A 57,671-nucleotide genomic window follows, 5' to 3' on the forward strand; every position below is an offset into this window, starting at 1 on the left:
TGGCTTGTGTTCTCTATATTAATAGAAGAAACACGATTAATTATTGTTTGTTGACGTTTTTGTTTGTTTAGTTTTCAAAGAGCAATTTCGCTTCCTTAAGAAGCAACTTTATTACTATATCATGTCGTCCATCAGGTGTCAACACTTAATTGTCAATGATTTTCATTAACATTTGTTAGCCCGTCAGTAACGACTGCTTATTTATAATAGCACCGTAATATAGGAACGTCAACACTTATTTAAATATCTTTTATTTCTGAATACGAGACAGCAAAAGCCAGCCACATAGAATCATTTGCGGCTGGCTTTTTATTATTCTGTAACCTTAACAATTCCTTCTTGCTTTAACTCAACAAGACCTTGTTTTTCAATAACGACCTTTTCGCCCTCTGATAAGTTAGTGAAAATAATAGGTGTTATCGTGGATTTCGCATGTTCCTTAATGTAGGCAATATCGAATTTTAATAACGGCTGCCCTTGTTTAACCTCGGCATTATCTTCTACCAATGTTTCAAAACCTTCACCCTTAAGGTTAACGGTATCAAGACCAACGTGAATCAAAATTTCACGGCCTTCATTAGACAAAATTCCGATAGCGTGTTTTGTTGGGAACAGATTCACGATTTTTCCATCGACCGGAGAAACAACCATTCCCTCCTCTGGTACAATCGCAAATCCATCACCCATCATTTTTTCCGCAAAGACTGGATCTGGCACTTCACTTATCGGTTTAATTTCACCTTTGATTGGAGAAACAAAGCTTTCTCCAGTTTTGCGCTTATTTTGCAATGCTTCTGGATTAACTTCTTCAATTTGCTGTTCAACACCTTTTTCCGGTGCCTTTTCAACAACCCGAGGCTGCTTACCACTCATAATATCTTGCATTTGGCCCTTGATAATTTCTGAACGCGGTCCAAAGATGGCTTGAATATTATTGCCGACTTCAAGTACGCCTGCCGCCCCAAGTTTTTTTAACTCATCTTTATCAACATTTTTAATATCATTAACTGAAACCCGAAGACGTGTGATACATGCATCGAGATGCGCAATGTTTTGCTGTCCTCCCATTGCTTCAAGGATATTGTAGGCAAGATTGCCTGCCCGTCCTTGTGAACCAGTTTCAGTTATTTCTTTATCGTCCGCTTCTTCTCTTCCTGGAGTCTTAAGATTGAACTTTGTAATTGCAAATCGGAAGACAAAATAATAAACAACAGCAAAGCATAGTCCTAATAAAATCGCAATCCACCATGGCTGTTTGCCCGGCAGAATCCCAAACAGGAAGAAGTCAATCGCTCCACCCGAGAAAGTATAGCCTAGATGAACATTAAGAACGGCCATTAGTACAAAGGAAAGACCATCTAATAGTGCATGAATAAAGAATAGTAATGGTGATACAAACATGAATGAAAATTCAATCGGCTCAGTAATACCTGTTAAAAATGAGGTCAATGCGGCCGAGCCAAGCAAACCAGCAACCAGCTTTTTCTTTTCCGGCCGAGCTGTGTGATACATAGCAAGCGCTGCTGCTGGCAAACCGAACATCATGATTGGGAATTCGCCGCCCATGAATTTACCAGCCGTTATTTTTACATTATCCTTTAACTGCGCAAAGAAAATGTTCATATCTCCGTGAATAACTTGACCAGCAGCTGTCTTATAGGAACCAAATTCAAACCAGAACGGCGCATGGAAAATATGGTGCAAACCGAATGGAATGAGTAAACGCTTAATAAAGCCAAAGAAGAACACCGCAATATAGGTTCCGCTTCCTAAAAGCCAGGTTGAAGCACTGTTCATACCATGCTGAATTGGCGGCCAAATAACTAATAGCAAAAGTCCGGCAATAAACGATGCTGCTGCAGTAACAATTGGAACGAAACGTTTTCCTGCAAAGAATCCGAGAAACGACGGCATTTCAATATCATGGAAGCGATTGTAGCAGTAGGCAGCAATCAAACCGACGATAATCCCGCCAAATACCCCAGTTTGCAATGTAGGAATCCCTAAAACAGTGGCATAACTTGGATTTTTAGCAACCATGTCTGCAGTTACACCCATCCAAGAGCTCATAACCTGATTCAACACTAAATATCCAACAATAGCCGCAAGTGCAGCAGCACCATCTCCCGCCAAACCAATCGCCACACCAGCAGCAAAGATCAGCGCCAAGTTACCAAATATGATCCCCCCGGCATCCTCCATAACACCCGCTGTCTGCTGAACCCAATGTGCATCTAAAAATGGCATGAATTCAAGCATGTTTGGCTGCTGGACAGCATTACCTATACCTAACAAAAGACCCGCTGCCGGCAGTAAGGCAACTGGAAGCATCAGTGCTTTACCAATTTTCTGCAGCACGCCGAATGCATTTTTAAACATAATAAAACCTCCAAACAATTTAAATTAAGCCCATTAAACGTTTGCATTTTTAATAAATAAAAACAAAAAAGGCATGAGGAAAAGTCAGATGGAAATAAAGCAATGGGTCTAGTTTCCCCCATAAACTTCATTTCTATCAATACTTCTCACTCATGCCTGATCGAATCAGTAACACGTAAAAAATAAAGACTATTTAATTTTCGTTTGCAGCCGCTGCAGATGCAACGTTAAATAGACTGCTTCTGCATCAAAAACCCGTAATTTCAATGTTTGCTGCATAACTTTAATGAGCTTCCATGCGAGATTATAACACACCGGATATTCCTCTTTCAAGAGGGTTGCTAGTTTTGCCGGTTCTTCCACCCGTTCTCCCTTTTTCACCCGTTCAATCGCAAAACGAAGGTGGCGGACAAGTCTCATATAATCTATGCTGTCTTTATCAATTTCGATAGTCAATTGTTCTTCAATCATACGAACCAGCCTGCCTACAAGCTGTGAATCCTGGTTCACTTCAGATAAGTTTTTATTAGTAGTCGCACTATGAATATGCAGCGCAATAAAGCCAATCTCACCGGTTGGAAGTTCAATGCCGGTCTTTTCTTTCATTAAGGCAACCACTTCTGCCGCTATTTCGTATTCATGCCGGTAAAGCGCCTTTGTTTCAACCAAAAACGGATTAGTGACCTTCATGCCTTGTGATACCCTCGTAAGCGCAAACATTAAATGGTCCGTCAATGCCACATGAATATGTTCATTTAACTGAGAGTGTGTTCGCTGTTTAATCAACTCTATGGCAGATATAATCCCATCGTGATATTCATGATTAATAAAAGGAAGCAATTTAATATAGTTAGCCTGCTCCTTCTCATTTTTTAATACAAACAGCTTCTCAATCTCACTTGTATCAATTGAGTCGCCTCGTTTGCGGTTGAATCCAATTCCCTTTCCAATTAAAACGACTTCTTGAAAGGAAGGATGCTCAGCGATCAGAACGTTATTATTTAACACTTTTTCGATTCGTAGCGTTTCCATACTATTGATGCTCACTCATTTCGCCCATTCTATTAGTACTAAAATGGTATAAAAGACCGGCCCTGAAGTCAACGGCGAAGCCTGTCATAACTCTTATCCATTTTCAATCAAACTTAATCCCTCTAAGGCCAATCACATAGAATAAGATCGTAAATCCAAGCAACGCCAATGTATCTTTTATTAAAACACCAGTATGAAGACTTCCGCTCATAATCTCCTTAAACCCTGACATCGCCCAGCTTTGCGGCACCCCTAAAGCAATTTTTTGCATAACCTCAGGAACAATATCGAGCGGCCAATAAACTCCGCCAAGCATACAGGTGCTGACGATCAAAATAGCATTTAGGGCCATTGCCTGCTGCTTCGTTTGTACAATTCCAGCCACCATAAGCCCGAAGCCAACTACCATTAAAATGACAAGAGAAGCAAACGGCACAAGATAAGACAGCTTCCCCCAGTCCGCACCAAACATAAACTTCATAGCGACTAAAAGCACCGCAAATTGAATCCACCCCATTAAAAAATAAGATGACAGGTAACCTATGATAATTTCAAATTTCCGCGCAGGTGAAATCAACAATCTACTCCAAGTCCCTCCTCGGCGCTCCTCCAAAATTGTTGATGCCGCACCTGATAAACCAAACATCATAAACATAATGGCAAAACCGACTACCATTAAATTAATTTCTACGTGATTAGCAGAGTCATTCTCAATCGTTTGCTTTTCGACTGTTACTCCTTTTTGCTTGGCCACTGCCGCTAAAAAATGCGGAAAAGCCCCAGCTTCAAGTGAATCAGCAGCTTGATAAGAATTGGAAACAAGCCGTGCTGTACCTTGCAAATAGGCAGCTAAAGCCAGATAATCCTGAGATTTCTTCTGAATAATCACATCGAATAAGGCAAGATTTCCCGTTATTCGTTTTTCAATATCCTTTGGTATGACAACAACAGCAAGCACTTTCTCTTCCAAAACATTTTCACGAGCCTTCTTAAGCGCAGCCATCTCCCAATTAAAGTTTTGATCCTTTTTTAATAGCTTGCTAATTTGCTCACTTATCTCATCACTGCCAGCAACAATGTTCACAACCGGTTTATTCCGCTCAGAATTCATTGACATTCCGCCAAAAATCCAGCTGAATACCACAGGCATTACAAACATTAATATAATAGCCCCTGGTGTTTTGAGAAAATTTTTGAAATTTAATGATAGGATTGGAAAAATTCTACGCATATTTTCCTCTCCTTTCAAAAGTCAGACAGATTAATCCAATGGTAAAAAACAGCAGTCCAAGCACAATCGAGCCTGCAATTGCCGGTAGAATATCCATCAATGATGCACCAGACATAAGCTTCAAGTACGTCTGCAGTGCCAGCCCATTAGGTAAGAATTTTGTTAGGGAAACAACCCAATCAGGGAAAATATACAGCGGCACCATACTCCCTCCTAGGGCAGCCATTATCTGAGTGCCAAGCATTCCGCTAACATTAAAACCTTTTTCCGTTTTTATTAAAGCACCTGCAAGCATCCCGAGTCCGCATGCGTTAATAACAAAAGCAAAAGTCATTATGATAACGCCCGAAACCGACGGACCCCAGTCAACCTCAAAAATCAGGTTAGTACCGATTATAATGATCCACATCTGGATTAAACAAAGAATAATCAGACCTAGCATTTTTCCAAATAGATAATGCGGGTAGGTTAAATTCGTCAGCATCAAACGCTGATAAACCGTTTCTTCTTTTTCGCGAATCATCATGGTAATCCCTTGAACAACTGTCATAAGCAAGAACATGACTCCCATTGCTGCAGCATAATACTGAAAGGAACCAACGGGTTTTGTCTTTTTACTTAAAGTAGATTCTGCAATAAGGGTTTTCTCATCAAGGATATCTTTTTGATTAAAAGCAGGTCCCTGCTTGGCCACCAACATTGTTTGAATTGGAATGGTCTGTGCGAACTGCTCAATCACAGTTTGCACGATGATTGGCTTTACTCCAGGGTCTGGAACCGATACCAGCTTCACCTTTGTTTCCTTTCCTGAAAATAAAGACGAAGTGAAATCAGGCTGAATAATAATGCCGACCTCTAATTCATGGTTCTTAATCTTTTTAAGTAAATCTTTTTCTGAGAAAAATTGAATCTCGATTTGGTCTGATAAGCTTTTCCCAAATACTTCTTCCGTTAAAACTTTGCTAAGGACACCTTGGTCTAAATTTGCAGCACCAAGTGTGAATTTCTTAATAACCACTTCCTCTTCCTTCATCATATTGCCAAATGCGGCTCCTAAAATAGCGATTAACAATAAAGGCATTGCAATTAGCGTAATAAACGCTTTTTTATCACGAATAACGAGCAGTAAATCCTTCCATGCCAGCCACAAGAAACTCAAGAGACACCCCCCCCCCTATTAATCCCTTAAATTCCGGCCGGTTAAATGCAAAAACACACTTTCCAGATTCGGCTCGATAATATCAACAGAAGTGATTCTTGCTCCAGTTTCTGTTACGGATGACACTAATTCACCTAAAACCAATTGAGGTTCTTTCTGAAACACAGTCAATTGATTGTCCTGTATTTGAAATTCCTTTTCAGAAAAAGACTTAGCCAGTACCGCAGAGATTTTGTTCGAATGTGCTTTAGCCCCGTCAATCGTTAATTTCATTCTTGAGCGATCCTCAATCTTCTCCCTTAACTCTTTTAGCGTACCGATGGCAATAACCTCACCGTGATCAATAATCCCGATTCGTTCGCAAAGATATTCCACTTCCTCCATGTAATGACTTGTATAAATGATTGTCATTCCTTCTTCATTCAACCTCTTTACGGTCTCTAAAATATGATTTCTTGATTGCGGGTCAATCCCTACTGTAGGTTCATCCATTATGAGAAGCTCAGGATTATGAAGAATGGCCGCCCCGATATTCACGCGCCGCTTCATACCGCCAGAAAAGGTCTCCACTTTATCCTTGGCCCGATCCGTCAACCCGATTATTTCGAGAACTTCATCAACTTTTTTATTCAATTCCATCCCGCTGAGATTATACAATCTGCCCCAAAATTTCAGATTTTCTCGAGCGGACATTTCTTGATAAAGAGCAATTTCCTGTGGAACTACCCCGATCCATTTTTGCGCCTGCTTCGGAGTTTTGACAACATCAATACCCTTAAGAACAATCGACCCTGACGTCGGTTTAAACAAACCGGTAATCATATTGATTGTCGTTGACTTGCCGGCACCATTCGGGCCAAGCAGTCCAAAAGATTCCCCCTTATTTAGGGTAAATGATACACCTTTTACCGCTTCAAACTGACCAAAGCTTTTTCGTAAATCACAAACCGTCATTAAATCCAACCTCGTACACCCCCACTCCATTCTTTCGCCTTTAATCATACATCAACCAATATGAAAAAATAACCATTTTTCCAAATTTTTTCATATATAAAAAAAGAGCTGCCGGGACTAAAGCCCTGACAGCTCTTTTGCAATTTATTGTAAGAAAATAAAATATAAAACAAAGATGACAAAGAAAAAATACATGATTGGGTTGATTTCTTTCACACGACCCTTTACAAGCATGGTAATTGGATAGAATACAAAACCGATCGCAATCCCTGTAGCAATACTATAGGATAACGGCATTGCAATCATCGTTAAGAACGCCGGCACGGCAATTTCAAAACGAGTCCAATCAATTTTCCCTAAATTCGCAACCATCAGCACACCCACAATAATTAAAGCTGGTGCTGTAACTGGAGCGGTAATAACTGATAATAAAGGAAAGAAGAAAAGTGCTAAAATAAAGCATCCTGCTGTTACTAACGAAGCAAATCCTGTTCTCGCACCTGCAGCAACACCAGCTGTTGATTCAACAAAAGATGTTGTTGTAGATGTTCCTAAAACTGCACCTACTGATGAAGCGATAGAGTCAGAAATCAACGCTCTTCCTGCACGTGGGAGCTTGCCGTCTTTCATTAATCCGGCTTGTCCAGCGACAGCAACCAATGTTCCAGCATTATCAAAGAAGTCAACGAACAAGAATGTCAAAATTACTCCAAGCATCGCTGTCGTATAGAACGAGCTGTCACTAAAGGAAGAAAATGCCGCGCCAAAGGTTGGTTCGATACTTGGAACCTTATCGATGATCTTATGAGGTACATCAATTTCTCCAAAAATCATTCCAGCGATAACGGTAATCACCATACCGTAAAACACCGCGCCGCTAATGCCGCGTGTCATCATAATAACTGTAATAACAATACCAAAGATTGCAAGCAACGGTTCAGGCTTTGATAAGTCACCTAATCCAACAAGCGTTGCATCACTATTGACAATGATTTTTGCACTTTGCAATCCAACAAAAGTGATAAACAAGCCAATCCCTGCACCTACAGCATATTTTAAATCAATAGGAATGGCGTTAATAATTTTTTCGCGAAGTCCTGTTAAAGTTAAAACAAAGAAAAATACCCCAGAAATGAATACAGCTCCAAGGGCATGCTGCCATGGAATTCCGCTTCCAAGTACGACGGAAAAAGCAAAGAAGGCATTCAACCCCATACCTGGTGCTAGTGCCAGTGGATATTTACCAATGAGCCCCATGATGATGGACCCTAATGCCGATGCCAAAGCAGTTGCAACAAAGACTGCTCCATGGTCCATTCTTAACGCATCTGGAAAGTCCTTTACAGTCCCAAGTGTTAAGATTAATGGATTAACGACTAAAATATAGGCCATTGCCAAGAAAGTGGTGAATCCGCCGATGATCTCACGACGATAATTCGTACCTAGCTTTTCAAACTCAAAATACTTGTGCATGATCTTTCCTCCTAAATTTTAAAAGCGCAAGCGCCCTGGTCAGCCTCAGGCATAGCATAAGACGAGCCGGCGAGAAGGCTGCTCTTTAGCCTTCTTGACAGATTTTCTTATGTGACCTCGAGAGGCTAGGCGCTGCAGCCAGATTAGTAATAAAAGTTCAAAGACTATTACTTCATTCACAAAACATAAAAAATACTCTGGTGTTTTCTACCAGAGCGTTGACTTTAGGTATGTGTAATTTGCGGAGAAAAGACCCCTTTTATTCACACTTACCTCGTAGTCAAGCCATTTACGGTGACTTGGTAGAAACTTTTGGGCCTTATCCCCAATATTATACGACGTAATTCGACAGTATCTTCTTTTCATCATTATCATACCAGCGTTCTTTTGTTTCGTCAATAAAAAATACGAACGATTTTAATTTTAAAAATTAAATCGTTCGTATTTGTATTTAGGTATTAACTTATTTGAAAAAAAGCCGGATTATTTTATTACTATGGGACAGTTTTTTCTTACTTGCCCTAGTTTTGTCTCATAGAAGCTCTCTATGAGACAGTTTCCTCTCGCTTCCCACCAGTTTTGTCCCAAAGGACTTCCCTATGGGACAGTTCCCTCACTTTTTCAGCTAGTTTTGTCCTATAGAACCTTTCTATGGGACAATTTCCTCTCGCCTCACACTCGTTTTGTCCCATAGGACTTCCCTATGGGACAGTTCTGCCTCGTTTTCCACTCGTCTTGTCCCACAGCACCCTAGCGGACAGGTTCTCCCCGTCTACCTCTGGTTTTGTCCCATAGACCCCAACCTAGTGCAATTTTCCCAATATAAAAAGCCCCAGTCGTTGAACTGGAGCTTACGCTTTTCTTATTCCCACTCAATTGTTGCTGGCGGTTTAGAGGTAATGTCATACACAACACGGTTGATGTGTGGCACTTCGTTGACGATTCGGGTAGAGATGACTTCAAGGACATCCCATGGGATACGCGCCCAATCAGAAGTCATACCGTCGATAGAAGTTACCGCGCGGATTCCAATTGTGTAATCATATGTTCTTGTATCGCCCATTACACCGACACTGCGGATGTCCGGCAGGACGGTAAAGTATTGCCAAATGTCACGGTCAAGACCGGCTTTTTTGATTTCTTCACGTAAAATCCAATCTGATTCGCGGACAATTTCAAGCTTGTCTTCACTAATTGCACCAAGGACACGAATTCCAAGACCTGGACCAGGGAATGGCTGACGCCAAACAATCTCATCCGGAAGACCAAGCTCTGTCCCAAGAGCACGGACTTCATCTTTAAATAACGTATTAAGTGGTTCAATCAACGTAAACTGCATATCTTCAGGAAGCCCGCCTACGTTATGGTGAGACTTAATCGTTTGGGCTGTTGCTGTACCGCTTTCGATAATATCCGTATACAGCGTACCTTGCGCTAAAAAGTCAATGCCTTCAAGCTTCGCTGCTTCATCATCAAATACATAAATGAATTCATTACCAATAATTTTTCGCTTCTTCTCTGGATCAGAAACACCCTCAAGTTTTGATAAGAAGCGATCCTTCGCATCGATCTTGATGACATTCATATGGAATCCGTCCGCGAAAGTCTTCATAACACTTTCCGCTTCATGCTTTCTTAACAAGCCATGATCAACGAACATACATGTCAGCTGGTCGCCAATAGCTTTATGAATCAGCACAGCTACAACTGAAGAGTCAACCCCGCCGCTTAGCGCACAAAGGACTTTTTTATCCCCAACCATTTCACGAATTTTAGCCATTTCCATTTCAATGAAGTTCTCCATAGACCAGTTACCGCTTGCGCCGCACACATTAAAGACAAAGTTCTTCAACAGTTCGTTGCCATAAACAGAATGGCGTACTTCTGGATGGAATTGTACAGCATAAAGCTTGCGAGATTCATCGCTAATCGCTGCAATCGGGCAAGACGGGCTTGTACCCTCAACTGTAAAGCCCGCTGGCGGTTCTACAACAAGGTCGCCATGGCTCATCCATACAACCTGCTCTTTTGGCATATCAGCGAAAAGAGGTGACTCCGTTTGAACTTCCATTGTCGCCTTTCCATATTCGCGATGCTGTGCCTTCTCTACTTTTCCGTTAAAATGAACGGTCATCAATTGCATGCCGTAACAGATTCCCAAGATCGGCAGACCCATTTCAAAAATAGCCTCGTCACAACGGAATGAATTCTCATCATATACACTGTTCGGACCGCCAGAGAAAATAATTCCCTTCGGATTCATTTTGCGGATTTCTTCCGCCGTAATGGTATGTGGATGAAGCTCACTGTATACACCAAATTCGCGGATTCGGCGTGTAATCAGCTGATTATATTGACTTCCAAAGTCTAATACGACAATCATTTCTTGTTTTTCAGACAAAACAGCCACCTCAATCTTTTTATAATTATTTTTAGTTTTTACCACTTTGTAAAAATTAACAACAAAAAAAGCTAGAATTCTTCTCCCAGCAAATATCAGGAAGGCAGAATTCTAGCTCTCTCGTAAAAAAATCGCTTAGTTAAAATCCTGCCTTCATAGTCAGACCATTTACGGCGGTCCGGTAGAGACTCTCAACCCTTATTATTGAGGATATATGAAGGAAAACGTACTTAATTTTTAGTCCATCATATTTTATCAATAGGTTGTTTTTTCGGTCAAGCGATTGTCCTTTTAATTAAATTTTCCCACAATTTGCGAGTCTCCAGCCAGCTTCCTTTTGGAAGATGCTGATGGTACAAATACTCTTCATAACACTTTGTCAAACGCGTCATCTCTCTGGTTGAGAAAAACTGATCGACATATTGAGCATAGTTTCTTAATGTTTGGTTCTCCTTCCGCTTTAAGCCGTAGCGGTCTAATTGATGCAATAAAGTTAAGTAAGCAGTATTAATTGTTTCATCTTTTTGTTTAAAACGATAGCTCAATAATAAAATATATGGGAGCCATTTCCCGCGGGTCCGATATAGAATAGTAATCAATGCGGCAAGTCCGCCAATTGTTAAAGCAATCCATACCCAGTTTGTTTTGAAAAAGATCTTTGTTTTTAACCAAAAAAGTGTGAAATCAAACATTTTCTTTTCGCTAGTCGTCTGCTTTGGCTCATCCAATGGTTTATCCTGCGGCTTTTGCACCGATGCTGGCACAGCAGGCTGCTCATTTGATGTTGCCTCATTAGAACCATAGTTAATTCTAATATCATTCGTAAATCCTCTGGTCGGTTCAAATGGTGTCCAGCCCTGATTTGGAAGAAACACTTCTACCCAGGAATGGGCGTTATTGTTGGTAATTTTGTAAATCCTCATATTATTGTCTTGACTATACTTTAAGAAATCGCCGCCGGTAAACCCTTTGACCCAGCGTGTCGGAATCCCAATCGTCCGCAGCATTACAGCCATTGAAGTGGAGAAATTATCACAATAACCGCGCTTGGTTTCGAATAAGAATTGGTCCACATAATCATCGCCGGGACCTGGCAAGGCAACATTTTTTTGATCATAACTGTATTCGCTTCTGCCAAAATATGCTTCGACAGCCTTTGCCTTGTCAAACCAGCTGCTCTTCCCTGCTGTGATTTCCTCTGTTAATTGTTTGATTCTTTTCGGCAGATTTTCCGGCACCCGGGTATAATTTTTATAAAACGCTCGGTTTATACCATTAGAATTAAAGTCCGTTGTTTTCCTTAAATCTTCTATCTTATATTTTGGGATGACAAAATCCAGTTTGTATTCGACAGTCTGGAAACTTTCAATTTTTTCATTTGTTGTATCCATTCTTAATTGACGGAACCCTGCTTCATAATTGGGTTCAATATTAATGATTCGTTGGAGTCCAGCCGGATAAACAATTAAAGGCTCCTTAGTATGAACGGGATAGATTGTAGCAGTTTCCTTAGTAGTTTCCACTGTATCGGGAATTGAATAAAATGGGACAAGCTCCCCTTCTTGAAAGTCAAACGGTGTAGAACCATATGGAGTCCAGCCTTTTCCTGTATACACATCCTTCGTTTCGACCTTCCAATAATTTTTTCCAGAAGCCTCAGCCATGAAAACGGGATTATTATCGCCAATAAACGGCCCGCCCAGGCGTTCATCATTTGTCCCATAGCCAATTCGGCTTGGACCATTACCAAGGCTATTGCCCGCTCCTTCCTTCGCAGCCTTCAGATACGGGACCGGATCCGGCCAAAAAGGTGCAGCCTTTGGCGAAACTACCCCTACAAGGACACTAAAGCCAATCATACCAGTAAGCGGAATCATCCATTTTTTCATAAAAGCTGGACTGCTCTTGACCTTTTCCCGATTGATAATTCGATAAAACGTCAGCATCCCCATAACCGTAAAGCCAGCAGCCACTGTCCTGACAATGGCAAATTTGGCATCATAGAGGGTAAAAGTATCCAACACAGTAATATAAATCAGCGTCATAAAGAAAAAGATAAAAATTTGCTGCTGTCGTAAGAGCCAATATTGAATTAAATACATCATCAGCCAAAGAAGAATAAATAATAGGAAAGTGCGAAATTCATACGACAAATCATTCCAGTTTCTAGCAAACATTAGTCCCATATTATAAATAAAATCATTGGAAAACGATGTTAGCCAATTAAGCTGAAAAAAGCTCGCTTCATAATAAAAGCGATGGATAAAAAAGAGGATAAACAAAATTTTAATTATAAACTGCCAGATCCATTTTATTTTTAAATAAGACATAGCTAGTGAAACTAGCAGGAATAAAACAAAAACTTCAATATTATCGGTTTCTGTTAATTGCTCTACCGGCCGGAGCCATTCCCATAACAGCAAGAACCCCAGCACATATAAAAGCATTGTTGGAAAATCCCGTTTATTCATCGACCGGCCACCTCCGAAAAGGCTGCTGCAAAATTGCCTTCGTGAACCATCACGATGCGCACACCGCGGGCATTAGCGATAGCGATAAGCCCTCGTTCGTCATCCGAAGGTGATTCTAGTTGATCCTTAAGGAGAAATAGAGTAATGGTGCCCTTTCTTTGCCCAAGAAAGCTCGCTTTTTCGATTAATGTTTTGGATAATTGAGCAGTTACGAGCAGAAAAGATACCGTTTGCTGGATAAAGAAGCCGTCTGTTTCCAATATTTTATCTAGAGAGGAATAACTTTTTGCTTCAATTCTTGCCAGATGATAAAAAAGCTCCTGCAATTGATGTTCCCCGCCTCTAATCGGAAACGAGGCCCTGTCTTTGCTGATGGTTAACAAACCGGTCTGTGCTCCTTTCTTTAACACAGCCCGCAATAATGATGCGGTAAATGATACCACTGTTTCAAAGCGCCGATCAGGAACACAGTCCATCACAACAAAAACATCATGCGATTGGCGCTGCTCAAATTCCTTTGTCATAAATTCATTTCGCTTTGCTGTCGCTTTCCAATTAATCCAGGAGAATCGGTCCCCCGGGCGGTATTCTCTTATCCCGATCGCCATTGAGGTATCACGCTGAACCCTTTCCCGTGAAGCCGTTAACCCTTGATCATATTGATTTTCAAATGGACGGTAAAGCATCTCGGTATAGGCTGGATAGACAATAATTCTTCCGTCTGATGCAAACCCCTTTTCTTTTTCAAACAGTCCTAGCGGATCGCCTGTTCTTACAGTAAACGTATGGAAAAAGTGCTCCCCGCGCGGCAATTCCTTCAGGATATACTCATAGGAAAATTCTTTTTTAAATCCAGGAAACAACAATGCCTTTGCGCTTTTTTGCTGCTGTGTATAGGCAAGTGAGTCGTTTAATTGGTCTTCAATCAATAAATAAAATAACGGAAATGCCCTTGATCGTTTAATGGTGACCGTAACCTTTAACTGCTCGCCAGCATTGTAATCCATTTTCGGCAAAGCTCTTGTTATTTCAAACTCTCCAAGCGGGTAAAAGGATAACCCCACAGAGTAAATGGCGAACGGGAGAAAGCTGTAAAATAAAAACCAGCTGACAAATCCCCCTTGAAACATCGCATAAGAAAAGGTGAGAAGAATCAGAAATAACAGCAAAACAAACTTCCACGCCTTTTTGATTAAAAGCATTAGTTTCTTTCTCATTACTTCACGAACCTTTGAACCGGTACTGGTACACGGGCAACAATCCGACTAATAACTTCCTCAGCGGAGATTCCTTCAAATTTTGCTTCCGATTTTAAAATAATCCGGTGGGGCAGTACAAATGTCGCCAAATATTGTATATCATCCGGGACCACATAATCGCGGTCATATATGAAGGCATAAGCCTGCGCTGCTTTCATTAAAGCAATTGAACCCCGTGGACTTGCTCCAAGGTAGACACTTTCATGGCCGCGTGTACGGTTAACGATATCCACAATATAGCGCTTGATCGTATCATCGACATATACATCTTTGATTTCTTCCTGCAATATTCTTAGTCCATCAAGGTCAATGACCGGATACAGGTCTTCGATTGGTGGAATCCTTTGAGCCCGATTTAATACCTCCATTTCCTCGTGAAGGTCCGGATAACCCATTTTCATTTTTAATAAAAAGCGGTCTAATTGGGCTTCAGGCAGCGGATATGTTCCTTCATATTCAATGGGGTTTTGCGTCGCCATGACAAAAAACGGTTTTTGCAGTTTATGGGTGACGCCGTCGATAGTGACACTCGCCTCCTCCATTCCTTCTAACAGCGCTGATTGTGTCTTTGGCGATGTCCGGTTAATTTCATCAGCCAGGATAATATTGCCCATTAACGGTCCTGGTCGAAATTGGAATTCCATTTCACTTGGGTTATAAATTGAAACACCTGTCACATCGGATGGGAGCAGGTCGGGAGTGAACTGAATACGGCGAAAACTGGCATTCACGGATTTTGCCAAAGCACGGACCATCATCGTTTTCCCGACACCAGGTACGTCCTCAAGGAGTACATGCCCCCCTGCCAGCAAAGCCACAAGGCTAAGCTCTGCTACATCTCTTTTCCCGATCATTACTTTTTCAATGTTAGCGAGAATTTTATCTATAGTAGGATTTATTTGTTCTTTTACCAATGGGGACTCCTCCTTGATGGAGATATCGATTTTTTTGCATCCTTGTATGTATTCGATATATTTTTGTAAAATTCCTGTAAAAAAGACAGGAGAATTCCAAAAATGTGGCTTTGGAGGACGGAGAGCGGCGTCTTGCTTGGGACTTGGATAAGCATTTTTACCATGGATTAAATTTAAAACCACTTTGGGTAAAGTCTGTTGGGGATTCTTACCAAAGGACCCGGTTCAAGCATATCATTAGGCAAAATCAAGGCTTCATTTTTACCGCAAACACCCTTCTCGACTTCTCTCAGGGCAAAATTAAGACTCTTTTTTACCGCAAACACCCTTCTCGACTTCTCTCAGGGCAAAATTAAGACTCCTTTTTTACCGCCAGCACCCTTTTCGACTTCTCTCCGGGCAAAATCAAGGCTTCATTTTTACCGCAAACACCCTTCTCGACTTCTCTCCGGGCAAAATTAATACTCCTTTTTTACCGCCAGCACCCTTCTCGGCTTCTCTTCGGGCAAAATCAAGTCTCCTTTTTTACCGCAAGCCCCCTTCCTGAACTCCTTCCGGGCAAAATCCAGACTTCATTTTTACCGCCAGCACCATTTTCGACTCCTCCTTGGGGAAATGGAACCTCTGGAATACTCAACCTCGTTACTACTCACCCGAGAAAACACTTTTCCAAAAAGCAAACCCCCGGTAAAGTTGTACCGGGGGTCCTTCTGACCAATTAACGAATAACTGGCAGCAATATATGCGATGGATAAGTTTCATCATGGAAAATCGTTTGCCGGGCAATTCTAGAATCACGATCTGCCACGACCGTTCCTCCAGTATTAAGATTGACATCAAAACGCGGGAAATTGCTTGATGAAATCTCTACTCTGATTTGATGTCCAGGCAAAAAGACGTTACTAGTTGCCCATAAATCAATCTCATAAGCTTGTACTTTATTTGCAATAGAATCATAACAATCACTGGCTCGAACAATACCATCCGTTAGAATAAACGCCGTTCCGTCCGGAAGAACATCCACTAATTTTGCCGTAAAATCCGTGTCGACGCCATCCGTTTTTGCATAAAGCATCACTTTTATTGGACCAGATACCTCCAGCTTTTCTTCTAACACAGGGCTTGTGTAAACAAGGACATCCTCCCGTTCCTCCACATGCCTTTGATCAACAGGACCGACCAATGAGCCAGTATGCAGCAGTGTCCCGCCGCCTGTTGTTGGAACAGGGCTTTTCGGATCGTAAATAAACAAGTCTGAAGGTTCTCTTTTTGGCAATTTACTCGAAAGTACTCCGCTGCCGAATCTGGTATTTGCATCCCCTTCACTATGGAAATAATAAGGAACGTATGAGGTATTGGCTAACGGCCACGTCTCCTCTTCACGCCACTTATTTTCCCCCATCACAAACACCTTTACTGGCTTCTCAGACAATATCCCTGTATCAATCCCCTTTAACCAGTGGTCAAACCAACGAAGATGAAGATTGGTTAAATCCTCTCTATAATTCAGCCAGTTTTCAGATGCATGTAAGCCGAAGCGCCGTTCACCGATAGAAAAACCAAAGTCTCCATGGGCCCACGGGCCGATCATTAGCATTTGTGTCTGATCACTGCACTGATTCAGCTTGATAAAATTAGAAATGGAAGGCCCGGTAAAACAGTCATACCAGCCAGCAATATGATAAGCAGGCACCTTAATATTCTTTAACTTTTCATCAGTCAGTGAAACCTGCTCCCATGCATTGCTTTCTGGCCCCCACTCTGCCATTTCGAAAAAGTAGTCTAAGATTCCGAGTTTCTTAAGCGGCGGCCACTCCTTTAATGGAGCAGCCTTATACCATTCTTCAATGCTATCAATATAACCCGCTAGTTCTCTCATCTTTTCTTCATATACTTTGGAATCAGCAGCTGTACGTTTCAGCTCATCCCCAGCAATCGATTCTAGTGCCCATGTGATATTTAATCCTAATTCATTGACTCCTTTTCGGAAAAAACCGCCCTCTCTTAAATCGCTTAACGTTTGAGCTGGAAAAATCGCTTTTAAATGCGGAGGGTTTTCTGCAGCCGCAAGTAATTGCGTATAACCATAATAAGATAACCCGAACATGCCGACATTTCCATCACTATATGGCAGACCAGCGGCCCACTCGACCGTATCAAAGCCGTCCTGACCCTCAAATTTAAACGGGAAAAATTCTCCTTCGGAAGCATAGCGGCCCCTGACATCCTGGATAATCACTATATAACCCTTTGCTGCCAACCGATTGGTGTCCAGATACCGGTGCGAATAAAAGCGTTCGTTTTTATTATAAGGCAGCCGTGTGAGTAAAACGGGATATTGGTTCCCGTCATTCGGTCTATAGACATCCGCGAACAAAACGGTGCCATCTCTTAACTCACAAGGAACATTTTTTTCTAATAAAATCTCCACTTTCTGTCTTCCCCTTTAGGAATTAATATCGTTGATTAACGGCTTTTGTACCAGTACTCTGCTAGTAACTACGCTGACAAGCAGCATAATAAACGTGTTAATCGTGATGGCAACGACCCCGATATCAAGATCTTGGATAAGATGAGGTGCTGATGGGAATAAACTTGCCATCGTTTGATTGGTAATCGTGAAATAGGCAACCAAGGCAACACCCACAACCATTCCAACAGAAGCGCCGGCTTTCGTAATAGGATTTTTCTTCATTAAACTGAAAGCAAGCGGCGGGAACAGCTGAAGGACAAAGCTGTAAGCCATGGTCAATAGCGTTAACATCGTATTACCGCCGAAAAAGGTAAAATACAAAGATACTAATGATAGAATGGGAACAAAAATTTTCGTTAATTGAGCAAGCTTTTTATCTGATGTTTCGGGTTTAACCGCTTTATAAATATTTTTTGATAAAATCGTAGCGGCCGTTAGAACTAGTAAGGAACATGGAACCAGTGCAGCCAATAGTCCGGCTGAGCCAATAACACCGATAAACCAAGGCGGCAGAACTTGTTTTGAGATTTGGAATAAAGCTAGATCGGAAGCCGCACCTTCTAGATTCGGCACCTGCAAGACTGCTGTAAAACCAATAAATAATATAAATACAAGAATGATTTGGTATAAAGGCAGAACAGCGGTATTTTTCCGTAATGCTGTTTCACTCTTTGAAGATAGGCTCGCACCGAAACAATGCGGCCACATATACTGACCTAATGCGATTGTTAAACAAATAGAAACATACCATGAAATACTCAAGCCTTTGTCAGGAAGCAGCAGGAATCCCGGTTTCGCCTGATCTAATGCTTCAAACATCGGCTGAACGCCCCCATAATAATGGAAAGGCAAATAGGTTCCTAAAAACAAGATAACAACCAGCATTAAGATATCCTTTAACACAGCTGTCCATGCGGAACCATGGATGCCGGAAACATAAACAAAAACAGTTACAATAATCATTCCAACCCAAACAGCAATCGTCGGTGGAATCATGCCATAGGAAGCTTCCGATACAATAATCTGAAATCCTTTTAATTGGAGAACAATATACGGAATGATGGAAATAACCCCAATTACTGCCACAAGCAGTCCCAATGGTTTACTATCGTACTTTTTAGCAAAGAAATCTGATTGCGTTAGTAAATTATGTTTTTTCGCATAGCGCCAAATTGGCGGTAAAATCCAGAAAGGAATAATATAGGTCAGGGCACAGAAAATATAAATTGTAGGTCCGCCCATCCGATAGGCAGCACCGCTAGCACCTAAGAAGACAAAGGTTGAGAACATTTCACCAGCCATTAACACAAACATGATCAGCGAGCCGAAGTTCCGTTCCGCGACAGCCCACTGCTCAAGCTTCATTTCCTGCCCTTTACGTGCACGAAGTCCAAGGAAAATTGATAAAGCCATCGTTAATCCAATAATAAGAATAGAGCTGTTCATTGCTGTTTTTCCTCCCGCTTATCATAAATGGCATTACAAATAAATAGGCAAACCGAAGTTAAAATCAGCCATGCTGTAGACCAGAAAACAATAAACGGAAGGCCAAATATATAGGGTTCTATCTTATTAATGACGGTTAATGAACCAATAGCAGGAATAATAGTTAGCAGTGCAATCCATTTTTTCATTAATCAAATTCCTTTCATTTGAAATGTCATAATGTAACCGTTTTTAAAAACGAATTGGTTACATTGTCTTAGAAGCCTTATGTTAATATTTTCAATAATCAGATAATTATGCGGATATTTTAAGAATTGCCCCCCCAAAAAAGGAGGGGGATGTAAAGAAAATCCTGTTACTACTTTATTGTGCCTTTTTTTCTGGAAGTGGAGCTGTTCGTACTAATTTACTTCCTGATTTAGGTGTTTGAGTAATTTCTTCCTTTAGACCTTTAAAAGTGGTGTAGCACATGACAATCATTAAGATAGCGAGCGGCACGGCTGTTGCCACAAGCGCTGACTGCAAACCAGATAACCCGCCAGTCATAATTAAAACAACAGAAATTGCCGCAATGACAACACCCCAGATAATTTTCGTCAAATGTGTTGGGTTTGGATTCCCATTTTCACTAATCATCCCTAGAACGAATACTGCCGAGTTTGCCGATGTAATGAAGAACACCAGTACAAGAACCATTGCTAATATACTTAAAAAGGTGCTCATTGGGAAGTAATCGAAAAACTTAAATAATGCAGACGTAACATCAGTAGAAACAGCAGTTGCCAACGCCTTTTCACCCATATTTTGAATTAGATGAATCGCTGATCCTCCCATAACAGAGAACCAGAAGAACGAACCAAGCACTGGAATGAAGACAGCCCCAAACATAAATTCTTTAATCGTACGCCCTTTGGAAATTCTCGCTACAAAGCTTCCAACCAGCGGTGCCCAGGCAATCCACCAGCCGAAATAGAACAACGTCCAGCTTGAAATCCATTTGCCGTCGTTATATGGCTCTGTACGGAACGACATACCGATAAAGTTTTGTACGTAATCGCCGACCCCTTGGAAAAAGATTTTAAAAATAGTTTGTGTCGGGCCTAAGAATAGAACGAATCCTAAAAGTGCAAAAGCTAGGAACATATTAAGATTTGAAAGATGCTTCATAGCTCCTTGAAGACCAGAAACGGTAGATGCAACATAGATAAAGGTAACAACAATGATAATCAATGCCTGAATATTAATATTGACTGGCACTCCCCACAAGTAATTCACACCACTGTTCACTTGCAGAGTTCCAAAACCCAGTGAAGTAGCAATCCCAATTACGATAGAAAGGATGACAATGATATCAATTACCTTACCGAAAGTACCTCTGATTTTATCGCCAACTAACGGATAAAAGACGGAGCTCAAAGAGGCCGGGAGTTTTTTACGAAACTGAAAGAATGCCAGCGACACGCCTACAAGTGCATAGCATGCCCAAGCGGATACTCCCCAGTGTAAAAACACAAATTGCATCGCAAGCTTAGCCGACTGTTCGGATTCAGCTTGGCCAAATGGAGGATCTACATAATAAGAAACAGGTTCTGCCACACCCCAGAAGACAAGGCTGATACCAATTGAAGCACTAAACAGCATGCCAATCCACGTACCTGTTTTATATTCTGGGCGGTCATCATCATCCCCAAGACGAATATGGCCGAACTTTGACATTCCAATATACATACAGAAAGCAAAGAATAAAAATACACTGCCAAGAATAAACCAGCCTAAATTGTTATAAATAAAACTAAGAGAAGAGTTCGAGAAGCTTTCCAGGCTTTTTGGAGCAAATACCCCTATACTGATTAACACTAAGCTTAATGCTAAGGAAACATAAAATACAGCTTTCTTACTGCTCATCCAATCACTCCTTTTTCTGTAAATTTGCATGGCTGGAGCTTTTCCAACATGTAAGCGATTTCCATAGATTGTATAAAAAGTAGATAAATGTTAATTTTCTGAAAAAGAGAGATAACAGCAGCATATGAAACATCCCCCATTTCATATGCTGCTAAGTTATCTACTATTCTATCACCGCAGATGGTACTAGTAAGCTGACAATACTTGCCACTCGGTCACCAACCTCAGATGTAGAAGCTGTACCCTTCATATCAGGCGTTAACACTTTACCTTCTAAAAGCAGCTCCTCAACGGCATCAAGAACAAGCTTGCCATACTGCTCATAACCTAAGAAGTCCAACAGCTGGCTCGCTGACCAGATTGTTGCCAACGGGTTAGCCAATCCTTTTCCAGCAATATCCGGCGCGGAGCCATGGATTGGTTCAAACATCGACGGGAATGTTCTTTCCGGATTAATGTTCGCACCTGCTGCAAGCCCTATCCCTCCAGCTAGGGCCGCTCCCAAGTCCGTTAGTATATCACCAAATAAATTGGATGTCACAACGACTTCGAATCTTTTCGGATCGGTAATCATTAACATCGCTGCTGCATCGACTAGATAAGAAGCAGTTTTCACATCTGGATATTCAGCTGCAACTTCCTCAAATACTTGATCCCAGAACACCATCGAATAATTTAAGGCATTTCCCTTACTGATGCTTGTAAGTGATTTCCCTTCTTTTCTAGCCGTCTCAAACGCATAGCGGATAACACGCTCTGTTCCTTTGCGAGAAAAAACTCCTGTTTGCAGGACAACCTCATTTTCCTGGCCCTTGAATAACCAATCCCCGGCACCAGCATATTCACCCTCGCTGTTTTCGCGGATAAACAGCATGTCGACATCTTCGCGTTTCACGTCTTTTAATGGACATGGAGCACCTTTGATTAACTTAATCGGGCGGATATTGATGTACTGATCAAAGCCTTTTCTAATTTTTAATAATAAATCCCATAAAGAAATATGGTCAGGAACGCCTGGGAATCCGACAGCGCCTAGAAAAATCGCATCAAAGTCTTTTAATTTCTCAATCCCGTCTTCATCCATCATCACACCATGCTTCGCATAATACTCACAGCCCCATGGAAAGTAGGTGTATTCAAATTGAAGCGAACCGTCAAGTTCTGAGATTTTGTTTAAAACTTTGATTCCCTCTTCAAGTACCTCAGGACCAATTCCGTCCCCGGCAATGACCGCAATTTTATATGTGCTCATCCTATTCGCCTCTGTTCCAAACAACTAATTTCAATTCCGTCATTTCTTCAACTGCATATTTAATTCCTTCGCGGCCTGTTCCACTCTCTTTAACCCCGCCATACGGCATATGGTCAACACGGAATGTTGGAATGTCATTAATCATAACAGCGCCAACTTCAAGTACCTCACTTGCAAGCAAGGCTTTATCTACATTCTTCGTATAAACTCCTGCCTGTAAACCGTAGCGAGAATCATTCACGTATTCGATTGCTTCTTCAACAGAGCTTATTTTATTCACAATTACTACCGGAGCAAAAACTTCTTGGCAGGAAATCTTCTGCTGTGGATCAACATTTGTAATGATCGTTGGCTCAAGTACTCCATCAGCTGTTAATTTTCCACCGGTTACTACTACTGCGCCATTTTGTTTCGCTTCTTCAATCCAGCCTAACGCACGTTCTGTTTCCTTTTTCGAAATTAACGCAGAAATAAAGGTTTCAGGATCTAACGGGTCACCGATTTTTAATTCTTTTGCTTTCGCAGCAAATTTTTCTACAAACTCTTCGTACACATCTTCATGAGCATAAACGCGCTGCAGGGAAATACATACCTGACCTTGGTTAGAGAATGCCCCCATTACATGGCGGTCTACAACTTGGTCAACATTTGTATCTTTATCAAGGATAACGGCTGCATTTGAGCCAAGCTCTAAAGTCGTTTTCTTTAGGCCGGCTTTATTGCGAATCGCAATTCCAACCGCCGGGCTGCCAGTGAAGGTAATCATCGCCACACGATGGTCACGAATGATTTCTTCCCCAACTACAGAACCTGAACCTGTTACAACGTTTAACACGCCATCAGGAAGACCTGCTTCTTTAAATAGTTCAGCAATATATAGTGCAGTTAATGGTGTTTGTGATGCTGGTTTTAATACGATCGAGTTACCGGAAGCAACCGCTGGTCCAACCTTATGAGCTACTAGATTCATAGGGAAGTTAAACGGCGTAATCGCTCCAATCACCCCAATTGGCTTACGGGTTGTATAACCCATTCTTCCTACACCGCCAGGAGATGCATCAAATGGAATGGTTTCACCATGAATTCTTTTTGCTTCCTCTGCAGCGAATTTGTAAGTCTCAATCGTTCTTGAAACCTCACCTTTTGCAAATACAATCGGCTTTGCGGATTCTCTGGAAATAACTTCTGCTGCTTCTTCTAATCTTTCTTCTAATAGCTTTGCTACTTTTTCTAAAATAGCAGACCGCTTATAAGCAGGCATTTTAGAAATCACTTTAAATCCTGCTTCAGCTGCTTTGATCGCATCCTGAGTCAGCTTTTCATCTGCCATTGCAATCTCAGCAATTTTTTCTCCTGAATAAGGAGAGTAAAGAGGGGCGTATTCAGCCGCCTCTACATCACCGCCATTAATAAATAAATGCTTTTTAACTGCTGCTTCTACTTTTGTCATCGTCCTAACGCCTCCAATACCATTTCGTGAAATTGTACAATTGCCTTTTCAGATGAAGAGTAAACCCCTTGGTTAAATGCACGTGAACGGAAGCCAATTTGCTCTAGTTCAACTAACTCAACATCTTCTGCCCTTACTTGTTCTGCAAATGTTACTAAGTCTTGTTCTTCTTGACTTAAGTTCTCATCTCTGAAGTAGTATGTGTAAACCCCTAACGTTGTTTCGTGGTCAATCGGAACCATTTGAATTGTTGCCATATTGGCTGGTCCTGGATAAATCGTTACCATTAGATTTGGCCATAACCAGTAGAACTCTCCGCCTTGGAATTCAGCTTCATTTAAGTCAGTTGTCCCCATTTTTCTATCCGGCTTAACAACAGAAGCCTGAACAGAATAGTTTTGGCACGTAACAATTTGATAGTTTTTCATATCTAATGTTGCAATAAAGCTTGGGTGAGCTACGTGGCAGTGGTCACACTCTAAATAGTTGTCAATAAACGCTTTCCAGTTTGCTTTAATTACACGAGTTTTTTGGTTAATTCTCTTAAGCTCGCCTAAGAATGGAAACTTTGCTAAACGATCGAAGAAATCTCCATACACTTCAGCTAATGGTGCGGCATTATCATCGAGATTAACGAAAATAAGTCCCTCACCTATTTCCATTCTTACAGAACGTAAACAGCGGTCGCTGACACAATGAGCATCTTCACCAGAGAAGTTTGGAGCCTTGTTTAATTGTCCATCTAAATGGAATGTCCAGCCATGGTATCCGCAGGCAAAGATTTTCTTTGTTCCAGCTTCAGCTTTTTCTAACTTCGTAGCACGGTGCGGACAAACATTGTAGAATGCACGAATTACTTCATCTTTTCCGCGTGTAACAAGGATTGGTTCCCCAGCAACATCACACGTAAAGAATTGGCCCGCTTTTTCAACTTGGCTTACATGGCCCACTAGCTGCCATGATTTAGCAAACACATCATTCAATTCTTGCTGATATACCTTTGGATCTGTGTATAGATCATACGTTAAAGATCTTTCAAATGTTTTTTCTGCCTTGTTTATTACCGGATTATAAGTTGCCATGGTAATTTTCCTCTCCTTGAATCTATTTTTTAATTTATCTCTTTTTAAAACGCATATTTCGCACTAAATATCCAATTATTTCAACCTCTTTAAAAAGCGAGTTGGAAACAATTCATCTTGAAACTACTATTCACACTATGAATATAGTGTTAAACGTTTACAAGAGGCCGAATATTTAGTTTAATTAGTGTAAGCGGTTTTCCTAATAAGTAAAACCTTTTAACACATTCACTAATATTAAATGCAAGTATCGTGCCAACTTTTAAAATCGTTTAATTTACTTGAAAAGTGTCAATTTTTATACAAAGTTACAATAAAAAATGAGTTGATTTCAACTCATTTGAATCGAAATTAACTCATTTGATAAGGGGTTAGATTTGTATGTTAGAAAATATGCAAATACCTGAAATAACGGGGGAAACATTGAGAAGGATCCTGGATCATTCTTCTGATGAAATTTTCGTCATTGATGGCAATCAACAGATTATCTTTGTTAATAGTGTGTGTGAAAGGCATTATGGTCTTAAACCGGAAGATGTCGTTGGCAAATATAACATTGAATTGTTTGAAAAGGGGTATTGGAAGCCGTCAATCGTTCCACTTGTTTTCAAGGAAAAGAAACCTGTTACAATTCGGCAGACAACCTATATAGGCGCGGAATTATTAACGACGGCTGTGCCGATTTTAAATGAGGACAATGAGATCGAACTAGTGGTCACTACTTCTCGGGAGCTGCAGACTTTTAAGAGTATTAAAAAGGAACGAGAAAGTCAGCCTGAAAGCATGAATAATTCCACTCCGATCACCAATTGCAGTAAGATGAAAGACATCCTAAAGGTTTGCGAAAAAATCGCCAAGGTGGATTCTACCATTCTAATTCAAGGAGAATCCGGAACAGGAAAAGGCGTGTTAGCGCAATATATTCATGATATTAGCAAACGGAAAACCAAAACATTTTTAAAAATAAACTGTGCTGCGCTGCCTGGAGACCTACTTGAATCTGAACTTTTCGGATATGCTGAAGGTTCATTTACTGGTGCAAGCAAGTATGGAAAGAAAGGGCTGCTGGAAATAGCCCATCAAGGCACATTGTTTCTTGATGAAATTGGTGAAATGCCGTTATCACTTCAGGCAAAGCTGCTGCAGGTGATTCAAGAAAAACAATTCCTATCGATAGGCGGCCATGAATTGAAGACAGTGGACGTCCGAATTATCGCCGCAACTAACCGCGATTTGGTCGAGATGGTACGAAAAGGCCTGTTCCGTGAAGACCTGTTTTACCGCTTAAATATTATCGATATTCACTTGCCGCCGCTAAGGGAGCGGAAGGAGGATATTATTCCATTAACCTATAATTTTCTATATAAGTTTAATAAGAAATATGAAATGAATAAAATTATCTCTCAAGAATGTTTGGATATTTTCTCCTCCTATTCATGGCCGGGAAATATCCGCCAGCTAGAAAACGTCATGGAGAGACTTGTCGTCACCAGCGATTCGATTATCCAGCGATATGACTTACCGGAGTTAATCACAAACAATACACAGCCGCAAGCACAGTATTCACTCCCTGCGAATCTGGACGATGCTCTTGAGCATGTAAAGGAAACTTTAGTGGTTCAGTCGTATAAAAAACATAAAAGCTCGAGAAAAGTTGCAAAGGATTTAAACATCAGCCAGACGCGGGCTGTCAAGCTGATAAATGAGTATTGCAGTAATTTAACTGAATCATAAGTTTTTTGAGCCGCTTTAAGTAAGCGGCTCTTTTCCTTCACTCAATGAAAAACCAAATATCATTCAATGTAGAAATGCTCTGGATGCGGGTGACTAAGAAATTCATGGTGCGAAATTGCCCAGCCATAGGCTCCGGCATAATGAAAGAGAAGAATATCTCCAGCCCGTAAGCAAGATACCGGCACTTCCCTTGCTAATATATCATTAGGTGTGCATAGCTCTCCGGCAACAGTAATAATAGTCTCTTTAATTTCAGGACGTTCAAAAGGATAAACCCATTTCTCTATTGGGATGATTGTAAAAGGATGACTTTGTTTCCACGCTGCCGGCAGTCTAAAATGATGACTTCCTCCGCGAATAACACAGAAGGTTTGACCATGATTTTGTTTAATGTCCAATACCTCTGCTGCATAGTATCCACAAGATGAAGTAATATAACGGCCACATTCAAACAGAACCTTATAGCCGGAGTCACGATGCTTTTCCAGTACGTGTTCTAAACGCTGAATGAAATCCCCCCAGTTAAACTGATGTTCTATCTCGCGGTAGTTAATCCCAATTCCACCACCTACATTTAAATAAGACAAGTCTAGGTGCCACTCCTTTTGCCACCTTTTGGCCGTTCCGAAGCAATGATCCACAAATTCCGCATGCGTTTTTCCATCCACATTATTAGACATAGCGTGGAAATGAAAGCCGTGAAGCTTTACATTCGACAGACTTTGCACCAAAGAAATAGCAGAGGGGATTTTTCCTTCTTCCATTCCAAACTGTGTCGGCACACCTGCCATTTTCAATTGAGCATTTGGAACAGAGTGGTTAAGATTGACGCGCAGTAAGATGGCCTGGCTTATTCCTTTTTGAGCGGCAATGTAATTCACTAATTGTAATTCATGAACACTTTCAACATGGAGTAAGCTGACGCCGTAATCCATTGCTCCTGCAATTTCTTCTTCTGTTTTCCCTGGACCCCCGAACAAGATAGGGATTTTTTCATCCACTGCCCTAATCTTTTCAATTTCGCCCAGTGAAGCTGCTTCAAATCCATGAACAATCGGAACCAGTGCCTTTAAAAGAGACAGGTCTGAATTTGCTTTAATCGCATAAAATAAACGACACACTTGGGGCAGCGTTCCCATCAATTGATTAACATGATGGCGAAGTTTTGATAAGTCATAAATATAAGCACAAAATGGGTTTTTCCGTTCCTTCTTAAGAGATTGCACAATTCTTTCTATCATTTGTCTATACACTCCTATACAATCTTACAAGTTCCAAATTTGTCGTCTTCCAACCACAATAAGGATGGTTGTTACTATACAGCCCGCCCCCATCAGGATACCGGCCGATAAAGTGCCTGTCACTGAAGCAACCGCTCCTATCAAGATCGCTCCAAGTGGAATAAAGCCCCTATCCATTAAAGCAATGCTTAAAATCCTTCCCCGCAGTTGATCTGGTACATGTATTTGTAATGTAATTCGGCTCATCGTTCGATAGGTCTGACTCGTTAAACCTACGAGGAACATCGCTGCACCGGCTGTTATAATATTTGTACTCCCTATAAATAAAAGCAAAGAAAAACCAAAACCTATTATAGAATACACCAGCCATCTTCCTGCACCTTTCACTTCTTTCCGTATTGAAAGCCAAACGGTGCCTCCTAGTGCACCAACCGATGAAATGGATAGAAGCAGTCCAAATCCTTCTGAACCCAAGTGTAATAGATCTCTAGTAAATAGCGGCATCATCGTGGTATAAGGAAAGCCAAATACCATTGGGACGATCGCTAAGAGGAATAAAGCTTGCACTGGGGGTGTACTTTTTACAAAAGCGGCAACCTCACGGAAGGTTGCTTTTTCTCTTTCCTTTTTAATAGTTTCTAAAGAAGGGTTTGGGCGTATTATATGTAAAGAGAGGATAACACCAAGCGTTCCCCATGCGTTAATATAAAAGAGATCCTCCAAATCTGTGACGGCAAGCAGCATACCTGCAACGGCCGGCCCAATCATCCGAGACAGATGAATGATCGTTGTATTAATAGCAATCGCGCTTATCAGCGCGGTTTGCGGCACTAGGTTTGGCACTAGAGCATTACGAATAGGAGGATCCATCGCCGCCAATATCGACCTTATGGTTACAATGAACACGAAAAGCCAATATGACTGCCGCATTTCAACAAGATAAGCAAGACAGAATGTGAACAGCATCATTCCGATTTGGATGAAAATAAGTAATCTTCGCCGATCATATCGATCTGCCAATATACCTGCCGGAACACTGAATAGAAATGCTGGCAGCAGCCGGCAGCCATTGATCAGCGCCAAGTGAAGCGGGGAATTGGTAAACTGTAAGACTACCCAGTTGAGGGCCGTGATATCCATCCAATCTCCCACTCTTGTCAAGAAGCTCCCTGACATAAAAAGGCTAAACATTCGTGATTGGAGTGCAAAGTGTATTGGCTTTGTATATTGAACATCTACTTGTGCCATAACACTTACCCTTCCTTCTCCCCAAAGTCGTGTAAAGGGTTAAGAACAATTGCATAAGAGTAGTTTTTCCCTTTAGGCTCCAGCCGCATTTTCGTCAGTGCTTTATGAGATACCTTTTCTTGGTATAATGCAGTTCTATCTATATTGATACTTTCCCGATATGAAGGCTGTTTTTCCAATTGGTCGAATACTTCTTTGCAGATCAAATGAACCTGCTGCCACAACTCCTTCTCTCTTAATCCAAACTGTTTACATACTTGAAGAATCAGTTCCCCGCAATGATTCTGAAAGACCGTATAAAAAACCTTGTTATGCATTTCCGAAATACAATCTGTCAATGTGACCGATCCAGGATAAAATTGCACGTCGATTTGATGCTGCTGCAGCCTTGGCCGATAAATTCTTGTACCACCCCAGTCACGGAATAACACTCGAACAGGACAGCCATGCTTAAATACGATGACACTATTTTGTAAATGCCCTTCTAATCCAATTCCGTATTTTGTCATCAGCGTAAGGAAGCCCGGGAGCGCAATGGACAGATATTCTGAGACGAATTGAAACGCTGCCTGACGAAGAGCAGGTTCATTTTTCTGTCTTGCATATTGTTCAATTAACTCGAACAGAACCGACTTTTCTGAAATGGGTGATTCAGCAAACAACGAGCTGCCAACGATTGCTACTTCGTCATCAGTGATGAATGACTCTACATTCTCCCTTATTACAGCAGATAAATTTCTATCCTTCAGTTCATGATGATGATCTCTATTACTAGCTTTATAATTAAATCCTCCGTATTCGCAAACAGGTATGAATGTCTTCAATAAGTTTTGCTCCCGCTGCATAACAGAACAGATCAATTGCGTAAAAACAGCTGCATTGTTTGTTGTTTGAGCTGAGATAGAGCGAACGGTAGAAGTCATCTGACTGTTAACAGCAACTTTAATAGAATGCTTGGAAGTTTCTCCATTCCCTAGAGGTACCACAGTTCTAAACGAAGAGGTAGCCCCGCATGGCACCACGATACCGTGCAGCGGAATAACGATGTGCTGCTCTATTTCCTGCTGGTAGATTACTGGAATTGCATGTTTTAACTGCCATGGGTGTACGGGGACAAAGACATAATCAGCCATATTTAAACCGAGTTCTGCCAACTCTTGTTCAGCTGTCCTTGGTAAGTGGGGATACTCTTTAAAAAGAAAGGCGTTGGCATCCTGCTCATGTTCCTCACTCCCCCTCCACTCTGCAAAATCCTTTCGTATCGCTGCAAAATGAAGACCTGCTGCACCCTCAAATTCAGGGGCATAACGAAAAACGTCCTCCGGTTCCATCCCCATTTTTGTTTTCGTTCCTGGATGAAGATTATGACCTTCTATAGATAATTGTTCAAAAAATAAACTAGTATCAAATCGACGATTTTGTTTCTTTTGTAATAGGACATAATCGATCGTATTAGTGACCCCTTGCTCGGCAGCTTGCTGTTGAAGTTCCTTTTTCTTTTGGTTCCAATAGGCATAGGAGAGTGCCAGGTTTGCACTTCCGTTGATTAGCTCTTCAGTAAACCTTTGCCAAGAACTGTGCTCACTGTTCACCTCTGCTTTACAGCCCAGCAACTCAAGCAGCTCAGCTGCGTGCTTGATTGTTTTAATCTCCATATTAAAAATATGCAGAATGTCTCCTTCTACCTCTGAACGGTTATAGGCATACCTTCGGCCTACAGGAATAACGAGGCAGCCCTCCGATGATAGGGGGTAAAGCTTATAGACCTTTCCACTTTTTAGTGGATACGTATGTAGTACAGCCATAATCCTTTGCCAGAATTCATCAATTGCCGGAACATTTAAAGCATAAATGGATTCAATGACTACCAAATCATATGAATTTGAATCAAGTCCCTTTATATCTTCCCGCAGCATAGAACTTGCAAGGCGCCGTAAAATACCTTGTCGCCCTTTTGTAAGAGATTGCACATATACAGAAGCCATTTCAGGATGCTTACTTCGCAAAAAATTCAGAACCTTAAGTTCATCTTTCAACATATCGCCTTCTTTAAACGAGGTTTCCTTTTTCAGAAGCTGTGCTGAAGTGATGCTCATAATGGCAGCTCTCCTTTCCACTCCGCTATTGGATTAGGAACTTTAATAAAAGGGTAAACCGTTACATCCCCTCGCAGCCTCATTGTCGTTAGCGCCTTCAAGTCTATCATCGGTTGAAACAGAGCCCGCTCATCCTCCGCCGCCTGTTCTCTGATCTCAGGGTCCTTTTTTAGTTCTGTAAAAACGGACCTTATAACCGTCACAACCTGCTTCCAAAGCTCCTTCTCATCCATTCCAAGGTACCGGACGATACATGTGATTAATTCAGCGAAGTGATTTTGAAGGACAGAATAGGAGATAATATTTCGTAATTGCTCTACCTTGTCCGTTACAATAGAAGAACCAGGGTAAATCCTCGGTTGAAATCCTTCCCTCATTAATCTTGGCGTATAAATCCGTATACCACCAAAATCTCTTAAAAGCATACGTACCAATTCTCCCTTATAAAATACAGAAACACTATTCTGCATATGGCCCTCTAAACTTATTCCATAGCGCACCATTAAAGTGAAAAAGCCAGGTAACGACGTTTCCGCATATTTTTCGATGAATATACAGGCAGCCTTTGTCAGACTGGATAACTGATAATGAGCTGCCAGCTCTTTGATCAATTCAATCGCAATAGGTTTACCACTAATAGGTGAATCAGCTAAAAGCGCTGCCGCCGCCATCGGTATTTCCTCTTCTTTTTTAATATAGTTCTCAGGGTTCTCCCGTAAGATGGAGGCTAAGTTCGCTTGGAGTTTCCACCGTCTATCCTCTGATAAATCTTGGTTCTTTGGTTGAAAATAAGCGCCGGCTCGTTCTTTCAGAACAACAAAATTGCCGCCAAAATGGTTTTCTCTTTCTTGAATCTTAGCCAGTATCTCCGAAAGGACAGGTCCATTCTCTACTGAATTTGGTGATACAGTACGTATCGCGCTAGTGGTTTGAACATTTACCGCGGTTTTAATATGATGCCTGTTCTGTCCTCGGTTTTGAATAGGAGCTAATGAGCGAAAAGAAACTAGTGACTGTGCAGGAATATGAAATTCTGAAATTAGTACAATCTTTCGCTGCTCAATCTCTTCTTTGTAAAGACTGATCAAAGTATGATCAAACTGCCAAGGATGAACAGGAATCAGTTCAAACTGAGCAGGGTCCAACCCCTTTTCGTCTAAAACCTTTTCAACAGTTGATTGTAAGCCTTCATATTCTTTGTATAGCAAAGTTGTAACAGTATGAGCATCCATAGAGGACGTTTGACAATTTTCCTTTAAAACTGCTGCAAACGCGATTTTCGGTACAGCCCCCCATTCTGGTGAATACTCAATCACGTCCAACACATCTAGGCCAAACTTTGTTTTCGCTCCCGGATGTAGAGGATGCCCCTCAACAACCCATTGTTCATAGAAAGCAAGCGGACTAAAGTTCTTGTGTTCCTTACACTGTTTGGTCACCCATTCTAAGGAAGTATGTATCTTTTGCGAGCGGGCACGAGCTATTAGCTCCTTCTTTCTAAGCTTCGCCCCTGTCAGGGCTAAAGCAAAATTTGCTGCACCATTCTGGATTTCCAGCTTAAATCGCTGAAACTGGTGTTCCTGTGCCTCCTCCAGTACTCCTTCCTGCCTAAGTAAGTCAAGAAGTTCAACAGGATGAAATATTGTAGTAGCCTGAGGGCTGTCAATTACAACATCCCCTTCTAAATCAAACCTTCCGAGTGAATGCTTTTTTACATCTACCTGAAAAGCTTTTCCGCTGGACAGTTGAACGTAAATCATTTGTCTTGGTTCTTCCAGCCACGTAACTCTCGCTTCATCTATTATTCCCTCACGTATAAGCGCCTGAAATAACCGCTGGAATATCCCTCTTCTTCCTAACTGAAGATTCATAATGTATAGTTCTTCCCATTCAGGTTTGTGATTCCTGATGAAGGATAGGGTTTTTAATTCTTCCTGATCTAAAAACTTATTTCTGGCTTTTTGAATACGTTCGATAGGTATAACAGTCATGTTTTCTCCCCTTTTACTCAACATAAATGATAATGATAATTATTATCAATGTAACTTACTTATTATCCTAGTCGATAATGATTATCATTGTCAAATGACTTTTGTACTGAATAATTTTTTCCTTTTATAGCCAAAAAAGCCTACTATTCCATTTATTAAATGAATTAGCAGGCTTAAAATTTTAAAAATGTAAATTTATCCTGAATAAAAAAATGGTAACCTTGAAACAAAATTCAGGTAATATCTTAAAAAAGAAAAGGTGCCTAAATTCTATAGGCACCTTCCTTTTATGAATGATTTGCAATTTTTTTGTCAATTAAATCGGCAACTAATATATACCGCTGCGGTGCATCACCAATATAATAGAAAGGGTAACAGGTGGTCACAGTTAATGTTGCCCTTGGTTTGGGGACGATCACGGTACGATCATCTGCATCAACAATCCGTACTCTTCTTACCTTATAAGTGAATTCGCCGGCTGCAGTCGTAACAACGAACAAATCCCCTTTTCCTACGTTGCCCAGCTGCCTAAAAACGGTATCCCTGTGTCCGGATAGGACGGAATTGTCTTTTTCACCTGGAAGAACACTGCCGGCAAAATGACCTACTCCTTTTTCAAGCTCATCTTCATCCGTTCCATGATAAATAGTCAGCTGTTTATCAAGCTTTGGGATGTATAGTTCTCCCAATTGCTCACCCATCTTTGGCCGGACAGGGTATAAAGGAGCTGGCTCTTCGGACTTTATTGGACTCACTTTCGTTTTATTAGAGATTGGCTGTTTTTTTTTTTCTTTCACAGCGGTCGTTTCAGAAGTCCCGGTTTGAAGCATGGGGCGAATATTTATGATCGTAATCCATACACCTGCTAAGATTAGACAAATACTAATTAATCTTCGAGCAGTAAGCTTTTTTTTCATAAAGACTTCACTTTCCGTTTTCGGAAGAAAATGACCCCAATCCCTATAAGAGTTAAGCCGGCTAGTATACCTTCACTGTAATTACCTGCAGTATTTGGCAGCTTTCCCCCTTTTATTGTCCGCGGTTTTTCTTTTTGTGGATTTTTTACCACTTTCTCCACCTTTTTAATATCCTTTACTGTATCCTCAATTAAATCAGAACCGAATAAATCTGGTGTGATTAAAATATCCGCAAGAAATTTCCCATTTTTATCGTAGAGCTCAATCAATAGATTCGACCCATTTGGATCTTTTATTTTGAGCAGCTGCGTTAAGGATATTTCTGTTTTTTTGTCGCCTTTTACCAGGAAGTACTTTGCATCCATTTGAAAGATGTCCAGCATTTCCTTCATAATGCTTCCAAGTTCCGCCGCTTGTGCATCTGTTAAATCATCTGCGCTGTCAAAGTCCTCAAAAGCAGCTAATCTTGATTCTAAATTCAGCATTTTATCCATAAGAGCTGGATCTTCCAAATCAAGTGTTCCTAAATGGGCTATAACCGCTTCAATTTCTTTATCTGTAATACCTAATTTTGCAATTAAATCAAAGATTTCGCCGCCTCCAAGATACATAGAAACCGCTAAATCAAGATCTTCAATGAATTCATAGTTTTCCAGAGAATCATCGTTTTTAGCTAAAAGCTCTTTCAATTCTTCCAATGTCAGACCATATCCATCTAGCAGTTCCTGAAGATTCTCATCGGTAATTGGTGTGCCCGCCTCATGTGCATAAAACGAAACAGTAGAATCCAGCGCATCAATATAACGAAACACATCGCGTACATTCTCGCCTTCTTCCATCTCCCCGTTTTCTACTAGGGTAGATATAAGTTCTTGCTCACTTTCGAATCCATAATCTTCGAGTAATTGTTTTAGGTTCTCATCGGAAATAGGTTCTCCTAGGACTTCCTTTAACTCATCAACCGAGTTGAAATCTTCTAAACTCACATAATAGAAAGATTCCAAAAATGAGTCCAATTCCTCTTTATCTTTCCAGTTGGATTCAGCTAAAAATGCAGTTAATTGGTCATCCGGAATGGCCGCTTTACTAACTGCAGGGAATAAACTAAACACTAGTAAAAGTGATAACAGAATTTTTCGAAATTTCATTAATGTTTCCCCCATTTTTCAAAAATAATAATATACCCACTAAGAATGTATTATAACTCCGGGAAATGATAATTAGAAGCTTTATTTTACGAAATTTGTAAAAAATAGGGGTTTCCTGTCATTTCTTTAACAAATTTGTCATTTAGATTCTCAAAGACTTTTACAAAACATATACCTATCTCAGAATTTGAAAATCCAGCAAAGTCTAGCAAGACTTTAGAATCCACTGCTAAGATTAAAGCTTGAAATTATAGCAGTTTGGAGGTAAATTTTTGAAATAAAGGAGGGGTTTTTATGATTGAGTACAAACTTAACACAACTATTACACCAGAGGAACTTTCTCAGCTATTTAAGGTATCAGGCATTAAAAGACCCGCAGATGATTTACCAAGGCTGCAAAAAATGATCGATAACGCCGATCTTACTTTTACTGCCTGGGATCAGGAAAAACTCGTGGGAATCGCTAGAGCAATAACAGATTTTAGCTATTGCTGCTATTTATCCGACTTGGCCGTGGACCAAAACTATCAAAAAAGCGGGATTGGAAAAGAACTTGTAAGATTGCTGCAGGAAGAGATTGGTGAGGAAGTTACCTTACTGCTTCTTTCATCCCCTACTGCAATGGAGTATTATCCAAGGATAGGCTTCGAAAAGGCTGAGAATGGGTTTAAAATCATGAGGAAGCGGTAAAATTATTTTAAAAAACGCTGTTACCTGAAGTGACCCCATAAAATTTTTTGTCCATCTTTATGGGGTCAGATCACCCAACAGCGTTTTTATCGTTCCTTCTATTTATCTTTCAATGCTTTTAACGCTTTACTCCTAAATCCACTTTTATTCATTTCTTCAGCGAGCTCTGCTCTCAACTGCGCTAAATCAAAATCCACTAATTTTTTTGCTTCCACAACCTGTCTTCCAGCAATGAATACGTCTTTTACATTACCGGCATGAGCAGAATAAACCAATGCAGAATAAGGGTCGTAAATTGGAAACATGTTGACTGAATCGGTTTCCACCATAATGAAATCGGCTTGTTTGCCTATTTCGATTGAGCCAATTTGTTCCTCCATGCCTAATACTCTTGCTCCCTCAATGGTTGCCAATTTAACTATTTGTTCAGCCGGGAAAGCACTTCGATCCTTTAAATAGGTTTTATGGAAGTTCGCAAACAGCCTCATTTGGCTGAACAAATCCAGTGTATTACCGCTGCTTGGACCATCTGTACCCAAACCCACCGTTACACCAGCAGCTAATAAATCCCGGACCCTGGCTACACCTTTAGCAGATTTCGTATTAGCACCGATACAATGTGCCACCTTCACATCATACTTCCTTAACAACTCAATATCATGGTCTGTTAGATGAATACAATGTGCCGCTACAAGCCTTGGACTCAATACCCCGATAGCTTCTAAAAATTCAATGGGGGTTTGATTGCGTTCTTTCCGGAATTTTTCCAGTTCAAAATCCATTTCACTGACATGCATCATCCATGGTACATTGTACTTTTCCGATAAAGCATCTGCCTTTTTTAGTGCTTCAATTGTATTCGAATAAGGAGCATGCGGTCCGACCGACGCATGAATTCTATGGTGCCCCTGCCATTTGGGCAGAAATCTTTCTTCCGCATAATCCAAACCGCCCATTGGTTCCTCCACATCTACGGTTACTGTATCAATGACCGTTTCAGCTAAAAGAGCTCGGACATTCATTTCCTCTGCCGCCATGGCCAATTGCTGTTCAAAATAATACATATCAAAAAAGGTTGTGACACCTGCAAGCAGCATTTCAGCTATGGCATATTTTCCGCTTGTATAGGCAAGCATTTCGTTCATACATTCATTCTCTAACGGGAATAAGAAACGGCGTAAGCGGTCTGGATAGTCATCTCCTAATGAACGAAACGGGATCATCCCGATATGTGTATGTGTATTTACCATGCCCGGCAGCAAAATTGCACCACCTGCATCAATAAGTTTGTCGTAAACAATATCTTTTGGCAGTGAATCCATCAAACCGACTCCGGAAATTTTCTCTCCGTCTACAAGTAAATAGCCATTTTGGAACTGCTCCATTTGTTCATTCATTGTTAAAATCCAAGCGTTTTGAATGAGTGTTTTCATCTTTATTCACCTTCAACTAATGGGATCATCATTTGGGAACGTACATTCATCATCCCTTTATCAGTAATTTTAATTACAGGAGAAACAGGTAACGATAATGTCGAGAAGGACATAATTTCATTTGTGTTGCGATAACCTAAAGCAATCATTGCTTGTCGAACTTCCTTTAGCTGTGCACCTAGTTCTTGTATCGGCGCATCGCTCATAATACCGCAGACTGGCAGCGGGCAAACGGCTTGTACTTTTCCAGCATGTGTCACAACATAGCCGCCTTGTAACTCTACTAGCTTTTTTTGTGCTGCTAAAATATCTGCTGCACTTGTTCCCATGACCATAACATTATGGTGATCATGCGCCCAAGTTGTGGCAACTGCGCCTTTTTCAACTAAGGCATTTTCAACAAACCCATAAGCGATATCCCCTGTTTTCCCATACCGTTCCATTACTATAATCAGGGCTAAGCCGCTATTCTCCCAATCCAAATATCCATCTACAATACCAACTTCGCGCTGAACATGCTCGGTAAACGTCCCGACTTCTGAAATGCTGATGACATTTACTTTCGCCATATCAGATGCCTTTACCTTGATACGTAAATCCTCCGGCGTTAAGGGACGACATTGAATGGATTGATAAAAATGCGCAGGAAAATTAGGTTTCTGATCAGGGTACCGGATGTCATTGCCGCGCTTGTGCACCACTTTCCCATCTTTATAGACAGCTGCAATATCAAAGCTTTTTACGTCATCGAGCAATAGAAAGTCAGCTTTAAAACCGGAAACAACCGCCCCGCGATCCTGGAATCCCATTCGTCTGGCAGGCGTATAGGAAGCACAGTATATCGCCTGTTCTGCCGGCATACCACAGGAAATCGCTAAACGCACATTTGCATCTAAATGGCCTTCCAACAAATCATCTGCCATGACATCATCAGTAATAATGGCCATATATTCATAGAAATTATTTTCCACAATCACACGGATATTTTCCGGTGTAATTGATTTCTTTTGAAACTCCAAGAACATCCCACTAGTAATTTTTTCATAAATCGATTCAGGCGATTGATGAGTGTGATCAGCCGTTAAGCCTGCATATAAAAATTTCGCTAGCTCTAAACCAGAAACCCTTGGAATATGGCCTTCTAAAGGCATAAACGGTCTTTCCGTCTGCACAGCACGCAATATTTGACGAATTAAGGAATCCGGATCATTCACAATTCCGTTAAAGTTCATGGCCTCCCCTAGAGCAATTACCTTCGGATGTTTCAAAAGCTGCTTCACTTCTTCCACACCAATATAACCGCCAGTAGTTTCTAATTCAGGTACTGTCGAAGGCACAGAAGAAGGAATTGCAAAGAAAATATCCATGACACTTGGCTGTGAAAAGAACGCCTCTAGCCCTTCCATACCGAACACATTGCCAATCTCATGAGCATCAGCCACAACCGTTGTTACACCGCGTGTTAGCGCAGCTTCGGAAAAAATAGAAGGAGATGTCATGGAGCTCTCAATATGCATATGAATATCCATTAACCCTGGAACTATATATTGATTAGATGCATCTATAACTGCATCAGCCTCTAAGTTCTCAAATTCGTCAGCTGTAATATAGTAGAATTTATCACCAACGATTGAAACATTTTTCTTTTCGAACTTTTTGGTGAACGAATTAAAAATCAGTCCATTTATAATTGCTGCATCAACTTTCATTTTACTATTCCCTCTTTTTTAGGATTTTGATAACAGAAAAAGGGCTGGAAATTATTCCTCAGCCCTTCTCCTTCCAACTAATTTTTTATTTATTTAGGATTCGGTTCCACTGATTAATCCAAGATTCAAGGTTTTTATTGACGAATTGTGAATCGACCTTGTTTGTACGTTTTGCAATATCACCGTATGTTTTATTCTGTGCTGTTTTATCATCTAAAACGACTTCACTATTTGTTGGTGCTTCATTTAGAGAGACCGCTGTTTTTTCCTGAATTTCTTTACTTAAACGCCAGTCAATATATTTATAAGCCAAGTCTTTGTTTTTAGAGTTTTTGTTGATGTTGATGGTATTAAAGTTTGCATATGTTCCTGACTGCGGGACAATATAGGCCACATCTGGATTTGCCTGCGTAATAATAGGAATTGCAAAATCACCAACTACAGCTGCAACAATTTCACCCGATTGGAACATGTTCGCTAAATCGGATGATTTGCTATATGTTTTGACAACATTTGGTGCTAAATCTGAAATTCCCTTGAACGCCGCTTTTCCATTATCGGAGGTAATATCAACATTCTCATGCTTACTTGCAACATAAAGCATTGCTGGGCCAAAAGTTGAGGCAATATCAGGAATAGAGATTTTTCCTTTCAAAGAAGGATCCCAAAGATCATCCCATTCTTTTATCTCTTTCCCCAAGGCCTTTTTATTGTAAACAATTCCGATACTATTTAACGTATAAGCTGGACCTGCACCATCTTGCGCCAATTCTTTAGCACTATCAATTAATTTTTCCATATTAGGAATTTTCGAGCTGTCAATCTTTTCAAACAGCCCTTCTGAAACACCGTCAGCTGCATTTGATTGGGATAATTCAATCACGTCAACGTTTGAGTTTGGGTTGCTTTTTAACTTTGTAAAACGTTCCGAGCTTGTCCCAGCTTCTATTACAATATCTACATTGTATTTTTCTTCAAATGGTTTAAAGACATCTTGCTGCATTTTATCTTGCTCCAAACCGAAAGTAGAGATAACCAGCGTCTGTTGCTTTTCTTTTCCATTATCGGCGCCGCCGCCACATGCAGCTAGTACACTGGCAGTTACAAGTGTTAACCCTGCTAAACCTAGTCTTTTTTTCATTTTTCTTTCTCCTTTTCCATTCATGTTTTATACAATGATGAGTTTATGTGCTGGAATCATTAAGGTGACAGTGTCTCCCACTTGATAAATCACATCATCCACTTCATTCACAAGTAATGCACCAATAGAGGTTTCAATCTCATACTGATAAGACTTTCCTAAAAATGTACGAACTTTTATCGTCCCAGACACAGTATTCGTTGCAGTTGATTCAGTATTTGACACAATATCAATATCATCCGGACGAATGGTCCCTATGTGTTTTCCGGGTTCCCATTGGCGGGTACTTAGAAAAGTCGTTCCGTCCACAGTTTTATATTTCCCTTTTTCTATTGGTGTTAAATCAAAAAAGTTCTCAAAGCCAATAAAACGTGCGACAAATTCAGATTTGGGATTTTTATAAATTTCCTCTGGTGTATCGAACTGTTCAATAATTCCTTTATTCATGACAGCCACTTTGTCGGAAATGGAGAAACATTCCTCTTGATCATGCGTCACAAATACAGAAGTAATACCTAATTGGCTTTGAATCCGTTTAATTTCAATCCGCATCGCTACGCGCAATTTAGCATCTAGGTTACTTAATGGTTCATCTAATAATAGTAACTTTGGTTCGATAACTAAAGCTCGTGCTAATGCTACACGTTGTCTTTGTCCGCCCGAAAGTTGTTTTGGATAGCGGTCCCCCAGCTCTCCTAGTCCAGTAATTGCCAAAATATCTTTTACCTTTTTATCGATGGAGCTCTTTTTTTCCTTGCGTAATTTCAAGCCAAACGCGATATTTTCCTTGATGGTGAGATGGGGAAACAGTGCATAGCTTTGGAATACCATACCAAATTCACGCTTATAAACCGGTACTTTTGTTAAGTTTTTTCCATCAACTATAAACTCCCCGTCATTAGGTTCAATTAATCCTGCAATGACACGCAAAGTTGTTGTTTTTCCGCAGCCGGACGGCCCTAGCAAGGATACAAGTTCGCCTTTTTCAATCGATAAATTCAAGTCCTTTAAGATATCGGTCTTATTATCATAACTCACACGAATATCGTTTAATTCAACATAAGACATGATGTTTATTCATCCTTCCTCGCTGTTTTATTCTGCATGGTCCTATGAAATACTTGTTAAACCTAGTGTCTTTTCAATAATAAACATTAGAACAATCGTGCCAAGCATCAATACAACTGATAATGCAGAAACAGATGGATCATAGTTGTATTCAATATAATTCATTAAATTAGTTGGCAGCATCGTTACACCCGGACCTGATAAAAACTGTGACACAGGAATATTATTGAAGGAATTGATAAATGCCAGCATGAAGGAAGCAAAAATTCCGGACGTAATGTTCGGTAAAACTACTTTGATAAACGTTTGTAATTTTGTACAGCCTAACGTCCATGAAACCTCTTCAATTGAAAAATCTAACTGCTCAATCGTAGATCCAACTACACGAATCACGTAAGGAATGCAAATTAAGAAATGGCCCAATAATAATCCTTGAAAAATTGGAAATTGAAATTGTATGACTATAAATTGGTAAACGGCATATCCAACTACCAATCCCGGTACAATTGTCGGCGAAAGGAAAAAGCTTTTAATCCAATTACGCCCGAATACCTTATGACGTGCCAGAGAATAAGCAGCTGGAATCCCAACAACTAAAGCCAGAACAGTCGCAATAAACGCTATTTCCAAACTAAGATAGAAGCTGTTCATAAAGGATTCATTATTAAATACTTTGCCATACCAGTCGAAAGTAAAACCTTTAATCGGAAACTGAATAGTTGAATTTGTTCCAAAAGAGGTTACGACAATAATAATCAACGGAACAATTAGAAATGCAAAGACTATCCATGCAAAGATTTGTAATCCGGCATTTTTACGCACTTGCCTCACCTCTCTTATCCATGCGCTTGGCAACCCAATCGAATAACTTCATGACGATCACTGTTGCGGCAATCATAATTAACGCAATCACACTTGCGCCTTTCCAGTTGCCTAATGCAGTTGCATTTTGGTACAAGAATGTGGCTAACATGATGTTTCGGTTTCCGCCTAATAATTGCGGGGTGGTATATGCTGTCAAGCTTCCTGTGAAAACTAAAATACTGCCGACAATAATTCCAGGTACACTTAACGGCAAAATCACCTTCATAAAAGCAATAAAGCGGTTTGCACCTAACGTTTCTGCTGCCTCCATAATTTCAGAATCTATATTTTCTAAAATCCCTACTAGGGTAATCACCATTAATGGTAAGAATAGATACACAGAACCCACGGTAATAGAAAACTCCGTATAAAGTAATGTAAGTGGTTTAGAGATCAAGCCGATATTTTTTAACGTAGTATTAATAATTCCGCTTTGCCCTAAAATGGTTATCCATGCAAAGCTTCGCACGACTGAATTCGTTAATAGCGGAAACAAGGTGATGGACATTAATAGACCGCGCCATTTCTTCGGACTTTGCGAAATATAGTAAGCGGTCGGAACTCCTAAGAATACACAAAACAAAGTGGCTATCAAAGATATTCGAATCGTCCGCCAAAAAATACTCATATTATACTCATCCATGAAGAACGAGATATAATGCGTCAAGGTGAACCCTCCATCAAAAAACGTTGGAAATATAATGGAAACAAGGGGTAACACCAAGAATACAATCAAAAGAATCATTCCCGGAGCTAAGATGATATACGGAAGTCTTCGCTGCTGTGTCATATCCGGCCTCACTTTCTGCTTTTTTAAAATAAATAATCTATTCCAATTTGAACTAATCTAGTCACTCTACTTTTTGTATTATAATTAACACAATTCATTTTGGCAACAGTAAACACGAATACTTATTTTGGAATTTCTGCTGAATGTTCGTGAATAGATAGGAAACCAAAGGATAGAAATTAAAAATGTATGCATTTTACATTTTTACAGAAAAATTCAACTAATTCAGCTTTTAAAAAAATAGCCCTTCCTCCGGCTTGGTGATTTTTCGCAACACTGATAGTTTTCCCCTTTTCTTGGAAGTGTTTATGTACTATAATCTCCAACCGTTCCTATTTTACTTTGTCACCTCTTTGTATTCCTATACAAAAAAGGGTGTCCCAAGCTGTGGGACACCCTTTTAACAAACAATCCATTTCTCACTTATTTCTTTGTATTCTTTCCTCTTTTCATCCAGCTCAAAGTCCGTAATAATGAAATCTATTTCTTGAACAGAAGCAATCCGATAATTTGCTTTAACGCCAATTTTTGTATGATCAGTCAAAACAAAGCTATTTTTCGAGTTTTTAATAAAGTTTTGTGTTAGTATTGACTTCTCTAAATCATAGCTTGTCATCCCTGCTTCAAGTTCAAGACCATCAATCGAAATAAATGCTTTATCAGCGTAAAATTCTGCAGCCATTCTTTCAGCCAAAGATCCTGAAGTACGATAATGCCGATGACGAATATTCCCGCCAAGAAAAATGATTTCCCCATCAAATAGGTTTTTATTTGCAAAGGAAATTAACTTTGAGGCTGCCGGAAATGAATTCGTTATGACTGTTAAACCTTTAAACTCTTTCAAACCATCAATCATTTGCAGTGTGGTACTGCCTTCATCAATCATAATAACATCATTATGTTCAATTAACGTCAGCGCCTTTTTGGCAATTTTTCTCTTTTCATCAATGTGTAAAATTTCCCTGTCAAACAAGGTCGGCTCTTCAATGTCATCTGAAACTTTCACAGCACCGCCGTATACCTTTTTTAGTTTACGTTCATGTTCTAACTCTTCAAGATATCTGCGGATTGATTCGGTTGAAACCTGAAAATCTTCAGCGAGATCAGCAACCTTGACCTGTCCGTACTTTTCGATCAGTTCTATAATTTTTCTTTTTCGTTCCTCAGCCAGTAATGACATAAAAAACTGCTCCCTTACAACCTTTTAAACGGGTACCGTTTCTCGTAGCTTTCCTACCCTTTCATGTATAAATATATCACGCCTTTTTAATTCTTCAAAAATAATACTTGGGTTTTTAAACGCTTCTTCAGGCGTTAAAATCCCTGCTTGTTTTACTTCACCTTTGGCAATTAATTGCACAGCGATGGCAAAGGGAATCGCCACATTCCTCGTATAGGCTCGAAGCTTTTCCCATCCTTCTACAGAACCATCTGATCTTGGATGGGTATGTGTGAGAACATGTTGAAATGTTTCCCCATTTTTCTTACCGATTACTTCGACATGTAATGCATACCCATATAATTCTGTCTCCGTGCCTTCTTGTGACTGATATAAATATTCGGCAACACAATCTAAGATTCCTACTTCTTTTCCATTTATGGTAATCAAATCATTTCGTAAAAAACCATAATCATAAAGTGCTTTAACCAGCTGCATATTTTGTTTAGGCCATGTTCCACGCACTTCAATTAAGTGAATGCCTTTTGCTTTTAAAGCCTTTGCCAGCGTTTTTGTCTCTGCATGTGGAATGATATATTGAATCCCTTTTCCATATGGTTCAGGAAGCTCAATTTCCCTTGGGCGTGCAAATGGTGGCACTTGTAGAAATTCACCGTTTTCATAAACAACCCTTCCCGGCAGATTGGGATCATATTCATATGTAGTTGTTTCCGTTATGGATTTTGAAAATGCAATCGGCCGATAGGATCCATGACTAACCCGAACACTCTCAACCGTATCCAGCTTGTTAGCAGCATACATAGCCATCATCTGTGTTAGCCCCGGCGTCATACCAAAGCCCGGCAAGCATGTTTTTCCTTTTTCAACAAAGGTTGAATGAGAATGATTCTCTTCACCAAATCCATTTAAATTAACGCCATGGCATCCTGCTTCGGCAATACATGCAGTAGATTTGCCGTTTAATTTAATGGTCGTGCCGTCCATAACAATATCATAGCCTTTCATTTTTGCCACGGTCTCATCGTGATCAAGGACATTTACTTTCATAAAATCTACCCGCGGGTCATTTAGCCATTCAACAACATTAAGACCTTCTTCTTCATTAAAATCCGCTACCGTTATTTTTTCAAAATCCGAAAATTGAACTAAGTCTAAAACAGCCTCCCGGCAAATTTTCCCTGCTCCTCCAAGACAAAAAACCTTCATATCTACACAGCTCCCTCAAGTTTCAAACATGATCCATTTACAGCATTTAATAATTTTATAATATCGTTTTCATACACTTCCCCAATATTTCCGATTCTAAATGTATCTATTTCCGAAACCTTTCCAGGATAAATCACAAAACCTTTTTGTTTTAATGACAAATAAAATGAGCGAAAATTAAAGGTTGAATTAGGATAACAGAACGAAGTAATGATCGGTGATTGGTACTCTTCTTTTACCAAAGGTCTAAACCCGATCTCCTCCATTCCTTTTGCAAGGATTTCTTGATTATTTTTATAGCGCTTATGCCTTGCTGGAATCCCACCTTCTTCTTCTAATTCCATTAGGGCTTGATAAAATGCATGGACAACATGTGTAGGGGAGGTAAAACGCCATTTACCATGATTGTTTTCCATCGTTTCATACTGATCATAAAGATTTAATGATAATGAACGGGCATTCCCTTTGCATTTTTCCAATTCATCTATTTTTGCAATGACAAATCCAAATCCTGGAACACCTTGGATGCACTTATTCGCACTTGAAATTAAATAATCTATTTGATAATCATGTACATCTAAGTCAATGCCTCCAAAACTGCTCATCGCATCAACGATTGTTATTTTGTTATATTTCTTTGCCAGACGACAAATCGCTTCAATGGGGTTTAAAATACCTGTCGTCGTTTCACAATGAACAACCGCTACGTGTGTAATGGTGTCATCACTTTTTAGGATTTGCTCTATTTCCAGACTATTAACTGGCTCTTGTTCATTCGTAATACTAACTACCGTATCTATATTTAACACGTTTGCTATTTGTATCATCCGTTTTCCGTAAGCGCCATTTGCGGCGATTAAAAGTTTTCCAGATTCTTTTGGCATAACAGTACCAATGACAGATTCAACAACAAACGTTCCGCTTCCCTGCATTAAAACAGACGTATATTCATGTCGAGAATGGGTGGCTAAATCAACTAGTTTTCTCCTGATTTTTTGAACAAGCTGGTTGTATTCGTCATCCCATGTACACCAATCTTTAAGCATGGCAGAACGAACATTTTCAGATGTGGTTAGCGGTCCTGGTGTCAATAATAGATATGCGTTATTCACATTCTTCATCCTCTCACAGTTCAACTAGTTCTTTTTTTTCAATCTCTTCAACGACACTTACCAATTCACGGATAGAATCAATGACGTAATGTGCTCCAGCATCAAATAACTTCTTCCTCACCGTTTTCATTTTTTCTTCAAGCATTGCTGGATCCAGCCCTCTGACCTCTTCTTCAGAAAGCCCTAGTGTACTGCTGCCAAGAACGATACCAATCGCCCACATCCCTGCATTACGCCCTTCTTCCATGTCAATCTTTGTATCACCGACTTTTACTAAACGATTCATCGGGTAAACTTCCAATTCCATGGCATTTTGATAGCACATCCAAGGATAAGGACGTCCGCTTTTCACTTCATCTGAGGCGATATAAAAATCAGGAGAATAGCCTTTTTCCTTTGCTCTCGGATAAACAATTTCGATCATTTCTTTCGTATAACCAGTGGTTGAACCGATTTTCAATCCACGGTCTCTAAGGGCTTGAATTGTCTCGATCACTCCTGGAATCGGGGTTGTAAAATCAGGCAAAATTTTGATCAGTGTCCGCTCAAAATCATCGTTCATTTCGATGACATCCTGTTCTGTTGGTGCTTTACCGGTTTTAGTGATCCATTCATTCCTTACTCTTGGCATTTCTGTAAGCGTGCGAATATGTTCAATTTTAAGCATGCCCATCGGTTCACGCGCTTCCTCTAACGTAATGTCAACACCTCGCTTTTTAAATACCTCGAGAAAAACGTTTAAAGGTGCGAAACACCCATAATCAATTGTCGTCCCTGCCCAATCAAAAATAATTCCTTCAATCTTTGCCATCATTACATACACTCCTCTTAATTTTCATTTGTAAGCTGCCAACGTTCAGTTCGCTTTTTCAATCCTTTAAGTCCAAATTCATATAACAATTTCACGACAATGTTCGTGAAAACAATTAATACACTCATCGCTGCTGCTGATGCCCAATTCCCGGCATCATCCAAATTAACAATGGAGATGGCCGCTAATTTAAAATCAGCAGAATAAAGAAAAACAACAGCTGAAATAGTCACCATCGAATTAACAAAATAAAACATCGACATTTCCAGAATCGCCGGAAGGCACATCGGTACGGTAATTTTAAAAAAAGTTTTATAAAATGGTATTCCCATAGATTCCGAAACCAATTCAAATTCCCGGTCAAGCTTTTTTAAAGCCGTTGTCGCTGTTACAAATGCCACTGAGTAAAAATGAAGAATATTTGCCAGAACAATGATCCAAATCGTCCCATACAGCGAATGAAACGGATTGGAAATCGACCAGTTCAAAATGATGATTTCCGGCCTGCTAAAGAAAAAAACGTAGCTTATGCCAATTACCAGCCCCGGAACAGCAAGTGGAATAATCGATAAAAGGTAGCTGATTTTTCGATAAACGAACAGCTTACGTATTTTTTCAATCGCATAGGCAAACAAAAATGTCAGGATTGTTCCAAAAAACGCCGTTAAGAATGATATAATCAAACTATTTTTATAAGCTGTTAATCCATCACCGGTATAACTTGAAAAACTAAAATGGTCCAATGTCAAATGTAGATTGTATGGCCAAACTTTTACTAATGCTGCAGCCATCACAGCAAACATGAGTATAAGGATAAACCCCGTTATGGAGAAACAGTAGAGAAACGCAGCCAAATCTCTTTTACGATTTTTCCCTATTTTATATGGCACAGATTTTGACGATAGATACGTAGATTGCTTTCGCTGCGTCATTTGATCAACAATAAAGGCAAATACAGCAGGTATCATTAATATAAAACCAACCGTGGCACCCATTGATAGGTTTTGCTGACCGACAACTTGTTTATAGATATCTGTTGCTAAAACATTGTACTGTCCGCCAACTACTTTTGGAGCACCATAATCGGTAAAGCTTAATGTAAAGACTACGAACATCGAACTAATTAATCCATACTTGGCACTTGGCAGTGTAATCGTTAAAAATTGTTTCCATTTACCCGTTCCAAGTGTTTCTGCGGCTTCATAAAGCCGATTATCAGTTGTTTTTAACGTAATCAACAAGATTAAAAATGCCTGCGGAAATGTATATACAATCTCTGCCATTATGATTCCGACAGGACCGTAAAGATGAAGATCGACACCTGGAAATAACCCGAAAAAGCCTTTTGTAATGAAGCCTTGATTACCAAATAAGTACATTAGGGCAATTCCGTGCATCATCGTTGGCGCAAACAAAGGAAGAAGTGCCATATAACGGAAAATGCCTTTTCCTATTATTCTTGTTCTAGTAATCGAGTAAGCGTAAAAAAAGGCAAGTGTAACAGAAATGAACATCGTGACAGTTGAAATAAATAAAGTATTTTTTAAAGACGAAACAAGTGTGGCTGTCTGAAAATATTCAATAAAATTTTGTGCACCAACAAATATATTGTCTTTGTTGTACAAAGCTTGAACAAATAAAGCAAGCAGTGGAAACACAAGCGTTATCAGAAAAAATGCCAAAACCATGGTGACTAATAATCGCTCCAGCCATTCATTCGCGCCAATTCTCTGTTTTACTTTTTTGTTCGGGCTTATTTCGTTTAACACTGAATTCATCTACACAACCACCTGTTCTTCATATGCTAACAATTGCCCATGTGGCAGTGATATTGAAATTTTAGAACCTTTTCTAATATTAAATTGTTGAATGGCCTGGGAGGTCACATCGACTTTCATGACCCTATTAAACAGGAATGAAGATTGCTCATTCACTCTAACTTGAAGACGATATACAGGTCCCCTGAATTCCACATGCTCCACAAATGCCTCGACCCCTCCTTTTGCGTTGATTTGGACATGCTCTGGTCGTATGGCCATCATTCGTGTACAATGGTTCTGCTCTTTCCATAGATTTATCGATCCGATAAAATCAGCCACAAAAGGATTTGAAGGTTGATAATAAATCGTTTGTGGTGATCCTACTTGCATAATTTCAGCATTATTCATGACAACAATTTTATCTGCCATTGTTAATGCCTCCTCTTGATCATGGGTTACCATAATGGTTGTAATCCCAATTCTCTCTTGGATTGAACGAATCTCGCGCCGCAATTTTTCACGGACCTTTGCATCTAACGCTGACAATGGCTCGTCAAGCAGCAAAAACTTTGGTGAAAATGCGATTGCACGGGCTAAAGCAACACGCTGCTGCTGCCCTCCTGATAAATGTGCGGGGTACTTATCTTTTACATGTACTAAATCTACCAATTCCAGTGCTTCAAGAGCGCGTTCTTTATACTCCTTTTTAGAAAAATTGCGATTTTTTAATCCATATTCAATATTTTGGAGAGCAGTTAAATTTGGGAACAATGCATACGACTGGAAAACAATTCCAAAATCGCGTTTGCTTGGCGGAAGTGCTGTAATGTCCTTCCCATCAAGCTCAATCTGACCGGATGTCGCTTCCTCAAGTCCTGCAATAATACGTAATAATGTGGTTTTTCCGCAGCCGCTCGGACCAAGCAAGCAGACAAATTCATTTTTCTTTATGCTAAACGATATTTCGTTTAGGGCCGAAAATTGCCCAAACTTTTTGCTAATATTTTTAATGTTTAAAAAAGAGGTGCTCATTGGAAATTCTCCTCTCCTTTTTAGAGGTTATTGTAATCACCGCTGCGGGAAAAAGGGGCTTCCCGCAGCGCTGCCGCATACTGTTCTTTCGGTTCCGCTTTTTTACCGAACTGCGAATCCCAATTTTTCAGGATATCATCACGGTTTTTTGCAGCCCATTTTAAATCATTTCCTTGGAGCATTTTCTTCTCGACGCCTTCTGGAAACCCTTCAGGCTTTGCAAAGTTATTTTTCATGGTAGAAAAACCATTTGCATCATAGTATTTTTTCATCACATCATCTGTAATGGCCCAATCCAGAAACACTTTCGCTAGTTTTTCGTTTTTCATATCAGCTTTTTTAATCAACGCATTTGCTTCTACATCCCAGCCTAACCCTTCTTGAGGAAGAATCACTTCAACCGGGGCGCCTGTTTGCTTTTGCTGAATGCCGCTGTAAACGAGCGAAATACCAATAGGATACTCACCTGCTGCAGCTAGTTTTGCCGGTTTAGAACCAGAATGTGTATATGTACCAATATTTTCATGCAGTTTGGACATGAAATCCCACGCTTTTTCTTCCCCCATCATTTGCAGCCAAGCTGAAACTGTTAAAAATCCTGTTCCGGAAGAAGCCGGGTGAGGCATCACTATTAAATCTTTATATTCAGGCTTTACTAAATCTTCATAGGATTTCGGCACAGGCACATTACGTTTTTTCAGCTCCTCAGTATTCACAACAATACCTGTTTGGTATGCTGTATTTCCAATCCATTTTTCGGGTTGCTCGGAATCCTTATAAGGAGGCAATATTTTATCGCTTCCTTTTGGTGTGTAACCTTGGAGCATATCTTTTTCTTCTAACGCAAGCAAACTTGAAGCAGATAATCCCCAAACAACATCCCCTTTAGTATTTTTCCCTTCAGATAGAAGCTTCGCTGTAATTACCCCTGTTGAATCACGGACGATATTCAATTTAATATTAGGATAAGCTTCATTGAAAGACTTGAGATAATCTGGAATCAGCTCTTCCTCTATAGCCGTATAAACTGTTAATTCTCCTGAAAATTCCCCTTCACTCTTACCACCTTCAGATGCTGCTTTTGAATTACCACAGGCTGCTAACAACATTAATGAAATAACACCTACAAGCAATTTAATAATGTGGTTTTTCATGGTTTCCTCCCCTTTATGTATGAAACTTATCAACAATTCCACTATAAAACGGCAATATTAAGCTTGTATGAATAGAATGTAAAGATTTTGTTTTTTGTGTTTTCTTATTGATTAGTGTTGTTTTATAAATTCATCTATGAACCTAATTAGGATAAAGAAGCTAAATCTAACATGGAATGGCTCATGTCTTAATGAACCGATACTACTTGATATGCGGGTTTTTTATGTAACAACACAAGGAACAAGTAAAAAAAGCCAAGGCTTTTTTAAAAAGCACTTGGCCGATCGTTTTACTTAGGGAAAAAAGTCAATGGTATTCCTCTTCTCGAAAAATACACTATTTATATGAGTCAGAAAGCGCCTTTACTTCAATATTAGAAAGTGACCTTTTCCAAATTTTAAGGTCATCAATTGTAATATTTGCTCCCCCATACCCTTTATTACCGTCCGCACCAATAATAATATTAAAAGCAGTATCTAAGCTGTTTTCTCCAAGTTTGGTTATATCTACAGCAGCTTTTTCGACACCATCAACATACACATTTCCAGTATGATTCGTTCTGTCTACAGAAACTGTAAACAAATGCCATTCGTTCCCTACTGATGTTGCTCGGATATCTGATCTATTAATACCATCACTTAGATTTAGAGTCATGCTGTTTGTAAGAGCCGGTCCAATATACCATCCTATGTTCCCGCCGCTGCTCCAGTTTTTATTTGAAATTACAGTTTGATCACCAGCCAGATTGCCTGTATGCCAAAATGATACAGTAAAACTGCCATTGCCAAATTTAAGGTCACTTCTATCTCCTAAATCAATATTATTACTATTACCCGCAGCAATAAATGCAGCTTTATTTGATATTCCATCAACATAACTGACGCTTCCATTCAATGCTGCTAAACCTGTAACACCTTTGGCATCATCTGTTAAGTTCCCATCAAACTTCATATCAACCACTAAATCCTTCCACATTGTTTCATGGTCAATCGGTGTTAGTACCGGGGCTGTTCCACCTGTTTTAAATGGTTCTTGAATGGTTGACGATTTATTGCCATAGCTATCAACGGCCGTAACTTCAACTTTATAATTGGTTTGTCCGTCTAGCCCTTCCAAAGGGATATTCATTTTATCTGGGATTGGCGAAAACATATAATCAGAAAATACCTTTAGATTCTTTACAATAAATCCATTTTCTCCCTTCATCACTTTAACTTCATAATGATGTACCATTTGATCATCTTTTGCTTGTATAAATGTTAAATTTGGAACTGCATCTAGATTTTCAACGATAAGGTTACTATTTCTTTCAAATTGAGGAGCTACTTTATTTCGATTTGCAGCTGTATATTTAAAATTACTTTTTATTTCAGTCACCCCTGCACTATTGAATGGCGGTTGAGGTTCAGCTGACCATTTCCCTCCTGCATAAATATCACCAGGGTCTGCGTTTAATGAAACTCTATCTACCTCAACTCTATTCTTATAAACCTCAATGAACAGGGCTTGTGAAACAGGGAATTCAAATCTTCCAGCAAGTCCTGCTTCAGTTACAGATTGGTATCCATGATCAGACTCAATGTAAGACATAGAACCAAGATTAAGTGCAGTGAAATCTTTCTGATAAATAGATCGATCATCATTAATGTTAAGATGAGAATGACCAGAAAGAGTAATGACTTGTGGGAAATCCTTCAGGTCTGCGTTTAAGTTGGGATTGGAGGCCTGTTGTCCATCCATCACTGTGTTAGAAATAGGTTGATGAACACTTACAAAAATAGGCTTATTTTTGTTTTGCGGGTCAGCTGCAATTTCCAACAATCTGCCCTTTAACCAATTTCGCTGCGCAGTATCTGAGTTATAGTTATTGCCATTCAAAAAGAAGAAATAATAACCGCCAATTTGAGTTTCATAGTATCCATTTTTTTGGCTGGTAAACCATTCCGGCGGGTAATGCTCTTGCATTTTCGCAACACTTGCATCATGGTTCCCAATGGCCATTTGTACTTTTGTATCTGTCATATTTTTTCTTTTCAGGTTATCTAACAAGATGTCTTTTACAATTTTGTGATCATTCGGTTTATCAAAACCATTGTCATTTATCATGTCACCTACTGACAAAATTGCATCAGGGTGAGGAAAAATCGATGCAATTGTGTCAAAAAAACTTGCATATCTTGCATCTCCTTTTTCATGTGACCCAACATGTACATCCGACATAGCAACAAACTGCAGTAATGGTTTTTCTTTCGTCTTTATGATGTAAGAAAAGGTTACCGGTTTGCTAGATACACCTTTCTTCATGGCAATTACACTTAGATTCGTCGTTTTTTTAATGATAATCGGTTTATTGTTATTGTACTTCTTACTTTTTTTATTTGGCTGAGTTCCGTCTAGTGTATAGTAGATAGCAGCATTTTTCGTTTTAGTACTAAGTGAAACGATTATTGCATTTTCATAACGGCCACTTGGCTCTGAAGCTTTAGGGATTCCTACGAACTCCATATTTTCTTTGGCAAACGAAATGTTTGAGACTGGTAAAAGAAAACATATAACTGTAATTACGATAATCAGGTTTAAGATTTTTTTAGCCATCTTTAATAAAACCTCCAAAAAATATTTTTTACTAGAATAAAATTTTAATCTGCAATATTTCTAGGTTTGGAAACAATTCCTTACTTGTAACTCGACTGGAAAAATTAATAAGTAAAATAATTGAAATAGTACAATCTAGTCCCTCCTTTCCAATCCATACAAAAACACACAAAATTTTGTTGTTTTAGTTACTTTTATGTGTTTTTCATTGCCATTTTAATGATTTTATATTAACTACATCTCTATTTTTTATTAATTCTTTGTAAAGAATAAAATTTTTTTAACAAAAAACTATTAATAGTTAGCAACCTCAAGAACAACAAAAACAAATAAATTTTAAAGATTAAAACGACTGTTTGTATTGTTTTGTTTGTTTTTCTGTGTACTATTTACAAATTATTAAAATATACTTTACATAAATCTACTAATTTATTTACATTTGCTTCTTACAATTGAGATGTCAGATTATTAAAATTTGGAGGGAAAATGAATGAAATTTAATAAGTTTAAAAAAGCGGCAGTGGGAACAACATTAACCATGGCGATGTCATTTGCTGCAGTCGGTAGTGATTTCCCATATAATATCTTATCCGACAAAATGTCGTCCGTTGTATTTGCTAATGAAGAGACCGTTCTAGATTTGCAATTCGACAATAATACGAACGATAGCTCTTCTAGCTCTGTTTCCGCTGTTGTCTACGGCAACCCCGTCTATACCAAAGGACGGATCGGACAAGCCATTAACTTTACATCCACAGGGCAATATGTTGATTTAGGCAATCGAAGTGAGCTCCGTTTCGGTGAAAGCACTGATTTTTCAATATCCTTCTGGATTAAATCAGATGGGGTCAATGGGGATCCTTCCATTATTTCAAATAAAAACTGGAATTCTGGAAGTAACACTGGTTGGATATTGGCCTTGAACAGTGGAGGTAATCTTCTATGGAACTACAAAACATCTAACAGCGGGCGATTGGATTTCAGCATACCGGATGTAGCCGACAGTAAATGGCATCATATCGTCGTCTCACATGATCGAGATGGAAGCGCCCGCTTTTACAAAGATGGAAACCTAGTCAAAGAAATCAATATTGCTAATTTAAAAGGAACGCTCGACTCCCCATATACAACCAAAATTGGGCAGGATGGTACAGGAATATACGGATCTACTTTGACTGCAAAGTTAGATGAACTTAAGATTTATCAAAAAGCCTTGACTGAAACAGAAGTTCGTTCCATGTACGATAGCGCACCGCCGCTTCCACCCACTCCTGTAGAATCCGTTTTGTTGGATCAAACTGAACTTAATCTAAAAACGGGTGCACCTATGCCGCTAACAGCTTCTGTCACTCCAATAGATGCGACGGTAAAGGAGGTTGAATGGAGCTCCAGTGATGAAACAGTAGCGAAAATCGAAATGATTAACGGACGCCCCACTATTATTGCCGGGAATCCTGGCGTTGCGACGATTATGGTTAATACCGTCGATGGCGGAAAAACAGCGACAGCCAATGTACATGTCACAAACTCTATCGATGTGTCAGGAGATGGGCTATTATCGAAGGATGATTTATTACTCATACTGAAAAACCAAAATAGTCATGAAGGTGACAAACGTTGGAAACAAGCTCAAAAAGCTGATATTACCGGTGATAAAGTAGTGGATCGCAGCGATGTACAAATGATGGAAGAAAAACTAGCTCCTTACAAGAAAGATTTCCTATACAAACGAGTAGTATTCATCGGAATTGATGGAGCTGGAAATGGGGTAAAAGACCCTCAGGCAAATGCAATAAATATACAGAAGCTAATGAGTGAAGGTGCCAGAACATATGAAGCAAAAGCCATGATGCCTACGATTAGCGGGCAAAATTGGGGCTCCATGCTCCATGGGGTTGTACCTTCAAAGCATGGTCTAAACAACGGAAATATAGATAATCCTTACCCAGAAAAAAATCCTTATCCATCGTATATGAAATTGCTGAAACAAGAACGTCCTATGCTTAAGCAAGCTTCCTTTACTACATGGTCACCGATCAATAAAGGAATTATTGAAGATTCTGCAGGTGCTTATAAAGTAAATGGTGGTAACGATACTAATACAACACAAAAAACAGTAGATTATATCAAAGCTGAAGGTAAAGACAGTCGAAATATTTTTGTTCATTTGGATGAAGTTGATGGTGCTGGTCACAATTATGGCTATGGCAGTGCAAAATGGTATGAGGCCTTACATAAAGCTGATCAACATGTTGGCCAAATTGTCCAGGCTATTGAAGAAGAAGGACTTATGGAGGATACACTCATTATTGTCACAACGGATCATGGTGGAAAAGGTACAGGTCATGGCGGATCTTCTCAAGAAGAACAGACCATTTTCTGGACTGCTAAAGGGAAGTCGATTACCGCTGGCACAGTGTTGTTAAATGTAGAAAATATAGATACTGCAGCAGTCATTGCCCATGCGCTGCGTCTGGATATTCCGGAAAATTGGGATACTGAAATTCCAAATGGACTATTTCATAAAGCAGACAAATAAAGTTGTTTGCCCTAAACAAACTGCTGCCTTTTAAATAAACAGTATATTACCGAATTTAACGAATGGCTTTAGTCCGATTTTCTATTGGGCTAAGGCCATTAAATTTAGCTATAAAGGAACAATTTGCACTATTACTCTTTGAATCATAAAAGCTAGTATAATTACATTGTTTAATAGTAAAGATGGAGTTTTCCTTTACCATCATATCCCTGTCCAAATAGGATATCACCTATCCAAACTAATAAAAAATGGCTTCCTGCAATTTTCTTTATCTGTATAAAGGAAAGCGATTTCGTATAATAATAAAAATGTTTACTTTAATCCTAAGAATTTATCAAGAAATTTTTAAAAACATATTAATTAAATCAAGGGGAAAGTTATATGAAGATTCGTTTTGGCTATGTCGCGAATGCATTAGGGTTATGGGATGCAAGTCCATCAAAGGCGCTTACTTTTGCACGGTATTCAGCCCTTCCTAAAAATGAGCGAATGGAAAAGCTTAAAGCTGTTACCGCGCAAAATTTAGAAAACACCAAAAGGATTCTGCATTATAACATCGCACATGAAATAAAATTATATCGTTTTTCCAGCTCGCTTGTCCCCTTAGCCACCCATCCGGAAGTGATGTGGGATTTCATTACTCCATTCAAAAAGGAATGGAAAGAGCTAGGACAAATAATACAACAATCTAAGCTTCGAGCAAGCTTTCATCCAAATCAATTTACACTTTTCACGAGTCCACGAGAAGAAGTAACATTGAATGCAGTAAAGGATATGGACTATCATTATAAGATGCTCAAAGCGATGAATGCGCTTGAAACAGGAATCATTAATATTCATATTGGCGGCGCTTATGGAGATAAAAAGAATTCATTAAGACGATTCCATCAAAATTTAGTAAAACTGCCAAATGAAATTAAACAGCATATGACGCTTGAAAATGATGATAAGACATATGATGTGGAGGAAACACTTATTACCTGTGAACAAGAAAATATCCCCATGATCCTCGATTATCATCACTATATGGCAAATAAAGGAGAGGTTGACCTTCCCCTTTATTTGCCACGCATTTTTAATACATGGAATCGCTCTAAAACAGGACCAAAAGTACACCTTTCTTCACCAAAGTCAGAACAAGCCTACCGTTCCCATGCTGATTTTGTCTCATTAGAATTTGTACTTCCTTTTTTTAAAATAGCAAAAGAACTAAATCTGGATTTTGACATCATGATAGAAGCCAAACAAAAGAATCTTGCCATGCAAAGACTCGTAGAAGAGGTAGCGGCTATTCGGGGAGTTAAGCGAATATCGAGTGCAGCGGTGGAAT

The 57,671-nt window shown here is 39.8% G+C and carries 40 protein-coding genes, 1 pseudogene and 2 riboswitches (1 of these 43 running past the window's edge); of the genes and pseudogenes, 4 read left to right on the forward strand and 37 right to left on the reverse strand.

What is annotated here, in order from left to right:
• Positions 1 to 312: 312 nt before the first annotated feature.
• The 17 genes from ptsG to IE222_RS15910 all read right to left on the reverse strand — a co-directional run bounded on the left by ptsG (position 313) and on the right by IE222_RS15910 (position 24,881).
• Positions 313 to 2,379 (reverse strand): glucose-specific PTS transporter subunit IIBC, encoded by a 2,067-nt coding sequence (gene ptsG / locus IE222_RS15830; RefSeq protein WP_191274455.1) that lies wholly within the window; start codon positions 2,377 to 2,379, stop codon positions 313 to 315.
• A gap of 189 nt (positions 2,380 to 2,568) precedes the next feature.
• Positions 2,569 to 3,411: a glucose PTS transporter transcription antiterminator GlcT gene (gene glcT / locus IE222_RS15835; RefSeq protein WP_191274608.1), complete on the reverse strand. Its 843-nt coding sequence runs from the start codon at positions 3,409 to 3,411 to the stop codon at positions 2,569 to 2,571.
• 103 nt (positions 3,412 to 3,514) lie between these two features.
• A complete protein-coding gene (locus tag IE222_RS15840; protein WP_191274457.1) occupies positions 3,515 to 4,642 on the reverse strand; it encodes an ABC transporter permease in 1,128 nt (375 codons plus the stop codon).
• Positions 4,635 to 5,801: an ABC transporter permease gene (locus IE222_RS15845; RefSeq protein WP_191274459.1), complete on the reverse strand. Its 1,167-nt coding sequence runs from the start codon at positions 5,799 to 5,801 to the stop codon at positions 4,635 to 4,637. Before IE222_RS15845 ends, IE222_RS15840 begins: the two co-directional genes overlap by 8 nt.
• 18 nt (positions 5,802 to 5,819) lie before the next feature.
• Entirely contained in the window at positions 5,820 to 6,755 is a 936-nt protein-coding gene (locus IE222_RS15850; RefSeq protein WP_223282747.1) for an ABC transporter ATP-binding protein, read from the reverse strand.
• A 144-nt stretch (positions 6,756 to 6,899) separates the two neighbouring features.
• Positions 6,900 to 8,228, reverse strand: coding sequence for an NCS2 family permease (locus IE222_RS15855; RefSeq protein WP_191274461.1), 1,329 nt, complete (start codon positions 8,226 to 8,228; stop codon positions 6,900 to 6,902).
• A gap of 257 nt (positions 8,229 to 8,485) precedes the next feature.
• Positions 8,486 to 8,587: riboswitch (purine riboswitch) on the reverse strand.
• 503 nt (positions 8,588 to 9,090) lie between these two features.
• A complete protein-coding gene (guaA, locus tag IE222_RS15860; RefSeq protein ID WP_191274611.1) occupies positions 9,091 to 10,611 on the reverse strand; it encodes a glutamine-hydrolyzing GMP synthase in 1,521 nt (506 codons plus the stop codon).
• A 154-nt stretch (positions 10,612 to 10,765) separates the two neighbouring features.
• Positions 10,766 to 10,867, reverse strand: a riboswitch (purine riboswitch).
• A 37-nt stretch (positions 10,868 to 10,904) separates the two neighbouring features.
• Positions 10,905 to 13,100 carry a DUF4129 domain-containing transglutaminase family protein gene (locus IE222_RS15865; RefSeq protein ID WP_191274463.1) on the reverse strand — a complete coding sequence of 732 codons (2,196 nt, stop codon included), beginning with the start codon at positions 13,098 to 13,100 and terminating at the stop codon, positions 10,905 to 10,907.
• Positions 13,097 to 14,317, reverse strand: a complete 1,221-nt coding sequence (locus IE222_RS15870) for a DUF58 domain-containing protein (RefSeq protein WP_191274465.1) — start codon at positions 14,315 to 14,317, stop codon at positions 13,097 to 13,099. Before IE222_RS15870 ends, IE222_RS15865 begins: the two co-directional genes overlap by 4 nt.
• Entirely contained in the window at positions 14,317 to 15,273 is a 957-nt protein-coding gene (locus tag IE222_RS15875) for an AAA family ATPase (protein WP_191274467.1), read from the reverse strand. The genes IE222_RS15870 and IE222_RS15875 overlap by 1 nt, the downstream gene beginning before the upstream one ends.
• A 718-nt stretch (positions 15,274 to 15,991) precedes the next feature.
• Positions 15,992 to 17,704, reverse strand: a complete 1,713-nt coding sequence (locus tag IE222_RS15880) for a CocE/NonD family hydrolase (protein WP_191274469.1) — start codon at positions 17,702 to 17,704, stop codon at positions 15,992 to 15,994.
• 15 nt (positions 17,705 to 17,719) lie between these two features.
• A complete protein-coding gene (locus tag IE222_RS15885) occupies positions 17,720 to 19,192 on the reverse strand; it encodes a sodium:solute symporter family protein (RefSeq protein ID WP_191274471.1) in 1,473 nt (490 codons plus the stop codon).
• Entirely contained in the window at positions 19,189 to 19,380 is a 192-nt protein-coding gene (locus IE222_RS15890) for a DUF3311 domain-containing protein (RefSeq protein ID WP_191274472.1), read from the reverse strand. The genes IE222_RS15885 and IE222_RS15890 overlap by 4 nt, the downstream gene beginning before the upstream one ends.
• Before the next feature lie 175 nt (positions 19,381 to 19,555).
• Positions 19,556 to 21,097, reverse strand: a complete 1,542-nt coding sequence (locus tag IE222_RS15895) for a BCCT family transporter (protein WP_191274474.1) — start codon at positions 21,095 to 21,097, stop codon at positions 19,556 to 19,558.
• A gap of 163 nt (positions 21,098 to 21,260) precedes the next feature.
• Positions 21,261 to 22,349: a tartrate dehydrogenase gene (locus IE222_RS15900; protein WP_191274476.1), complete on the reverse strand. Its 1,089-nt coding sequence runs from the start codon at positions 22,347 to 22,349 to the stop codon at positions 21,261 to 21,263.
• Between the two features lies 1 nt (position 22,350).
• Positions 22,351 to 23,799: an aldehyde dehydrogenase family protein gene (locus tag IE222_RS15905; RefSeq protein ID WP_191274478.1), complete on the reverse strand. Its 1,449-nt coding sequence runs from the start codon at positions 23,797 to 23,799 to the stop codon at positions 22,351 to 22,353.
• The gene (locus tag IE222_RS15910; RefSeq protein WP_191274479.1) at positions 23,796 to 24,881 is read right to left on the reverse strand and encodes an aromatic ring-hydroxylating oxygenase subunit alpha; all 1,086 of its coding nucleotides are present in this window, start codon (positions 24,879 to 24,881) and stop codon (positions 23,796 to 23,798) included. The genes IE222_RS15905 and IE222_RS15910 overlap by 4 nt, the downstream gene beginning before the upstream one ends.
• A gap of 381 nt (positions 24,882 to 25,262) precedes the next feature.
• Here IE222_RS15910 and IE222_RS15915 point away from each other — a divergent pair, with 381 nt between their 5' ends.
• Positions 25,263 to 26,615, forward strand: a complete 1,353-nt coding sequence (locus IE222_RS15915) for a sigma-54 interaction domain-containing protein (RefSeq protein WP_223282740.1) — start codon at positions 25,263 to 25,265, stop codon at positions 26,613 to 26,615.
• A gap of 59 nt (positions 26,616 to 26,674) precedes the next feature.
• On the opposite strand, the gene IE222_RS15920 is transcribed toward IE222_RS15915, so the two are convergent.
• The 6 genes from IE222_RS15920 to IE222_RS15945 all read right to left on the reverse strand — a co-directional run bounded on the left by IE222_RS15920 (position 26,675) and on the right by IE222_RS15945 (position 35,256).
• Positions 26,675 to 27,856: a type III PLP-dependent enzyme gene (locus IE222_RS15920; protein ID WP_191274481.1), complete on the reverse strand. Its 1,182-nt coding sequence runs from the start codon at positions 27,854 to 27,856 to the stop codon at positions 26,675 to 26,677.
• A 24-nt stretch (positions 27,857 to 27,880) separates the two neighbouring features.
• The gene (locus IE222_RS15925) at positions 27,881 to 29,104 is read right to left on the reverse strand and encodes an MFS transporter (RefSeq protein ID WP_191274483.1); all 1,224 of its coding nucleotides are present in this window, start codon (positions 29,102 to 29,104) and stop codon (positions 27,881 to 27,883) included.
• Positions 29,105 to 29,109: 5 nt separating this feature from the next.
• Entirely contained in the window at positions 29,110 to 31,200 is a 2,091-nt protein-coding gene (locus IE222_RS15930) for an IucA/IucC family protein (RefSeq protein ID WP_191274484.1), read from the reverse strand.
• Positions 31,197 to 33,191 (reverse strand): IucA/IucC family protein, encoded by a 1,995-nt coding sequence (locus IE222_RS15935; RefSeq protein WP_191274485.1) that lies wholly within the window; start codon positions 33,189 to 33,191, stop codon positions 31,197 to 31,199. The genes IE222_RS15930 and IE222_RS15935 overlap by 4 nt, the downstream gene beginning before the upstream one ends.
• A 287-nt stretch (positions 33,192 to 33,478) precedes the next feature.
• Entirely contained in the window at positions 33,479 to 34,108 is a 630-nt protein-coding gene (gene srtD / locus IE222_RS15940) for a class D sortase, LPxTATN-specific (protein WP_191274486.1), read from the reverse strand.
• Positions 34,105 to 35,256 carry a processed acidic surface protein gene (locus IE222_RS15945; protein WP_191274487.1) on the reverse strand — a complete coding sequence of 384 codons (1,152 nt, stop codon included), beginning with the start codon at positions 35,254 to 35,256 and terminating at the stop codon, positions 34,105 to 34,107. Before IE222_RS15945 ends, srtD begins: the two co-directional genes overlap by 4 nt.
• A gap of 294 nt (positions 35,257 to 35,550) precedes the next feature.
• Here IE222_RS15945 and IE222_RS15950 point away from each other — a divergent pair, with 294 nt between their 5' ends.
• The gene (locus tag IE222_RS15950) at positions 35,551 to 35,946 is read left to right on the forward strand and encodes a GNAT family N-acetyltransferase (protein WP_191274488.1); all 396 of its coding nucleotides are present in this window, start codon (positions 35,551 to 35,553) and stop codon (positions 35,944 to 35,946) included.
• A 98-nt stretch (positions 35,947 to 36,044) separates the two neighbouring features.
• On the opposite strand, the gene IE222_RS15955 is transcribed toward IE222_RS15950, so the two are convergent.
• The 14 genes and pseudogenes from IE222_RS15955 to IE222_RS16020 all read right to left on the reverse strand — a co-directional run bounded on the left by IE222_RS15955 (position 36,045) and on the right by IE222_RS16020 (position 53,802).
• Positions 36,045 to 37,379 (reverse strand): amidohydrolase, encoded by a 1,335-nt coding sequence (locus IE222_RS15955; protein WP_191274489.1) that lies wholly within the window; start codon positions 37,377 to 37,379, stop codon positions 36,045 to 36,047.
• Between the two features lie 2 nt (positions 37,380 to 37,381).
• A complete protein-coding gene (locus IE222_RS15960; RefSeq protein ID WP_191274490.1) occupies positions 37,382 to 39,088 on the reverse strand; it encodes an adenine deaminase C-terminal domain-containing protein in 1,707 nt (568 codons plus the stop codon).
• Between the two features lie 85 nt (positions 39,089 to 39,173).
• Positions 39,174 to 40,229 carry an ABC transporter substrate-binding protein gene (locus IE222_RS15965; RefSeq protein ID WP_191274492.1) on the reverse strand — a complete coding sequence of 352 codons (1,056 nt, stop codon included), beginning with the start codon at positions 40,227 to 40,229 and terminating at the stop codon, positions 39,174 to 39,176.
• Positions 40,230 to 40,256: 27 nt separating this feature from the next.
• Entirely contained in the window at positions 40,257 to 41,297 is a 1,041-nt protein-coding gene (locus tag IE222_RS15970) for an ABC transporter ATP-binding protein (RefSeq protein ID WP_191274493.1), read from the reverse strand.
• Positions 41,298 to 41,339: 42 nt separating this feature from the next.
• Positions 41,340 to 42,119 (reverse strand): ABC transporter permease, encoded by a 780-nt coding sequence (locus IE222_RS15975; protein WP_191274495.1) that lies wholly within the window; start codon positions 42,117 to 42,119, stop codon positions 41,340 to 41,342.
• Entirely contained in the window at positions 42,112 to 42,951 is an 840-nt protein-coding gene (locus tag IE222_RS15980) for an ABC transporter permease (RefSeq protein ID WP_191274497.1), read from the reverse strand. The genes IE222_RS15975 and IE222_RS15980 overlap by 8 nt, the downstream gene beginning before the upstream one ends.
• A 400-nt stretch (positions 42,952 to 43,351) precedes the next feature.
• On the reverse strand, positions 43,352 to 44,131 hold the full coding sequence (locus IE222_RS15985) for a DeoR/GlpR family DNA-binding transcription regulator (protein WP_191274498.1): 780 nt from the start codon (positions 44,129 to 44,131) through the stop codon (positions 43,352 to 43,354).
• A 24-nt stretch (positions 44,132 to 44,155) separates the two neighbouring features.
• Positions 44,156 to 45,337, reverse strand: a complete 1,182-nt coding sequence (locus IE222_RS15990) for a saccharopine dehydrogenase family protein (protein WP_191274499.1) — start codon at positions 45,335 to 45,337, stop codon at positions 44,156 to 44,158.
• Between the two features lie 2 nt (positions 45,338 to 45,339).
• On the reverse strand, positions 45,340 to 46,449 hold the full coding sequence (gene phnW, locus IE222_RS15995) for a 2-aminoethylphosphonate--pyruvate transaminase (RefSeq protein ID WP_191274500.1): 1,110 nt from the start codon (positions 46,447 to 46,449) through the stop codon (positions 45,340 to 45,342).
• Between the two features lie 13 nt (positions 46,450 to 46,462).
• On the reverse strand, positions 46,463 to 47,260 hold the full coding sequence (gene phnX / locus IE222_RS16000) for a phosphonoacetaldehyde hydrolase (protein WP_191274501.1): 798 nt from the start codon (positions 47,258 to 47,260) through the stop codon (positions 46,463 to 46,465).
• Between the two features lie 17 nt (positions 47,261 to 47,277).
• Positions 47,278 to 49,038 carry a putative 2-aminoethylphosphonate ABC transporter permease subunit gene (locus tag IE222_RS16005; RefSeq protein ID WP_191274502.1) on the reverse strand — a complete coding sequence of 587 codons (1,761 nt, stop codon included), beginning with the start codon at positions 49,036 to 49,038 and terminating at the stop codon, positions 47,278 to 47,280.
• On the reverse strand, positions 49,039 to 50,052 hold the full coding sequence (locus IE222_RS16010) for a putative 2-aminoethylphosphonate ABC transporter ATP-binding protein (RefSeq protein ID WP_191274503.1): 1,014 nt from the start codon (positions 50,050 to 50,052) through the stop codon (positions 49,039 to 49,041).
• Between the two features lie 83 nt (positions 50,053 to 50,135).
• Positions 50,136 to 51,206, reverse strand: a pseudogene (locus IE222_RS16015) (putative 2-aminoethylphosphonate ABC transporter substrate-binding protein); the annotation flags it as partial.
• A gap of 337 nt (positions 51,207 to 51,543) precedes the next feature.
• On the reverse strand, positions 51,544 to 53,802 hold the full coding sequence (locus IE222_RS16020) for a chitobiase/beta-hexosaminidase C-terminal domain-containing protein (protein ID WP_191274505.1): 2,259 nt from the start codon (positions 53,800 to 53,802) through the stop codon (positions 51,544 to 51,546).
• A 490-nt stretch (positions 53,803 to 54,292) separates the two neighbouring features.
• On the opposite strand from IE222_RS16020, the gene IE222_RS16025 reads away from it, so the two are divergent.
• A complete protein-coding gene (locus IE222_RS16025) occupies positions 54,293 to 56,341 on the forward strand; it encodes a LamG-like jellyroll fold domain-containing protein (RefSeq protein WP_191274506.1) in 2,049 nt (682 codons plus the stop codon).
• A 381-nt stretch (positions 56,342 to 56,722) separates the two neighbouring features.
• On the forward strand, positions 56,723 to 57,671 hold the 5' portion of the coding sequence (uvsE, locus tag IE222_RS16030; RefSeq protein ID WP_191274507.1) for a UV DNA damage repair endonuclease UvsE. It continues 5 nt past the right edge of the window; only the first 949 of its 954 coding nucleotides appear in the window; the start codon lies at positions 56,723 to 56,725; the stop codon falls past the right edge of the window.

The organism is Neobacillus kokaensis (assembly GCF_014656545.1).
In the GTDB taxonomy this organism is placed as follows: Bacteria; Bacillota; Bacilli; order Bacillales; family Cytobacillaceae; genus Neobacillus; species Neobacillus kokaensis.

Excerpts from the sequence above, each read along its gene's own strand:
- IE222_RS15865 (WP_191274463.1), bottom strand. The coding sequence starts at position 13,100 with ATGAATAAACGGGATTTTCCAACAATGCTTTTATATGTGCTGGGGTTC.
- IE222_RS15980 (WP_191274497.1), bottom strand. The coding sequence starts at position 42,951 with ATGACACAGCAGCGAAGACTTCCGTATATCATCTTAGCTCCGGGAATG.
- IE222_RS15930 (WP_191274484.1), bottom strand. The coding sequence starts at position 31,200 with ATGAGCATCACTTCAGCACAGCTTCTGAAAAAGGAAACCTCGTTTAAA.
- IE222_RS15990 (WP_191274499.1), bottom strand. The coding sequence starts at position 45,337 with ATGAAGGTTTTTTGTCTTGGAGGAGCAGGGAAAATTTGCCGGGAGGCT.
- srtD (WP_191274486.1), bottom strand. The coding sequence starts at position 34,108 with ATGAAAAAAAAGCTTACTGCTCGAAGATTAATTAGTATTTGTCTAATC.
- IE222_RS15855 (WP_191274461.1), bottom strand. The coding sequence starts at position 8,228 with ATGCACAAGTATTTTGAGTTTGAAAAGCTAGGTACGAATTATCGTCGT.
- IE222_RS15985 (WP_191274498.1), bottom strand. The coding sequence starts at position 44,131 with ATGTCATTACTGGCTGAGGAACGAAAAAGAAAAATTATAGAACTGATC.
- IE222_RS15850 (WP_223282747.1), bottom strand. The coding sequence starts at position 6,755 with ATGACGGTTTGTGATTTACGAAAAAGCTTTGGTCAGTTTGAAGCGGTA.
- IE222_RS15945 (WP_191274487.1), bottom strand. The coding sequence starts at position 35,256 with ATGAAATTTCGAAAAATTCTGTTATCACTTTTACTAGTGTTTAGTTTA.
- IE222_RS15900 (WP_191274476.1), bottom strand. The coding sequence starts at position 22,349 with ATGAGCACATATAAAATTGCGGTCATTGCCGGGGACGGAATTGGTCCT.
- IE222_RS15925 (WP_191274483.1), bottom strand. The coding sequence starts at position 29,104 with ATGGCACAAGTAGATGTTCAATATACAAAGCCAATACACTTTGCACTC.
- IE222_RS16020 (WP_191274505.1), bottom strand. The coding sequence starts at position 53,802 with ATGGCTAAAAAAATCTTAAACCTGATTATCGTAATTACAGTTATATGT.
- IE222_RS15950 (WP_191274488.1), top strand. The coding sequence starts at position 35,551 with ATGATTGAGTACAAACTTAACACAACTATTACACCAGAGGAACTTTCT.
- IE222_RS15870 (WP_191274465.1), bottom strand. The coding sequence starts at position 14,317 with ATGAGAAAGAAACTAATGCTTTTAATCAAAAAGGCGTGGAAGTTTGTT.
- ptsG (WP_191274455.1), bottom strand. The coding sequence starts at position 2,379 with ATGTTTAAAAATGCATTCGGCGTGCTGCAGAAAATTGGTAAAGCACTG.
- IE222_RS15905 (WP_191274478.1), bottom strand. The coding sequence starts at position 23,799 with ATGACAAAAGTAGAAGCAGCAGTTAAAAAGCATTTATTTATTAATGGC.
- glcT (WP_191274608.1), bottom strand. The coding sequence starts at position 3,411 with ATGGAAACGCTACGAATCGAAAAAGTGTTAAATAATAACGTTCTGATC.
- IE222_RS15915 (WP_223282740.1), top strand. The coding sequence starts at position 25,263 with ATGTTAGAAAATATGCAAATACCTGAAATAACGGGGGAAACATTGAGA.
- phnX (WP_191274501.1), bottom strand. The coding sequence starts at position 47,260 with ATGGCAAAGATTGAAGGAATTATTTTTGATTGGGCAGGGACGACAATT.
- IE222_RS15895 (WP_191274474.1), bottom strand. The coding sequence starts at position 21,097 with ATGAGCAGTAAGAAAGCTGTATTTTATGTTTCCTTAGCATTAAGCTTA.
- IE222_RS15885 (WP_191274471.1), bottom strand. The coding sequence starts at position 19,192 with ATGAACAGCTCTATTCTTATTATTGGATTAACGATGGCTTTATCAATT.
- IE222_RS15910 (WP_191274479.1), bottom strand. The coding sequence starts at position 24,881 with ATGGCAACTTATAATCCGGTAATAAACAAGGCAGAAAAAACATTTGAA.
- IE222_RS16010 (WP_191274503.1), bottom strand. The coding sequence starts at position 50,052 with ATGAGCACCTCTTTTTTAAACATTAAAAATATTAGCAAAAAGTTTGGG.
- IE222_RS15970 (WP_191274493.1), bottom strand. The coding sequence starts at position 41,297 with ATGTCTTATGTTGAATTAAACGATATTCGTGTGAGTTATGATAATAAG.
- IE222_RS15960 (WP_191274490.1), bottom strand. The coding sequence starts at position 39,088 with ATGAAAGTTGATGCAGCAATTATAAATGGACTGATTTTTAATTCGTTC.
- IE222_RS15935 (WP_191274485.1), bottom strand. The coding sequence starts at position 33,191 with ATGACTGTTATACCTATCGAACGTATTCAAAAAGCCAGAAATAAGTTT.
- IE222_RS15920 (WP_191274481.1), bottom strand. The coding sequence starts at position 27,856 with ATGATAGAAAGAATTGTGCAATCTCTTAAGAAGGAACGGAAAAACCCA.
- guaA (WP_191274611.1), bottom strand. The coding sequence starts at position 10,611 with ATGATTGTCGTATTAGACTTTGGAAGTCAATATAATCAGCTGATTACA.
- IE222_RS15965 (WP_191274492.1), bottom strand. The coding sequence starts at position 40,229 with ATGAAAAAAAGACTAGGTTTAGCAGGGTTAACACTTGTAACTGCCAGT.
- IE222_RS15840 (WP_191274457.1), bottom strand. The coding sequence starts at position 4,642 with ATGCGTAGAATTTTTCCAATCCTATCATTAAATTTCAAAAATTTTCTC.
- IE222_RS16025 (WP_191274506.1), top strand. The coding sequence starts at position 54,293 with ATGAAATTTAATAAGTTTAAAAAAGCGGCAGTGGGAACAACATTAACC.
- IE222_RS15955 (WP_191274489.1), bottom strand. The coding sequence starts at position 37,379 with ATGAAAACACTCATTCAAAACGCTTGGATTTTAACAATGAATGAACAA.
- IE222_RS15890 (WP_191274472.1), bottom strand. The coding sequence starts at position 19,380 with ATGAAAAAATGGATTGCACTGCTAACTATTATTCCTGCTATTGGTTCA.
- IE222_RS16005 (WP_191274502.1), bottom strand. The coding sequence starts at position 49,038 with ATGAATTCAGTGTTAAACGAAATAAGCCCGAACAAAAAAGTAAAACAG.